At 66.7% G+C, this 44,145-nt stretch carries 39 protein-coding genes and 3 tRNA genes (1 of these 42 cut by a window edge); 30 read left to right on the plus strand and 12 right to left on the minus strand.

Annotated elements, in window-relative coordinates:
• A protein-coding gene (locus CXZ05_RS17920) for a hypothetical protein (RefSeq protein WP_102973875.1) crosses the window boundary here: on the plus strand, positions 1–241 show its 3' portion. It extends 14 nt beyond the left edge of the window; only the last 241 of its 255 coding nucleotides appear in the window; its start codon lies off the left edge, out of view; it ends in the stop codon at positions 239–241.
• Between the two features lie 115 nt (positions 242–356).
• Positions 357–438 (plus strand) — tRNA-Tyr (locus CXZ05_RS17925).
• A gap of 126 nt (positions 439–564) precedes the next feature.
• Here the strand turns inward: CXZ05_RS17925 and CXZ05_RS17930 are convergent.
• Entirely contained in the window at positions 565–1,665 is a 1,101-nt protein-coding gene (locus CXZ05_RS17930) for a LysM domain-containing protein (protein WP_102973876.1), read from the minus strand.
• Between the two features lie 406 nt (positions 1,666–2,071).
• On the opposite strand from CXZ05_RS17930, the gene CXZ05_RS17935 reads away from it, so the two are divergent.
• Positions 2,072–2,509, plus strand: coding sequence for a co-chaperone YbbN (locus tag CXZ05_RS17935; RefSeq protein ID WP_102973877.1), 438 nt, complete (start codon positions 2,072–2,074; stop codon positions 2,507–2,509).
• A gap of 108 nt (positions 2,510–2,617) precedes the next feature.
• On the opposite strand, the gene CXZ05_RS17940 is transcribed toward CXZ05_RS17935, so the two are convergent.
• Positions 2,618–2,896: a putative quinol monooxygenase gene (locus tag CXZ05_RS17940; RefSeq protein ID WP_102973878.1), complete on the minus strand. Its 279-nt coding sequence runs from the start codon at positions 2,894–2,896 to the stop codon at positions 2,618–2,620.
• 34 nt (positions 2,897–2,930) lie between these two features.
• On the opposite strand from CXZ05_RS17940, the gene CXZ05_RS17945 reads away from it, so the two are divergent.
• A complete protein-coding gene (locus CXZ05_RS17945) occupies positions 2,931–4,604 on the plus strand; it encodes an AMP-binding protein (RefSeq protein WP_102973879.1) in 1,674 nt (557 codons plus the stop codon).
• Between the two features lie 140 nt (positions 4,605–4,744).
• Entirely contained in the window at positions 4,745–5,662 is a 918-nt protein-coding gene (locus tag CXZ05_RS17950) for a hypothetical protein (protein ID WP_102973880.1), read from the plus strand.
• A 77-nt stretch (positions 5,663–5,739) separates the two neighbouring features.
• Here CXZ05_RS17950 and CXZ05_RS17955 read toward each other — a convergent pair whose 3' ends face one another.
• Positions 5,740–6,720, minus strand: a complete 981-nt coding sequence (locus CXZ05_RS17955) for a DNA-3-methyladenine glycosylase (RefSeq protein ID WP_102973881.1) — start codon at positions 6,718–6,720, stop codon at positions 5,740–5,742.
• Positions 6,721–6,873: 153 nt separating this feature from the next.
• Here CXZ05_RS17955 and CXZ05_RS17960 point away from each other — a divergent pair, with 153 nt between their 5' ends.
• On the plus strand, positions 6,874–7,278 hold the full coding sequence (locus tag CXZ05_RS17960) for a VOC family protein (protein ID WP_102973882.1): 405 nt from the start codon (positions 6,874–6,876) through the stop codon (positions 7,276–7,278).
• Between the two features lies 1 nt (position 7,279).
• Here CXZ05_RS17960 and CXZ05_RS17965 read toward each other — a convergent pair whose 3' ends face one another.
• On the minus strand, positions 7,280–7,786 hold the full coding sequence (locus CXZ05_RS17965; RefSeq protein WP_308411010.1) for a VOC family protein: 507 nt from the start codon (positions 7,784–7,786) through the stop codon (positions 7,280–7,282).
• A 66-nt stretch (positions 7,787–7,852) separates the two neighbouring features.
• Between CXZ05_RS17965 and CXZ05_RS17970 the strand changes: the two genes are divergently transcribed.
• The 11 genes from CXZ05_RS17970 (at position 7,853) to CXZ05_RS18020 (ending at position 20,830) form a co-directional block, all read left to right on the plus strand.
• The gene (locus CXZ05_RS17970) at positions 7,853–9,238 is read left to right on the plus strand and encodes a cystathionine beta-synthase (protein WP_102973883.1); all 1,386 of its coding nucleotides are present in this window, start codon (positions 7,853–7,855) and stop codon (positions 9,236–9,238) included.
• A gap of 13 nt (positions 9,239–9,251) precedes the next feature.
• Positions 9,252–10,415 carry a cystathionine gamma-synthase gene (locus CXZ05_RS17975; protein WP_102973884.1) on the plus strand — a complete coding sequence of 388 codons (1,164 nt, stop codon included), beginning with the start codon at positions 9,252–9,254 and terminating at the stop codon, positions 10,413–10,415.
• A complete protein-coding gene (locus tag CXZ05_RS17980) occupies positions 10,412–11,728 on the plus strand; it encodes a glycosyltransferase 87 family protein (RefSeq protein WP_102973885.1) in 1,317 nt (438 codons plus the stop codon). Before CXZ05_RS17975 ends, CXZ05_RS17980 begins: the two co-directional genes overlap by 4 nt.
• 49 nt (positions 11,729–11,777) lie before the next feature.
• A complete protein-coding gene (locus CXZ05_RS17985; RefSeq protein ID WP_102973886.1) occupies positions 11,778–12,326 on the plus strand; it encodes a helix-turn-helix domain-containing protein in 549 nt (182 codons plus the stop codon).
• Positions 12,323–13,729 carry an MFS transporter gene (locus CXZ05_RS17990; protein ID WP_258006633.1) on the plus strand — a complete coding sequence of 469 codons (1,407 nt, stop codon included), beginning with the start codon at positions 12,323–12,325 and terminating at the stop codon, positions 13,727–13,729. Before CXZ05_RS17985 ends, CXZ05_RS17990 begins: the two co-directional genes overlap by 4 nt.
• Positions 13,730–13,889: 160 nt before the next feature.
• Positions 13,890–15,200 carry a glycosyltransferase 87 family protein gene (locus tag CXZ05_RS17995; protein ID WP_258006634.1) on the plus strand — a complete coding sequence of 437 codons (1,311 nt, stop codon included), beginning with the start codon at positions 13,890–13,892 and terminating at the stop codon, positions 15,198–15,200.
• On the plus strand, positions 15,197–15,940 hold the full coding sequence (locus CXZ05_RS18000; RefSeq protein WP_102973887.1) for an SDR family oxidoreductase: 744 nt from the start codon (positions 15,197–15,199) through the stop codon (positions 15,938–15,940). Before CXZ05_RS17995 ends, CXZ05_RS18000 begins: the two co-directional genes overlap by 4 nt.
• Positions 15,941–16,141: 201 nt before the next feature.
• Positions 16,142–18,880 carry a LuxR C-terminal-related transcriptional regulator gene (locus CXZ05_RS18005; protein ID WP_102973888.1) on the plus strand — a complete coding sequence of 913 codons (2,739 nt, stop codon included), beginning with the start codon at positions 16,142–16,144 and terminating at the stop codon, positions 18,878–18,880.
• A 180-nt stretch (positions 18,881–19,060) separates the two neighbouring features.
• On the plus strand, positions 19,061–19,330 hold the full coding sequence (locus CXZ05_RS18010; RefSeq protein WP_258006635.1) for a hypothetical protein: 270 nt from the start codon (positions 19,061–19,063) through the stop codon (positions 19,328–19,330).
• Between the two features lie 35 nt (positions 19,331–19,365).
• Entirely contained in the window at positions 19,366–20,118 is a 753-nt protein-coding gene (locus CXZ05_RS18015) for a DUF4386 domain-containing protein (protein ID WP_219726561.1), read from the plus strand.
• A gap of 70 nt (positions 20,119–20,188) precedes the next feature.
• A complete protein-coding gene (locus tag CXZ05_RS18020) occupies positions 20,189–20,830 on the plus strand; it encodes a hypothetical protein (RefSeq protein WP_102973890.1) in 642 nt (213 codons plus the stop codon).
• A 192-nt stretch (positions 20,831–21,022) separates the two neighbouring features.
• Here the strand turns inward: CXZ05_RS18020 and CXZ05_RS18025 are convergent, their stop codons facing one another.
• Genes CXZ05_RS18025 through CXZ05_RS18040 form a run of 4 tightly spaced genes read right to left on the minus strand, consistent with a single transcriptional unit; the run spans position 21,023 to position 25,742 of the window.
• On the minus strand, positions 21,023–22,243 hold the full coding sequence (locus tag CXZ05_RS18025; RefSeq protein ID WP_102973891.1) for an acyl-CoA dehydrogenase family protein: 1,221 nt from the start codon (positions 22,241–22,243) through the stop codon (positions 21,023–21,025).
• A gap of 22 nt (positions 22,244–22,265) precedes the next feature.
• Positions 22,266–23,789 (minus strand): APC family permease, encoded by a 1,524-nt coding sequence (locus tag CXZ05_RS18030; RefSeq protein ID WP_102973892.1) that lies wholly within the window; start codon positions 23,787–23,789, stop codon positions 22,266–22,268.
• A 13-nt stretch (positions 23,790–23,802) separates the two neighbouring features.
• Positions 23,803–25,023, minus strand: a complete 1,221-nt coding sequence (locus CXZ05_RS18035; protein ID WP_102973893.1) for a glutathionylspermidine synthase family protein — start codon at positions 25,021–25,023, stop codon at positions 23,803–23,805.
• A gap of 2 nt (positions 25,024–25,025) precedes the next feature.
• Positions 25,026–25,742: a Tat pathway signal protein gene (locus tag CXZ05_RS18040; protein ID WP_102973894.1), complete on the minus strand. Its 717-nt coding sequence runs from the start codon at positions 25,740–25,742 to the stop codon at positions 25,026–25,028.
• Between the two features lie 212 nt (positions 25,743–25,954).
• Between CXZ05_RS18040 and CXZ05_RS18045 the strand changes: the two genes are divergently transcribed.
• From CXZ05_RS18045 to CXZ05_RS18060, 4 genes are all read left to right on the plus strand, one after another.
• Positions 25,955–26,608, plus strand: coding sequence for an MOSC domain-containing protein (locus tag CXZ05_RS18045; RefSeq protein ID WP_102973895.1), 654 nt, complete (start codon positions 25,955–25,957; stop codon positions 26,606–26,608).
• Positions 26,609–27,030: 422 nt separating this feature from the next.
• Positions 27,031–29,130: a DEAD/DEAH box helicase gene (locus tag CXZ05_RS18050; protein ID WP_102973896.1), complete on the plus strand. Its 2,100-nt coding sequence runs from the start codon at positions 27,031–27,033 to the stop codon at positions 29,128–29,130.
• 282 nt (positions 29,131–29,412) lie between these two features.
• Positions 29,413–29,484, plus strand: a tRNA-Thr gene (locus CXZ05_RS18055).
• Positions 29,485–29,545: 61 nt separating this feature from the next.
• Positions 29,546–29,619: transfer RNA gene (locus tag CXZ05_RS18060), tRNA-Met, on the plus strand.
• Between the two features lie 117 nt (positions 29,620–29,736).
• On the opposite strand, the gene CXZ05_RS18065 is transcribed toward CXZ05_RS18060, so the two are convergent.
• Entirely contained in the window at positions 29,737–30,480 is a 744-nt protein-coding gene (locus CXZ05_RS18065; RefSeq protein WP_102973897.1) for an HNH endonuclease family protein, read from the minus strand.
• 229 nt (positions 30,481–30,709) lie between these two features.
• On the opposite strand from CXZ05_RS18065, the gene CXZ05_RS18070 reads away from it, so the two are divergent.
• The 3 genes from CXZ05_RS18070 (at position 30,710) to CXZ05_RS18080 (ending at position 33,694) form a co-directional block, all read left to right on the plus strand.
• Positions 30,710–31,282, plus strand: coding sequence for a dihydrofolate reductase family protein (locus CXZ05_RS18070; protein WP_102973898.1), 573 nt, complete (start codon positions 30,710–30,712; stop codon positions 31,280–31,282).
• Positions 31,283–31,340: 58 nt separating this feature from the next.
• Complete coding sequence (locus CXZ05_RS18075; RefSeq protein WP_102973899.1) at positions 31,341–32,000, plus strand: NAD(P)H-binding protein; 660 nt, start codon at positions 31,341–31,343, stop codon at positions 31,998–32,000.
• A gap of 122 nt (positions 32,001–32,122) precedes the next feature.
• Positions 32,123–33,694: a Na+/H+ antiporter gene (locus tag CXZ05_RS18080; RefSeq protein WP_102973900.1), complete on the plus strand. Its 1,572-nt coding sequence runs from the start codon at positions 32,123–32,125 to the stop codon at positions 33,692–33,694.
• Between the two features lie 95 nt (positions 33,695–33,789).
• On the opposite strand, the gene CXZ05_RS18085 is transcribed toward CXZ05_RS18080, so the two are convergent.
• Positions 33,790–34,992 (minus strand): ROK family transcriptional regulator, encoded by a 1,203-nt coding sequence (locus CXZ05_RS18085; protein WP_102973901.1) that lies wholly within the window; start codon positions 34,990–34,992, stop codon positions 33,790–33,792.
• Between the two features lie 229 nt (positions 34,993–35,221).
• On the opposite strand from CXZ05_RS18085, the gene CXZ05_RS18090 reads away from it, so the two are divergent.
• From CXZ05_RS18090 to CXZ05_RS18110, 5 genes are all read left to right on the plus strand, one after another.
• The gene (locus CXZ05_RS18090; RefSeq protein ID WP_102973918.1) at positions 35,222–36,511 is read left to right on the plus strand and encodes an ABC transporter substrate-binding protein; all 1,290 of its coding nucleotides are present in this window, start codon (positions 35,222–35,224) and stop codon (positions 36,509–36,511) included.
• A gap of 23 nt (positions 36,512–36,534) precedes the next feature.
• Entirely contained in the window at positions 36,535–37,482 is a 948-nt protein-coding gene (locus CXZ05_RS18095; RefSeq protein WP_102973902.1) for a carbohydrate ABC transporter permease, read from the plus strand.
• Positions 37,482–38,393, plus strand: a complete 912-nt coding sequence (locus CXZ05_RS18100) for a carbohydrate ABC transporter permease (protein ID WP_102973903.1) — start codon at positions 37,482–37,484, stop codon at positions 38,391–38,393. Before CXZ05_RS18095 ends, CXZ05_RS18100 begins: the two co-directional genes overlap by 1 nt.
• 53 nt (positions 38,394–38,446) lie before the next feature.
• A complete protein-coding gene (locus CXZ05_RS18105) occupies positions 38,447–40,156 on the plus strand; it encodes a glycoside hydrolase family 13 protein (protein WP_102973904.1) in 1,710 nt (569 codons plus the stop codon).
• Positions 40,157–40,305: 149 nt separating this feature from the next.
• Positions 40,306–41,271, plus strand: coding sequence for an aldo/keto reductase family oxidoreductase (locus CXZ05_RS18110; RefSeq protein ID WP_102973905.1), 966 nt, complete (start codon positions 40,306–40,308; stop codon positions 41,269–41,271).
• Between the two features lie 96 nt (positions 41,272–41,367).
• On the opposite strand, the gene CXZ05_RS18115 is transcribed toward CXZ05_RS18110, so the two are convergent.
• Both CXZ05_RS18115 and CXZ05_RS18120 read right to left on the minus strand, forming a co-directional pair.
• Complete coding sequence (locus tag CXZ05_RS18115) at positions 41,368–42,288, minus strand: TauD/TfdA family dioxygenase (RefSeq protein WP_102973906.1); 921 nt, start codon at positions 42,286–42,288, stop codon at positions 41,368–41,370.
• 62 nt (positions 42,289–42,350) lie between these two features.
• Positions 42,351–43,388: an ABC transporter substrate-binding protein gene (locus CXZ05_RS18120; RefSeq protein ID WP_102973907.1), complete on the minus strand. Its 1,038-nt coding sequence runs from the start codon at positions 43,386–43,388 to the stop codon at positions 42,351–42,353.
• A 339-nt stretch (positions 43,389–43,727) separates the two neighbouring features.
• Here CXZ05_RS18120 and CXZ05_RS18125 point away from each other — a divergent pair.
• Positions 43,728–44,145, plus strand: a 418-nt coding sequence (locus CXZ05_RS18125; RefSeq protein ID WP_258006636.1) for a CoA ester lyase, incomplete at its 3' end; no start/stop codon positions are given.

Below are 44,145 nucleotides of genomic sequence, written 5' to 3' on the forward strand. Positions count from 1 at the left end.
CGTCCGCTACGTCACCAGGTCCACCGCCGCAGCCGCCGGAACCATCGCCACCGCCGCCTCGTCCGTGGCCGCCGCCGCCGTGGCCGCATCCATCATCCTCAGCCCCGTCGCCGATGCCTCAACCCGGCTGGAGGGAGTGCAGGCGGATCTTCAGCGGGCGGTGCAGCTCAACCAGATCACGGAGGAGCAAGCCCTGCGGTTCGAGGCAAAGCTGGCCGGCCGGATCCTCGGCGAAGCCTGATTTTGTGGGCCTTGCAGGCCCACAGGCCCCCGATTTTATTCTTCGGCAGAAGTTCTGTAAGGTTGTCTTGCCGCGGTGATGGAAACAAAGCCGCGGTGATCTTCTTTTGAAGTTCGGCAGATTACCCGAGCGGCCAAAGGGGGCTGACTGTAAATCAGCTGGCAACGCCTACGGGGGTTCGAATCCCTCATCTGCCACATTGGAAAAGACCTCCGGAACCTACTGGTTCCGGGGGTCTTTTTGTTTTTCCGGTTCTGGGATCGGGGCTGACGAGCGCCCGGGTACCGGGCTCCGAATAACTAGGGTTCCGCTTCGGTCGCCGGTCAGTTCAGCGCGATGACGATCATCTGGGTGGTGCCCGGAATGCACGTCTGCAGGACTGCCCGTGGGAACCCGCCGAACACCGCCGCGACGTCGTTGGTGGTGCCTGGGTTTGGCACCTGGCCGCGGGCCGAGACCGTGTAGGAGCCGTACCCCGGGATGTCGACGCGTTCACCGACGCTGATTCCTGAGAACCGCGCCCAGCCGCCGCAGAAGTCGTGCTCGGTGATGAAGAGCGAGTATCCGTCGGTGGGCGTGAAGTGGATGGGGCCGATGCAGCTGTCCACCATCGCCTGGCCGCCGGCGCCAGCCACGTAGATGGTCCTGACCGCCGGAGCCGGTGCCGGGGCGGGTGCCGGAGCCGGGGCGGGTGCTGGAGCCGGTCCGGCCGCGGGGGCCGGAACCGGTGCCGGTACGGCCACCGCGGGGCCGCTGAGCTTGAGCATCTGGCCAGGGAAAATGACGGAGCTGGGTGAAAGGCCGTTGGCTGCCAGCACACCGCCGGTACTGACATTGAAACGTGCCGCAATGGAACTGACCGAGTCGCCGGCAACCACCCGGTACGTGGTGGGCGTGGGCGCAGGGGCCGGCGCAACGTGGCGAACCGTTGCGGTTCTTGGTGCCGTTGCGGGTTTCGGTGCCGGCGCCTTGGCGGCGGCTGGTGCCTTGACCGCCGCCTTGACGGGTACTTTCGCGGGTGCCTTGGCAACTGGCGCCACGGCACGTGCCTTGGCAACCGGCGCCACAGCAGGTGCGGCGGCGGGAGCCGCGGCCGGCGTGCTGGTGGCAGGTGCCGCGGCCGCTGCCTCTGGTGCCGACGGAGTGGGGGCGGGCAACTGTTCGACGGCGGCCGGTTGGCCGACGGCGGCAGCCGGGCTCCCGGCGTCGGACGCCACCAGCGCGCCGACGCCCGCCGACGCCGCCAGCAGGGCAGCGGCCACCGCTGCCGAGATGAGCAGCACCCGGGCGCCCGGCCTGCCGGCCAGCGGTCCATGCCGTTCCGGGGCTGGCCTGACGAAGCTCGGGGGCCCCGACGGCAGGGGCTGCGGATGGTTTTCGGGGCCAGAGGTGATCTGGGGATCTGGCGTCTCCTGATGGTTCATGGCATGGCCCTTGCGTCGTGCGCAGGCGGGGTTCCCGGGTGCGCGGCGGACGGTGACGCGCAGACACAGGAGGTGCTGGGGCCACAGGGCGGAAGCACGGCATATGGGGCGCATAACCGCTATTCATGAATGACGCACGCCCGCGAACGTGCCGGCCCCAGCCTGATTCGAGTATGGAACCACCGCACAGGCACTGCACGAGTAGGGAATACCTGTTTTTCCGGGGGCGGGCACTTGTTTCCCGCAGGTTGTCCGCAGTATCGCCCGTTGCCCGTGCACCGTGGGCGCCCACGCATGCCCGGGGGCTGAACGGCACCGGCCGTCGTAGAATATTCCCGGTGACGCGGGAAGCGAACAAGCCGCCGGGCCGCGGGACTTACGGACATGGCTCGCGTACCGTTGAACCATGGCTACCGTTGACATCACAGGTGAACAGTTCGCATCGACCATCGAGGGCAACGACATTGTCCTGGTGGACTTCTGGGCTGAATGGTGTGGCCCGTGCCGCCAGTTCGCGCCCACGTACTCCGCGGTTTCGGAAAAGCACCCGGACGTCGTTTTCGCGAAAGTGGACACCGAAGCCGAGCAGCAGCTGGCAGCGGAGGCGGGCATTTCCTCGATCCCCACGCTGATGGCATTCCGCGAGAAAGTGCTGGTCTTCTCACAGCCGGGCGCGCTGGGTGCCCCGCAGCTCGAGCAGGTCATTGACGCCGTCAAGGCGCTCGACATGGAGGAAGTCCACGCCCACGTGGCCCGCTCCCAGGCCGAGGCAGCTGCGGCCGCGGGCAACAGCGCCGGCAAGAGCGCAGGCCCCCAGGACGGCTCGCAGATCCCCGACTTCTAAGCGGTCCTTAAACAGCAACGCGAGGTCACTTAGCGCCCAATAACCCTTCGGTATTGGGCGCTAAGAGACCCCGCGTTGTTTGTTGTGGGGACCTCTGAATGTGGAGGACTAGAAGCGTTCCACCTGGGCAGGTACGGCCAGGAGGGCGCTGAGGGATTCGTTCAGGTCCTGCAGGGCAATGCCCTTGGAGTGCGCGTCGAGGGCCTCTTCCGATTCCCACCGCTCGGTCAGAACCAGCTTCTCCTCCGTCGCCTCGGTGAGCTCGTAGCGGATGCAGCCAGGTTCGTTGACTACCTCGTCAATGGCGATTTCCAGGGCGAGCTTCACGCGGAAGAACTCGCCGTCGTTGGGGATGAACGTGGCCTGAAGGTCGATGGGTGCACTCATGGATTTCACAATACCGGCTTGATAGCGTGCCATTATGCGCGCTTACACCGCCGGGGACGCGGACGTCCCCCTGCTCGAGGAAACCATCGGTGAGAACTTTGAGCGCGTGGTGGCGCAGTTCCCCCTGCATGACGCGCTGATCGAGGCTGCCGCGGTGCCGGGCGCGGACGCCCGCCGCTGGAGCTACACCAAACTGAACGACGACGTGGACCGGCTAGCCCGGGCGCTCCTCGCCCTTGGCGTCGCGAAGGGGGAGCGGATCGGCATCTGGAGCCCGAACTGCGCGGAATGGACCATCCTGCAATACGCGACGGCGAAGATCGGGGCGGTCCTGGTCAACGTGAATCCTTCCTACCGCAGCCACGAGCTGGAGTTCGTGGTGAAGCAGAACGGCATGCGGATGCTGGTCACGGCGCCGTCGGACCGGAACAGCGACTACGTCGGGATGGCGCGCCAGGCGCTCGCCGGGTGCCCGGACCTCCGCGAGCTCGTGTTCCTGCCGGACTTCGAATTGGAAGGGCTCGACGCCGGCGTCCCCCTGGGTGAGCTGGAGCTCACGTACGCCGAGCTGCTCAAGCGGGCGGACGCCGTCGGGCATTCTGTGCTGAAGGCCCGCATGGCGGGCCTCGGTCCGCACGATCCGATCAACCTGCAGTACACGTCCGGAACCACGGGCTTCCCCAAGGGAGCCACGCTGACGCATCACAACATCCTCAACAACGGGTATTCCATCGGTGAGCTGCTGGGATACACCGAACATGACCGCGTGGTGATTCCGGTGCCGTTCTACCACTGCTTCGGGATGGTGATCGGCAACCTGAACGCGCTGAGCCACGGCGCCGCGACGATCATCCCGGGACGTGCGTTCACGCCGGCCGCCGCGCTGGAGGCCGTGCAGGATTTCGGCGGTACCTCCCTGTACGGGGTTCCCACCATGTTCATCGCCGAACTCGCGCTTCCCGACTTTGCCTCGTACGACCTCTCCACCCTCCGCACCGGGGTGATGGCGGGCTCGCTGTGCCCCATCGAGGTGATGAACCGCGTGATTTCCGAAATGAATATGAAGGACGTGGCCATCTGCTACGGCATGACCGAGACGTCGCCGGTGTCCACCATGACCCGCGATGGTGACACGCTCCAGCAGCGGACGGAAACCGTGGGGCGCACCATGCCGCGGCTGGAAAACAAGATCGTTGACCCGGCCGGGGAAGTTGTGGAGCGCGGCGAGATCGGTGAACTGTGCACACGGGGCTACGCCGTCATGCAGGGGTACTGGAACCAGCCGGACAAGACAGCGGAGGCCATCGACGCGGACGGCTGGATGCACACCGGCGACCTGGCGCGCATGGACGACGGCGGGTACGTGGTGATCGAGGGCCGGATGAAGGACATGGTGATCCGCGGCGGCGAGAACATCTACCCGCGCGAGATCGAGGAGTACCTCTATACGCATCCGTCTATCCAGGATGTGCAGGTGATCGGGGTGCCCGATGCCAGGTACGGCGAGGAGCTCATGGCCTGCATCATCCTCAAACCCGGGGCCGAACCGCTTGACGCGGCGGCGGTGGCCGAGTTCTGCCGCGGCAAGCTGGCGCACTACAAGGTTCCCCGCTACGTCGATGTCCGTGACAGCTTCCCCATGACGGTGTCCGGGAAGGTGCGCAAGGTGGAGATGCGCGAGGAAGCCGTCGCCCGGCTCGGCCTCTGAACCCACCTAAAGCAACGCGGGGTCAGGTATCGCCCTGTTGAGGGTCACTATTGGGCGATATCTGACCCCGCGTCGGTGGCTGCGGCATTGGGGCTGTGGATAACTCCCAAAGGCTCCGGCGGCCAGCCAGAATAGGTCCCATGGCCCGCCCAACGCCGCTCCCGGACACCCTGCATCAGCTGCCCTTTACCGTGTATGAATCACGGGCGCTCGGGGTGACGGAGAAACGGCTCCGCGCCAAAGACCTTGCCGACGGCGGCCGTCTCATCTATTTGCCGAAGGGACGGCTCCCCGACCTGCAGGCACGGGCCCGGGTGCTGGCAGCGGCAACCCCCGGAGCCTGGGTGTCGCATCAGACAGCCGCTGAGCTCACGCTGTTGGGGTTGCCGCCATGGATGGACGGGGAGACCGTCCACCTCAGCAAGCCGCACGAGCTGCCGAGGGTTCGCCGCGTCGGAGTAGTAGGCCACCGCGTTCGGGTGATCCCAGGCGAAATCGGGGAGTGCGACGGCATTCCCATCTCCTTGCCACCCCGGACCTGGCTGGATCTCGCCACCGCGTTACCCCTGAAGTACGTCGTAGCCATGGGGGATCAGCTGATCCGGATTCCGCGGCCTCAGTTCGAAGGCCGCACGGCGCCCTATGCCTACAAAGAGGGGCTGCGCCTGCTCATCCGGCAGCATCCCAACATGAAGGGCGTTGAGAAGGCAAGGCTGGCCTTGGACGAAATGCGAGTGGGCGCCGACTCCTACCCAGAAACTTTCCTCCGGATGGCGATGTTGGATGCGCACATGCCGGAGCCGGAACTGCAGGTTCGCCTCGACACCCAAGATCCCTGGTCGCCGACCGCCGACCTCGGGTACCGGCGTTTCCGGATCGCACTGCAGTACGACGGCGAGCATCACCTTTCGCGCGAACAGCAGTCCCGCGATAACCGGCGAGACGAAGCGTTCACCAGTGCGGGCTGGTCCTATTTCAAGGTGAACGCCGACGATATGGATGAGGGATTCCGAGGCGTGATCAGCCGGGTCAAAAGTGCGAAACGCCGCGCAGCCTAGGACAACGCGGGGTCAGATATCGCCCGGTGGAGGCAGTTCATTGGGCGCGAAGTGACCCCGCGTTGCAGTTAGGGGGTTCAGTGGCCTCGGTGGTCCTGGATGGTCATGCGCGGCCCGAACGTGGGTTTCCGGAAGCCGCTGAGTCCGAGCATGCGGACCACCCGCTGCCGGTGCCCTGTCCACGGTTCCAGCAGGGCCAGCATGCCGGCGTCGTCAGTCCGCCGTCCGGTCAGCGCCGCGCCGACATACGCGGCCAGGTGGTAATCACCCACCGCGATGGAGTCGGGGCAGCCGTGCGTCCGCTGCACCACCTCGGCGGCCGTCCATTCGCCGATACCCGGGATAGTCTGCATCTTGGCTGCTGCCTCCGCCGCCGGACGGGACGCCAGACGTTCAAGCGCGACGGCGGAGCGCAGGGCGCGCATGACAGTCGCCGAGCGCTGCGGGCCTACTCCCGCCTTGTGCCACTCCCAGGACGGAATGCGGAGCCACCCCTCGGCGGTGGGCCTGACCAGCAGTCCGGGAGGCGCAACCGTGCCGCTGCCGGGCGCGGCGGTTCCGTGCCGGTACATCAGGTAGCGGAAACCCCGCCGCGCCTCGATGACCGTGACCTTCTGCTCCAGAATGGTGGGCACGAGCGAGTCGACCATCCGCCCGGTAGACGGCAGACGGACGTCGGGGTTCCGGCGTCGGGCATCTCGCACCATGTGGGGGAGCGTCGCGGTGAATGAAGGCTCGTCAAACGCCGACCAGTCGTCACCGCCGCCGAGGAGCCGGGGAACGCCGGCGAGGGCAGCGCCGGAACCGGGACCCCAAGCCTGGGCATCGACGTAAGGCTCCAGGCCGGCGCCAGCAACGGTGAGACGCAGCGTCACCGGGCCATCCGGCGTCGTGAACGCCATCCACAGCCCGTCCGGCCGCGAGGAGAAGGAGGGATCACCGTTGCCGCGCATCAGGATGCCCAGGGTGCGGTGCAAGTCATACGGGCCGCCCGGATGCCACCTGAAGGACGCATCCGCCGCGGCTGCCAGCCGGGCGGGAACGTCAGCAATGGTCATGCAATCATCGTCCCACGCGGGACCGACAAACTTGCCGCCGGGGCCGCGGGGCGGGTTTTCCCGGGGCCCTTAACCAGGGGCGGTGCCAGGACTACAATCCCCACTGTGGCGCGGGTCCGCCGTGTCCCTTCCTTCAAGTTGCAGGAGATGGCAATGGGTGGCGTGGTGCATTTTGAAATCCCCGCGGACGACCAGGACCGGGCGAGAAACTTCTACAATCAGGCCCTCGGCTGGCGGATCGACCCCATGCCGGAGATGGACTACAACGTGGTGATCACCACCCCGATGGACGAAAAGACGGGCAGGCCCACCGAGCCGGGCGCCATCAACGGCGGCATGATGGCCCGGGAGGGTGAGCTGACCACGCCCGTCATCACGGTGGACGTAGAGGACATTGACGCGACGCTGCGCACGGTTGAGCAGCTGGGCGGGTCGGTGGTGAAGCCCAAGGAAACCATCCCGGGCATGGGCCACTACGCCTACTTCAAGGACACCGAAGGCAACATCCTGGGGCTCTGGGAAAACCTCCCCGCTGATGCCGGCGGTGCTTCCGGCTGACCTACTCCTCGCCGAAGCGGCCGCGGGCCTCCACCGGGATCAGCGGCTGCTGGGCGCGGATCCTGAGCTCCTGCACCGCCCAGGTGTTCCCGTCCGGGTCGCTAAAGCCGAAGAACGTTCCGCCGTCGCGCTCATCGAAAACCGTGATCTCGCTGGCCTCCACGCCGCGGCTGAGCAGCTCGTCGCGGGCCGCCCGGGCATCCGCCACCACCAGCTGCAGGCCCCGCATGGAGCCCGGCGCCATCTCGTTCTGCGACGGCAGGTCGCCGATCACGATCGAACACCCCGAACCGGGAGGCGTCAGCTGGACCACGTGCATGTGCTCGTTCTGCGTGTCGTGGTCCAGGTTGAAGCCGACCCTGTCCCGGTAGAACTCCACGGCCCGGCCGATGTCGCTCACGGGCAGCACAACCACTTCGAGGGTCCAGTCCACGGCACGGTTCCTTTCAACGGTACTGATGAACGGCACCCGGCCGCGGGTGCCGTAGCCAGCTTGCCCTGCCGGCACGGTCGTTGGCTAGGCATAGCGTGGACCCGCGCCGGTCCTGCAGCCCAAGACGGTAAGTTGGTACCCATGAAGTACGCCCAGTCTGTCCTGGACCTTATCGGCAACACCCCGCTCATCAAGCTGAACCACGTCACCGAGGGCGTCAAGGCCACCGTCCTCGTGAAGCTGGAATACGTGAACCCCGGCGGCTCCATCAAGGACCGCATCGCGGCGAAGATGGTCGAGGAAGCCGAGCGCGACGGCAAGCTCAAGCCAGGCGGCACCATCATCGAGCCCACCTCCGGGAACACCGGCGTCGGACTGGCTCTGGTGGCGCAGCAAAAAGGCTACAAGTGCATCTTCGTGGTCCCGGACAAGGTGGGCGAGGACAAGCGCGCGGTCCTGGCAGCCTACGGCGCAGAAGTGGTGGTGACGCCCACCGCCGTCGAGCCTGACAGCCCGCAGAGCTACTACGGCGTGTCCGACCGCCTGGTCACGGAAATCCCCGGCGCGTACAAGCCGGACCAGTTCTCCAACCCCGCGGCGCCGCTGAGCCATTACGAGACCACCGGCCCCGAGATCTGGCGGGACACCGACGGCAAGGTGACCCACTGCGTCATCGGCGCCGGCACCGGCGGCACCATCACCGGCACCGGCCGATACCTGAAGGAGGTGTCGGCAGACCGTCCGGAATCCGACGGCGGCCGGGTCAGGATCATCGGGGCCGATCCCGAAGGCTCTGTCTACTCAGGCGGCACCGGTCGCCCCTACTTCGTCGAGGGCGTCGGCGAGGACATGTGGCCCGGCAACTACGACAAGTCGGTCCCGGACGAGGTCCTCGCGGTCAGCGACGCCGACTCCTTCGAGATGACCCGGCGGCTGGCGCGCGAGGAGGGCCTGCTGGTGGGCGGTTCCTCCGGCATGGCCGTGGTGGCCGCCCTGCGCACCGCCCGGGACCTCCCCGAGGACGCGGTGGTGGTGGTGATCCTGCCCGACTCCGGCCGCGGCTACCTCGCCAAGATCTTCAACGACCAGTGGATGCGCTCCTACGGCTTCCTCTCCGGCGGCGAGGAGGCCTCCGTGGGCGAGGTCATCAAATCCAAGACGGGCGAACTTCCGGACCTGGTGCACATCCACCCCAACGAAACAGTCCGCGACGTCATCAACATCATGAACGAGTTCGGCGTCAGCCACATCCCGGTCCTCTCCGCGGAGCCGCCCGTGGTGATGGGCGAAGTCCTCGGGGCCGTGGATGAACGGACCCTGACCGCCAAGCTGTTCCGCGGCGAGGCCAAGCTGACGGACAAGATCGCCGAGCACATGGGGGAGAAGCTGCCGGTGATCGGCTCGCTCGAAACCATCTCCGCCGCCCGCGAGCTGCTCTCCGACGTCGACACCGTGATGGTGACATTCGTCGGCGCGCCCATAGGCATCCTGACCCGCCACGACCTCCTCGCCTACCTCAGCAACTGATCGAAGGAGCCCCATGTCTGTCTCTGAGAACCAAGGATTCAACACCCGCGCCGTGCACGCCGGCCAGGCCTTCGAGCCGCGCACCGGCGCCGTCGTCCCGCCCCTGCACTTCAGTTCGACATATGCCCAGGACGGCATCGGAAATCTGCGGGACGGCTACGAATACGGCCGCGGCGGCAATCCCACCCGAGACGCCCTGCAGGAACAGCTCGCGGCACTGGAGCGCGGCACGCACGCCTACTCCTTCAGCTCGGGACTCGCCGCCGAGGATTCCCTCATCCGCGCCCTGATGCGGCCCGGCGACCACATCGTGCTCGGCAACGACGCCTACGGCGGCACCTACCGGCTGATCAGCCGCGTGCTGGGGGAGTGGGGGATCGGCAACACCCCGGTGGACATGTCGGATCTCGACGCCGTTCAGGCCGCGGCTGCCGCCAACAAAACCCGCTTCGTCTGGGTGGAGACGCCGTCCAACCCGATGATGAAGATCACCGACATTGAGGCGCTCGCCCAGGTGGCGCACGACGCCGGGGCCCTCCTGATCGTCGACAACACCTTCGCGTCGCCCTACCTGCAGACCCCGCTGGACCTGGGTGCCGACGTCGTGGTTCATTCCACCACCAAGTACATCGGCGGCCACTCTGATGTGGTGGGCGGCGCGATCGTGGTCAAGGACGCTGAACTGGCCGAGAAGATTGGCTTTGTGCAGTTCGCCGTGGGTGCCGTGTCCGGCCCGATGGACGCGTTCCTCACCACGCGCGGACTCAAGACCCTGGGCGTGCGCATGGACCGGCACAGCGACAACGCCCAGGCCGTGGCCGAATGGCTCCTGGAACGGCCCGAGGTGGAAGCCGTCCTCTACCCGGGCCTGCCCTCGCACCCCGGCCACGAGCTGGCCAAGAAGCAGATGAAGAAGTTCGGCGGCATGATCTCCGTGCAGTTCAAGGGCGGTGAGGCCGCTGCCCGGAAGGTGGCCGAATCGACGTCGGTCTTCACCCTGGCGGAATCGCTCGGGGGCATCGAGTCGCTGATGAACTACCCGTCCGAGATGACCCACGCCTCCGTCAAGGGCACCGAGCTGGCTGTCCCCGTGAACCTCATCAGGCTCTCCTGCGGCATCGAGGACGTCGAGGACCTCATCGCCGACCTTGAGCAAGCCTTCACGCACATCCAGTGACGTCCTCCCCGCAGACGAAGGAAGGGGCCGGGACCCGGCAGGCGACCGACAGCCACGGTAAGGCGCGTCGGGTTGTCCTCGGCTGGCTGGCGACGGCGGGCGGTGCAGCCGCCGTCGTCCTCGCTTTGCTGTGGCTTTACGCCGGGTACGCCCCGGCCATGAACGACTTCGAGGTTTACTACTACGGCGGCACCAAGGTCCTCCAGACCGGCGAGGCCGGCATCAGCGAGCTGTACGCGCCCCGGGACGGCCTGCCGTTCACGTATCCGCCGTTCGCCGCACTGCTGTTCGCCGGCCTGGCCACCATGGGTCTCGGCCAAAGCGGGCAGCTCTTCATCTGGGCCGCCCTGGGCGGGGCCGCGGTGGTTTCCGCCTGGCTCTCCCGGCATTACTTCGGCCTGATCCGCTGGCGGGACGCCTTTGTGGACTGGCGGTTCCGGACTGTGGCCCTGGCCGGAACCGGGGCCATAGTGCTGCTGGGGCCGTGGCGTGACACCTTCGTGTTCGGGCAGATCAACATCATCCTGATGGGCCTGATCCTGACCGACTTCGCGCTGCACGGGAAATCGCGGGCGGGTGAGATCCGCTGGCCTGCGGGCCTCCTGATCGGCGTCGCTGCCGGCATCAAGCTGACGCCGCTGGCGTTTGGCCTGTATTTCCTGGTGCGCCGCGATTTCAAGGCCCTGGGTTGGATGGCGGCCGGCTTCCTCGGCTCCATCGCCGTGGCCTGGGCCGCACTGCCCCACGCCTCGGTGACGTTCTGGACCGAGATCCTGCCCAACACCGGGCGCATCGGTGACCCGGGGTACGTGGACAACCTGTCGCTGAAGGGGTTGCTGCTCCACGCCGGGCTGCCGGACTCGGGGTTCACCAGCCTGCTCTGGCTGGTGCTCGCCCTGGCCCTGGCCGGACTCACCGCCCTGGTGATCAGGTGGGCGGTGGCCGTGGAGGAAAACTTCGTGGCGGTGTCCGCGACCGCCGTGCTCATGCTCCTGGTCAGCCCCGTCTCGTGGTCCCACCACTGGGTGTGGATCGCGGTGGCACTGCCGTCCATGGCCTTCGCCATGCACCGTGTTCCCTCCAGGACCGGTCTGATGCGGCTGGCCGGCTGGATGGTGGTGGCGGCGTCGGCCGTGGCCTTCTACCTTGCGCCCAAGGACCTTGCGATGGCGGCCGGGGCCGAGGTGTGGGGCGTGAACCCGCGGGCGCAGTGGCCGCTCATGGTTTCGAGCCTGGGCGTGCTGTGCGGCGTGGCGCTCCTGGTCTACTGGGCCGCCGCGTACCGGCCCTCACGGGCAGGCATGGGCCGGTAACCCGAACCGCCATCTAGCTTTCTTCAAGAAAGTCAGCTAGGGTCGCAGCATGGCTCTCCGTTCCGACTGGTCCCGGCGCAACTGCAGCATGGCCCGCGGGCTGGACATTTTCGGCGACCCCTGGGGCATGCTGGTCCTCCGCGAGGTCTTCTTCGGCAACGGCCGCTTCGACGCGATGAAGACGCGCCTCCAGGTGGCTGACTCGGTCCTCACCCGGCGTCTCGCCTCCCTCGTGGAGTCCGGCCTGCTGGCAAAACAGCCCTACGACGACGGTGGCCGCACCCGCCAGGAGTACGTCCTGACCGCCAAAGGCGAGGACGCCCTGCCGGTGCTCAACGCCGTCGTGATCTGGTCCGAAAAGCACCTGCAGGCGCCGTCGGAGCAGGCCCACATGTACGTGGTCCACGCAACCTGCGGGCAGCGCACGGGGTCAGCGGACACCTGCACCGCGTGCGGGGAACGGCTCACCGCGGAGAACACCGGCTGGCACAGCCTGACCCGAAGTGAAGAGCCGCTCCCGCTGGCGACGGCACCCCAGCAACCCAACACACCCACCAACCGCGTACAAGGCGGCGGAAAAGAAGGAACAGCCGCATGACCACCCCCGAGGACCCCGGAGTTTTTGTCCAGATATCGCGCCCTGAAGGGCCATTAGAGGACGATATCTGGACAAAAACTCCAGAGGAGGGGCCGAAGAAGCGGCGCCGGCTGCATCCGGCATGGGCCGTTGCCGCGGTGGCGTTCCTGGCGCTGGTCGGGGCCGCCGGCTTCCGTGCCGCGCCCGGTGTGCTTATGGTGCCGCTGCAGCAGGAGTTCGGCTGGTCCACCACCGTGCTGTCGGCCGCGGTCAGCATCAACCTGGTGCTGTTCGGGCTCACGGCCCCCTTCGCCGCGGCCCTCATGGAACGGTTCGGCATCCGGGCCGTCACCGCCGTCGCCCTCGCACTGATCGGCGCCGGCAGCGCCCTGACCGTGCTGGTCAGCCAGTCCTGGCAGATCCTCCTCACCTGGGGCCTGCTGATCGGCCTGGGCACCGGTTCCATGGCGCTGGTGTTCGCGGCGACCATCGCCAACACCTGGTTCAGCAAAAGCCGGGGACTGGTGATCGGCATCCTGACTGCCGGCAGCGCCGCCGGGCAGCTGGTGTTCCTGCCGTTTATCGCGATGCTCGCCCAGGACCCGGGCTGGCGCCAGGCCTCGCTGCTCATCGCCGCCGGTGCCCTGGCCGTGGTTCCGCTGGTGCTGAAGTTCCTGAAAAATTCACCGGCCGACGTTGGGGCGTTGCCTTACGGGGCAGAGGAACCGTCCGGCGCCCCTTCAGGTGCGCCCGCCGCCCCCGAGGCGGCAGAGCCACGCCGCAACGCAGCCGTCCGGGCACTGCTGGTGCTGCGGAGCGCCAGCAGGAACCGCACGTTCTGGGCGCTCGCCGCCGGGTTCGCCATCTGCGGCGCCACGACAAACGGGCTGATCGGCACGCATTTCATCCCCTCCGCCCATGACCACGGCATGCCGGAAACGACCGCGGCCGGCCTGCTCGCCGTCGTCGGGATCTTCGACATCCTGGGCACCATCGCCTCCGGCTGGCTGACCGACCGGTTCAACCCCCGGATCCTGCTGGCCGTGTACTACCAGTTCCGGGGAATCGGGCTCCTGGTGCTTCCGCTGCTGCTGGGCTCCTCGGTCCAGCCCAGCATGATCGTGTTCGTGGTGATCTACGGCCTGGACTGGGTGGCCACGGTTCCGCCGACTGCCGCGATCTGCCGCCAGGTGTTCGGCGCCGACGGCAGCGTGGTGTTCGGCTGGGTGTTTGCCGCGCACCAACTTGGCGCCGCCGCGGCAGCCTTGGCGGCCGGAGCCATCCGGGACGCCACCGGCCACTACACCTACGCATGGTTCGGTGCCGCCGCGATGTGCAGCATCGCCGCCGTGATCAGCGCCACCATCCGCAAAGACGCCGGGCGACGGAAGCCCGCAGCGGTGGCCACGGCTTCAGTAGACTAGGCGGGGCGCCCGTGCGGCGCCGGCTCTTGCGGCAGAACGCGCTACGCGTCCCGGAGGCTCACACTGCCGGACTATTACTGGGGGACACTGAATGGCACTGCTTACTGCCCGAACAAAGAAAGACAGGCCAGGCAGCGCCGCAGGAGGGGCCGGCCAGGGGTTGGATCAGACCACCGAACTGCAGCTGCGCAGGCGCCGCCCCGCACTGGCCGCCGTCGAACTGGTGGTCCTTCTGGCCGTGCTCTCCGCCGCCGTCTTCGTCGCGTCCCGGCTGGACGCCTGGGGTGAGAAAGGCCTGGACTTCAGCGTCTATTGGTACGGCGGCAAGATCCTCAACGACGCCGGCCTGGCGCCGTCGGGCCTCTACCAGCCCACGGTGAACTGGGCCGGCGGGCCCGAACTGCCCTTCACCTACCCGCCGTTCGCGGCGCTGCTCTTCAGCCTGCTCGCGAAACTGCCGCAGGCCACCGCGCTGCTGCTGTTCAACGCTGCCGGCGTTGCTGTGGCCGTCTGGGTGGCGGCGCTCGGCGTCCGCTACTGGAACAGCAAGCCCAGCTGGCGCAGCACCTTCGCTTCGCTGACCTTCCGGTCGGCGCTCAACCGGCTCGGCGCCGTCGTGCTTTTTCTGGCCGTCCTGAATCTTGGGCCGTGGCGCGAAACCCTGGCCTTCGGCCAGATCAACATTCTCCTGCTGGGGCTGATGACGGCGGACCTGCTGGCCCGCAGCCCCCGCTGGCGGAATGGTCTGCCCGGCAGCGGTTTCCTGGTGGGTGTTGCCGCCGGGATCAAGCTGACACCCCTGGTCTTCGGCCTGTATTTTGTGGTGCGCAAGGACTGGCGCGGACTCCTGAACATGTGCGCCGGCTTCGCGTTCACCGTGCTGCTGGGCTGGCTGCTCCGCCCGGCCGAATCCCTCAGCTTCTGGCTGGAGATTCTTCCCGACACGTCCCGGATCGGGGGCGCCGGCTACGTGGACAACCTTTCCCTCAAGGGTGCGCTGCTCCATTTCGGAGTTCCGGCGGACGCAGTGAACGTGCCCTGGCTGGTCCTGAGCCTGCTCGTTGTGGGTCTGGGCGCCGCCCTCATCAGGGTGGCCAGCAGCCAGGGCGCGAGGGTGGTGGCTATTTCCGCCACGGCGCTCACCATGCTCCTGATCAGCCCGGTCTCGTGGTCGCACCACTGGGTCTGGATGGCCGCGGTGCTTCCGGCGTTCGCCTGGACGCTGCGCGAAACGGCTCAGCGGTACCGGCTGCAGCGCCGGGTGATGGGCGCCGTCCTGGGCGTGTCCACCTTTGTATTCCTGTTCTCGCCGAAGACCATCGGCACGGCCCTCGGCGCCGAAAACCTCAACCTTCAGACGCCGGTGCTGTGGATCATGGCATCCAGCGCCGGAGTTTTCTGCGCGCTGGCCATCATGGTGTGCTGGCTCGTGGTCCTTCGGCGCGATGCCGTGGTGGAGCTGGCGGAATGAGCACCGCACTGGTCACCGGCGCCGGGCGCCTCGCCGGAATCGGCGCGGGGGTGGCCCGCCGGTTGGCCGCCGACGGCTGGGACCTGGTGCTGACTTACTGGCAGGACTACGACGCCCGCATGCCCTGGGGAATCCAGCCGGACGACGTCGGCCGGCTCACCGCCGAACTGGAGGCCATCGGCTCCACGGTGGTGGCCCTGCCCGCCAACTTCCAGGACCCGGGCGCCGTCGACCGGCTGATGGCAGACGTGGCCGCGCAGGCGGGGACCCTGCACGGAATGGTCCTCAGCCACGCCGAATCCGTCGACTCGGGCGTCCTGGACACCACCCTCGAAAGCTTCGAGCGGCACTTCGCCGTGAACACTCGGGCCAGCTGGCAGCTGGTCCGCGCCTTCGCGCAGCAGGCAGCGGACGACGGCGGCGCGATCGTTGCGCTGACCAGCGACCACACGGCGTTCAACCTGCCGTACGGTGCGTCCAAAGGGGCGCTGGACCGGATCGTGACCGCCGCGGCGCGTGAACTTGGACCGCTGGGCATCAGCGCCAATGTGCTGAACCCCGGACCCGTGGACACCGGCTGGATGGACGGCCAGATCCGCGAAGAACTGGCCCGGCGCCAGCCCGGCGGCCGCCTGGGCACCCCCGCCGACGTGGCGGGAACCGTGGCGTTCCTGCTGTCCCCAGCGGGCCGCTGGGTGTCCGGGCAGCTGATTAAGGCCGACGGCGGGTTCTCGGCCTGACGCTTTCGGATCCCCTTCGAGGTAAGTGAGGGTGACGGACGCCGTCGGTCTCGGTGGCGGTGGGGGCGGGGCTGCAGAACGCTCGGCGCGCCATGGGGCGGGGTCGCGGGTCTGCTCAATCCGGATGCCGGGCGTTCAAAGGACTCGACTCTGGAGACCTCAGCCGTGGCAGCCGTACACTGTCGGTGAGGGGAGGCGGTCATGTTGGGCCTACTTCTCGAGACCAAGTTCCAGGTCCCCAGGCGGCGACCCGGTCTGGCGACGCGCGCGAGGTTGATCGAGCGCCTAAGCCGTGGAGCTGATTCCACGCTGACGCTCGTGTCAGCTCCGGCGGGGTTCGGTAAGACGACGCTGCTGACTGAGTGGCTGGCAATCGTTTCCGCTAACGGATGGTCGGCGGCGTGGCTCTCGCTCGAGAAGCGTGACAATGATTCAGCGCTGTTTTGGGCTTACTTCGTCACGGCGCTGAAGAGGGCGTCCAGCGGCGTTGGCGCCGCTGCGCTCTCGCTCCTGCAGTCGGCGCAGCCCCCCATCGAAGCGCTCCTTGCCACTCTTCTCAATGACCTCCACGCTGTCCCGAACGATGTCGTCCTGGTTCTCGATGACTATCACGTGATCGACGCGCCCGACGTGCAGGAGGGGATCGCTTACCTGGTGGAGCACCTGCCCCCGCAGGTGCACCTGGTCATCGCCAGCCGAGCCGACCCGGTGCTGCCGCTGGCGCGGTTACGGGCTCGGGGCGAGCTCTTCGAGATCCGCGCCGCCGATCTGCGATTTACCGCAGACGAGGCGGAGGCCTACCTTAACGGCTCCATGGGCTTGGAGCTGACGGGCCGGGATGTAGCAGCGCTGGAAGATCGCACCGAAGGGTGGATCGTGGCACTCCAGCTCGCTGCGCTTTCGATGCAGGGCCGCGAGGACGTTGCCGCATTCATCGCAGGCTTTGCCGGGGACGACCGATACATAGTCGACTACTTGGCCGAGGAGGTCCTGCAGCGCCAGCCAGAGGATGTTCAACATTTCCTGTTCCGAACCTCCATCCTGGATCGGCTCAGCGGCCCTCTGTGCGATGCCGTCACAGGACAGGACAACGGCAAGCTCAGGCTGGCGGCGTTGGAGCGGGCGAACCTGTTTCTGGTTCCCCTGGATGACCGCCGTCACTGGTATCGCTATCACCAGCTTTTTGCGGATGTTCTGCAGGCGCGCCTGGTGGAGGAGCGCGGCGACGAGCTCCCGGGTCTGCATCGGCGGGCGAGCATTTGGTACGAACAGAACGGTGAGGCGTTCGATGCCATCCGCCATGCCTTGGCTGGGGAGGATTTCGAACGGGCGGCGGACCTTATCGAGCTGGCGGTTCCGGACATTCGGCGGAACAGGCAGGAGGCCCTGCTGCGCGGCTGGCTGAAGGTGCTCCCGTACGATGTGGTCCGTGTCAGGCCGGTGCTGGGTGTGGGACTGGTCGGCGCGCTGGTGGTGTGTGGCGATGTCGAGGGAGTCGAAGCCCGGCTGCGGGACGTCGAACGGTGGCTGGATCCGCCGACGGGTGTGGGCAAAGAAATTCAAGGCCGGGCAACGGAAATGGTCGTAGCCGACGACGAGGAATTTCGCCGCCTTCCCGCGACGATTGAAGTATACCGGGCCGCGCTGGCCCTTGGCCGGGGCGATGGACCCGGGACGGTGAGCCACGCCCAGCGTGCGCTTGATCTTGCACCTGAGGACGACCATGTCGGCCGCGCCGCCGCCTCCGGATTGCTGGGACTCGCCTACTGGGGGCGTGGGCAGCTCGAGGCAGCCCATCGGGGCTATGACGAATGCATGGCTGGCCTGCACCGCGCAGGGCACCTCGCGGACACCTTGGGATGCGCGATCGCCCTGGCGGACATACGGCTGGCGCAAGGGCGTCTCACCGATGCCATGGACACCTACGAACAGGCTTTGAGGGGTGCTTCTGGACGGCGCGGATCGGTTGTGCGGGGGGAATCGGACATGTATGTGGGGATGAGCGGCGTCTGTCGGGAGCGCGGCGACCAGCAGGAAGCAATCCGACTCTTGGCGCACAGCCAGGAGTTGGGTCCCCTAGGCGGGCTGCCTCAAAACCTGTATCGCTGGCGGGTCGCCATGGCGCGGATCCTTGAGGGGGAGGGTGACTTGGCCGGTGCGCTCGACCTCCTGGCTGAGGCGGAGCGACTCTACGTAGGCGATTACTTCCCGAATGTACGTCCGGTGCCGGCTTTGAGGGCCCGGATCCAGGTCGCGCAAGGGCGGTTGGGTGAAGCACTCGGCTGGGTGCGGGAGCGAGGCCTGTCGGTGGACGATGACCTCAGTTACCTTCGGGAGTTCGAGCACATCACCCTTGCCAGGGTGCTCCTGGCCCGGTATGCGAAAGAGGGCTCAGCGCCCTCGCTCCAGGAGGCCATCCGGCTGCTGGGGCGCCTGCTGCGGGCGGCAGACGATGGCGGGCGAACGGGAAGCGTCATCGAGATTCTCGTGCTTCAGGCGCTAGCCGACCAGACGCGGGGCGACATCCCTGCCTCGCTTGCATCCCTGCGTCGAGCAGTAGCGTTGTCGGAGCCGGAGGGCTACGTTCGCATTTTCGCCGACGAGGGCGCCCCGATGGTTTCACTGCTGCGAGCGGCTGTGAATCAACGGATAGCCCCGGGTTACCTGCGCCGCCTCATGACGTTCATGAACAACGCCGAAGTCACCGCGCCTGTCAGTGGGGGACTGATCGAGCCGCTGAGTAAACGTGAACTGGACGTTCTCCAACTGCTCGGAACGGACCTCGACGGCCCAGACATTGCCCGCGCGCTCGTGGTGTCCCTGAACACGGTGCGCACTCACACCAGACACATCTACGCCAAGCTCGGCGTGAACGACCGTCGGGGTGCGGTCCGTCAGGGCAAGGAACTCGATCTGTTCTCCCGAGACAGCGACCGGTAGCCCAGGCTGACGACGCCGACAGCCGGGAAACGCCGCTAAGGCCCATGACTAAATCACCACCCTAATCACCACATGTGGTGAGGTGCGGTCCTTAGATCTCCTTCTATTGTTCGATCAGGACAACGAACGGACGCGCCGCCGGCCGAGGTTCATTGGCCGGATAAAGCGAGAGGAGGGCCCGTGCGTGACAGGCCGATCAGACAGCACCGCGACTCCGGATGGTACGAGGTCCGGATCGAAGGCCACCTGGATTCCCGGTGGGCTGCCTGGTTCGACGCACTGAGCCTGACGAAGGAGAGCGACGGCACCACAGTCTTCCGGACTCAGGTGGCAGACCAGGCCGCCCTGTATGGCCTGCTCCAGAAAGTGCGCGATATCGGCCTGCCCCTGCTGTCTGTGGCTCAGGTTGAAGCCGGCAAGCCTGGACCAACCACAAAGCCCCAAAGTTAGTCTTCCACCAGCAGCCCACGAAGGGGAACGACATCATGACCAGCATCCAACCAGAAGCCGCAACGAAACGAGTGCCGATGGACTCGCTACGGAAGACCGCGCTGGCCGCGGGCGTGCTCTACCTGATCACCTTCGTCTCAATCCCGACACTCACCCTCTACGGGCCGGTGCGAACGGACTCCAACTACATCACCGGCCCCGGGCCGGACACGGCCACGCTCTGGGGCGGTGCCCTGGAAATGATCGTAGCCCTTGCCTGCATCGGGACCGCGGTCTCACTGTACCCGGTCGTTAAGAAACAAAACGAAGCGGTCGCGCTCGGCTTCGTCGGCGCCCGAGTCCTCGAAGCCGCTGCCATTGTCACCGGCGTCGTTTGCCTTCTATCCGTAGTGACCCTGCGGCAGGCCGGAGCCGGAGCAGACGCTTTGCCCACAGGCCAGGCGCTGGCTGCGATGTATGGCTGGACGTTCCTCCTCGGACAAACCCTCATGCCGGCCATGAACGCCCTGCTTCTGGGCTCCCTCCTGTACAGGTCCCGACTGGTGCCCCGGGTTCTTCCGCTGCTGGGACTCGTCGGTGCCCCGTTGCTCCTCGCTTCCACGGCTGCAACTTATTTCGGCATCAACAGCACGCTCTCCGTATGGTCGGTGATCGCGACGGCCCCGATCGCGCTTTGGGAGTTTTCGCTGGGCGTTTGGCTGGTCGCCAAGGGCTTCAGCCCCAGTCCCATCACGAAAGGCATGACGGCTGCCGTCTCAGCACCCACCCCTAGAGACGTCCCCGCCTGATCACCGAAACACCGGCATCCTGAACTCCGCCAGCCCATCAAAAAACCGACCCCCTGTACCCTCCCGAAAGATGAACGCCATGCTCACGCTCGCCAGCCCATCCCTGGAAGAACATTCCCCTACCTTGTTTTCGGCCCGCCTCGCAGCAGTTACCGGCCTGGCCGCAGCCGCCGTCTTGTTCGTCAATGCGGCTAAACGTGCCGAACTGATACCGGTCAGCTCTGCGACGCAGCTTGCTGCGCCCCTGGCACAGGCATTCGCGATCATCCTGGTTGTCGGCCTCGCCCGGGTTGCCCTGCGCCGATCATCAAAGTTTTCCTCGGCCGCCCTCGCGCTGAACGTCGTGGGCCTCAGCGCCGCGACCGGCGCGGAATGGGTGATCAACCTGGTGTTTGTCCGACTCGATCCGTCCCAGATCGCTGCGTTGCGGGGTGGGCCGCTCGGAACAGCCCTTGTGGCAGGTTCGATAATCTTCCTGGTCGGATCGATCCTGTATTGCCTGGCGCTGCTGCGGGACGGCAACGCACCCCGGATCCCAACAATCGCCTACGCCATCGCTGCCGTTCCAATCGCGCTGCGCAACCTCGTCCCGGAGCTCGCACTCGATGCAGCCCTCGCACTACTGGGCGCCTCAGTCATCTGGCTCGCCCTCTGGATGCTCAAGAGCCGCCCAGCAGAAGTATCTTCCTGGCCGTTGCCAAACGGTTCTTAGCCGCATGCGGTGTCACCGCAGGAGAGGAATCCAATTCGTTCCCCACGGCGAGCACCAGCAGCGGGTAGCCGCCGTCGCCGGACCCCTGCGTCGCACCGCCGTGCCGACCGCAGCCCGCTTTCTCTCGCGGTTCGTGTCTGACGGGTTTGTCATGTTCCCTACTCTGGACCGCAGTTTGGGCGGGGGCAAGGCTCAGCGGAACGCCGGGAGCCCAGTGATGTGCTGGCCGAGGATCAGGGTATGCACCTCGTCCGTTCCTTCGTAGGTGCGCACCGACTCGAGGTTGGCGGCGTGCCGCAGAGGCGAATAGTCAAGCGTGATGCCGTTGCCGCCCAGGATGGTCCGGGCTTCCCGCGCCACCTTGATGGCCTCGCGGACGTTGTTCAGCTTGGCCAGCGAGATCTGTTCGGGGCGGAGCCGCCCGGAGTCCTTGAGCCGTCCCAGGTGCAGGGCGAGCATGGTGCCCTTCTGCACCTCGAGGAGCATGTTCACGAGCTTCTCCTGCGTCAGCTGGTACCCGGCCAGCGGCTTGCCGAACTGCAGGCGCTCCATGGAATACCGCAGCGCCGCCTCATAGGAGTCGCGGGCAGCGCCCATGGCACCCCAGGCGATGCCGTACCGTGCTTCGTTGAGGCAGCTAAACGGGCCGCTCAGTCCCCGGGCGCCCGGCAGCAGCGCCTCCGGACCCAGCCGGACGCCGTCGAACGTCACATCGCATTGGATCGACGCGCGCATGGACAGTTTCCGCCCGATCGGCGTGGCCGTGACACCCGCCGTGCCGGCTGGCACGAGGAAGCCGTGGACGCCGTCGTCGGTCCTCGCCCAGACCACCAGGACGTCGGCAACGGAGGCGAGCCCGATCCAGCGCTTGGCGCCGTCCAAAATCCATCCCGCGTCCTCGCCGGCGCCGTCCCGCCGCGCTGTGGTGGTCATCGACGACGGGTCGGAGCCCGCCGTCGGCTCGGTCAGTGCGAAACAGCCGATCACCTCGCCGGCGGCCATCCGGGGGAGCCACTCCTGCTTCTGGTCCTCGGATCCCCATTTGTGGATGGCCGTCATCGCCAGCGACCCCTGGACCGAGACGAACGTACGGATTCCGGAATCGCCGGCCTCCAGTTCCATGGCGGCCAGGCCGTACTCGACGGCGGACCGGCCGGGACAGCCGTAGCCCTCCAGGTGCATGCCCAGGACGCCCAGCTCGCCCAGTTGCGCGGGCAGGTGCAGGGGGAAGACACCCTGCTCGTACCAGTCCGCGATGTCGGGGCGGATCTGCTGGTCGGTGAAGTCCCGGATTCGCTGCCGCAGCGCCAGCTCATCGGGGGTCAGCAGGGAGTCCAGCGCCAGGACATCCGAAGGGTCCGGGAGCCCGTACTCGGCCGAAGCTTCCGCAGGATCAAGGGCGTCATTGCTCATTGCAGCATCCTACGTGCCGGCCCTATTTTCCTGCAGGAACCCGCTTCCCGCCCACGAAGTACTCGCGGGTTGACGGCAGGAACCGGCAGACCGCGGCCAGCACCACGCCCAGGGCCAGCAGCACCACGCCGCTGACAAAGGCTCCGCCCACACCGAAGATCTGCGTGTTCCCGTAGGCCGGATCCCACATCTGCGCCGCAGAGATAAAGAAGGCCGCGGTCAGCAGCAGGGCCCCGAGCAGCGGAAGGATTCCGCGGAACCACAGGTTGCGGGCGGACGCACGCAGGCTGTCCCGGAAGTACCAGGCGCAGGCAAAACCGGTGAGGGCGTAGTAGAACGCGATGAACAGACTGATGGAGCTGATGGAATCGGACAGCAGGTTCTCGCTGAGGAAGCTCATGGCCACGTAGTACACGATGGCCGCGGCCCCCATGACCCGGGTTGAGAAGCCGGGGGTCTGGTTCCGCTCGTGGACCTCCCCGAACTTCGGCGGCAGGGCACGGTGCACGCCCATGGACAGGGTGCCGCGGGCGGTGGGCAGGATGGTGGTCTGCGTGGAGGAGAGCACGGACGCCAGCACCGCCACCACCATCAGCCAGCCCCACGGACCCAGCACCACGTCCTTCATCGCCAGGAACACGTCGTCCTGGTTTTCGGCGTTGGCCAGCCCGATTCCCTCAGTTCCCACGGACGCGTACATCATCACCAGCAGCGCCACCGAGACGTAGATGGCCACCAGCACGAATGCCGAGATCACCGCCCCGCGGCCCGGGGTGCTGGCCGGGTTCTCGGTCTCCTCGTTCACCGCCAGGCAGGTGTCCCAGCCCCAGTAGATGAACAGGGCCAGCAGGCTGCCGTGGACCACCGCGCCGGGATCGGCGAACGCTCCGGCCGGGTTGAACCATTCGACGTCGAACGGCTGGCCCGCGGGCGCCCCGCCGGTCAGGCCTGCGATCCGAAGGATGATGGCCACGGCAAAGATGCCCAGCGAAATGTACTGCACGTACGTCAGGGTCCGCTGGACGTGTTCCCCCAGCCGGATCCCGCGGTAGTTGACCATGGTCATGAAGGCGATGAAAAGGACGCCGGTGGCCGTCACCACCGCGTTGTTCCCCGCCAGGGACCCGTCACCGATGAGGAGCCAAAGGTACTGGCCCGCCACCTGCGCCAGGTTGGCCAGGACCACGACGCCGGCCAGGGCCACGCCCCAGCCGCCCAGCCACCCTGCCCAGGGGCCGAAAGCGCGGCGGGCCCAGATGAAGGTGGTGCCGCAGTCCGGCATTGCGCTGTTGAGCTCACGGAAGGCGTAGGCGATGAACAGCACGGGAATGAAGCCCAGGACCAGGATCAGCGGGGTGTAGTTCCCGTTGACGGCCACGATCAGGCCCAGAGTTGCGGCCAGCGAGTACACCGGTGCGGTCGAGGCCAGGCCCAGCATCACCGAGTCGCCAAGGTCCAGGATCCCGGCGCGGAGTCCCTTGCCGGGAACGGCACCGCCGGACTGGCCCCCGGCGCCGCCGGCCGACGTCGTCGTTCGGGTTCTCATGGAGCACCTGTTCTCATATGGCTGTACCTGCCTTGTTCGCGTTGGCCTGCGCCGCCTGGACGCTCAGCGGCGCCGGCGCGTCGATGGTGTTCGGGACGAAGCGGCAGAAATAATCGGTGACCGGCCCGTCGGACTCGCGGATGCCACAGCCCACCGACTCGCCGTCCACCACCCACAGGCCCAGGACCGGGTGGTTGCCGTCGAAGTCGGGGAGGGAGTGGTACTGCTGGTAGCACCAGCCTTCGCGGCCGTATCCGCCCGGCTTCTCCAGACTGATGCCCTCCGCATGGATCCGGATGTTGTCGCCTTCGCGGCCGTGCAGCGGCTTGGCCACCCACTCCCGCAGCGGGCCGGGATCATTGAGGTAGGCGGGCAGCAGGTTCGGGTGGTCGGGGTAGAGGTGCCAAAGGGCGGCCAGAAGCGCCTTGTTGGACAGCAGCATTTTCCAGGCCGGTTCCACCCAGCGGGGATTGTGCGAGCGCTGCAGCAGGCGGTGGCCGAAGGGCTCCTTCATCATCAGCTCCCACGGGTAGAGCTTGAAGATGGTGCTGATCATGAAGTTGTCCATGTCCACAAAGCGCTTCAGGTTGGGGTCCCAGCCGATGTCCGACATGTTGATGCCGATGGTGGTCCACCCGGCCTGGCCGGCCACGTCCCGCATGTAGGCGGCCGTCATCCAGTCCTCGCCTGATTCTTCGGCCTCGGAGTGGGCCACGTGCAGCGTGCTCATCCCCGTGCGGTACTGCAGCTTCTTCCACTGCCGGATCAGTGCCTCGTGGATCCCGTTCCACTGGTCCTTCTCCGGGAAGACGTCCTGCAGCCAGAACCACTGGGCCACGGCCGCCTCGATGAGGCCGGTGGGAGTGTCCGCGTTGTACTCGAGCATCTTGGCGGCGCCGCCCTGGCCGTCATAGATGAAATCGAAGCGGCCGTAGATGTCCACGTCCCCGGCCTGCAGCGACTCTGCGGCCAGTTCCAGCGCCTGCGGTCCGATGCCGATCGGGCCCATGGCGCCCGTTGCCAGGAACTTTGCTGCTTCCAGGCACATGCTGTGCATGTCCTCGGCTGTGACCTCGAGCGCCTCCACCTCGTCCATGCTGAATTCGTAGTAGGCGGCCTCGTTCCAGTACTCGATCTTCTTGCCGCCGGGCAGGGTGGTGGTGGAGAACACCAAGCCCTGTTCCTCGATTTTCTGCTTCCAGTCCGGCCGGGGCTCCGAAAGTAACCGCTTCACGCCTAGCCTCCCGTGCTTCCGCCCTTGGAGCTGCTGCCGAAGCCGCCCCTGCTGACAGTGCCGCCCTTGCTGCTGTAGCCCGTGGACGTCTTGGCCCCCTGCGGCACCGTCCTGGTGAAGTTGGGATAGGCCGTCCGGTTCTGGCCGATGCCCGGAACGCTGGCGCCGCGCGCATAGAAGTACCAGGCATAGAGGGCCCCGCCGCGTCCGGCCGAGCTGTTGCACTGGGTGTCCTCGACGCGCTCGCCCGTCTGCTCGTTGAAGCAGACCTGGGCGTAGTCAGGGTCCTGCTCGTTGCTGGCCACGATCGCCGTGATGGTGCCGGCCAGGAGCGCAGTGACGCCAAGGCCCACCACCACTGTGCGGCGCTGGGACCGCTTCTTCCGTGCTGCGGCGTCGCGCTCGCGGTCACGGGCGAACGGGTCGAAGACGGGGCTGGGCTGGGGAAAGCCGGTTTGGTTCTGGTTGCCTGTGCCTTGCTTTTGTGGGCCCGCGGTTCCCTTGCGGGCCTTGCCCGTGCCTGGCTTTCCAGCGCTTTCCTGTCCAGGGCCTTCCCGTCCCGGGCCTTCCTGTCCCGGCGTGCCGGGGGTCAGCAGCTCGGGGTGGAGCTCAGGCGTTGGCACCTGCCATGGCGGCGGCTTGGCCGGGCCGTCCCCGCCGGACACGTCGTCGCTCCGGCCCCCGTGAGCGTCTTTGCTCGGGTCCTTCTCCGGGTCCATGGTTCCCCCCTGCTGCTCCACGCTGCTGAAACGCGGGTGCTGTTGGCGGCCGGAACGCTTGGCTGCGACCGGCGGAACCGGCTGTCCGTCCAGCCGGTAAACACTGCAGCAAGCCTAGTGGCTGGAAGGTGCTGCGGTGAATAAATTTCCTCGCACAGCGGTCCCTCGAACCACCAAAAGCGCTGGTCAGGCCGAGAACCTAGACTAATGCCATGCACACAGCCACTCTTCTTGCCGTTTGCCGGGTTCACCAGCTCCTTCCGGACGAGGGAAGCGTGGGCGTCACTGCCATCGACAAGCGGCCCGTGGACGGGCCGGTGAAGGTGCACAAGCTTGGTTTGCACGGCGACATCCAGGCCAGCCGCATCCACCACGGGGGAGAGGACCAGGCGCTTTACGCCTATTCCCAGGCCGACGCCGACTACTGGACCGGGGAGCTGCAGCGCGAACTGCCGCCGGGGATCTTCGGTGAAAACCTGCGCGTTGCGGGAATCGAAACGACTGGCGCCGTCATCGGCGAACGTTGGCGGATCGGGCTGGATGTTGAAGTTGAGGTCACCTCGCCGCGTGTTCCATGTGCGACCTTCCAGCGGCGCATGGACGAGGCCCAGTGGGTCAAGCGCTTCACGCAGGCAGGCCGGGTGGGCGCCTACCTGCGCGTCACCAGGACCGGCTCTGTGCAGGCAGGCGACCACGTTCACCGTCTCTTCGTTCCGAAGCATGGTGTGACCGTCGGCCGCTGGTTCAGCGAGCCTGACGTCGATGCCATCGAAGCCCTGCGCGACGCCGAGGCCGACGGCGAAATCCGGCTGCAGCCCGAGTACCACGACCGGTTCGAGAAGATGCTCCGCCGCGTCGACCGTTAGCACGCGAGGGATACGGTTGCGGCGGAAACCGGCGCAGAAATGCCGCGTGTGCGCAAGCTCACCGCCCCTGCAGGCCCCTCGGTTCGTTCTCATGCGGGGTCATGCCCTACACTAGAAATATCCCCCACTCCGGAAATCCCTTATTCCTGCCCAATTTTTGAGGCAGGACTGGCAAGTGTTGGGGCCCGCAAATGTGATGCGGGCAGTTTCATAGGGAGAGCCGGCTGAAGAAAACGCTGTACAGACTGCTGGGATAGCAGCCAAGAGATGCAGTGTGAAGTCCTGCCACGGGATTGCGAAAGCGCCGGACTTCTACGTGACCGGCCGGTCAATGTATGCCCGGCGCCCACGGCACATGTACTGCGGCTCCGCTCACCTCGGGTTGTGCCGCCTGGCCCCCTATGGATGAGGAACATCTCCCTATGCCCGAAAATCACGACGACGCCAACAACACCGAAGCCGCTGAGGCGACCGCCGAAACCGCCAACGTTGAATTCACCGAGGCTGCTGTCCCCGCAGCCGAGCCCGCCGCGGCCGCAGCCCCTGCCGCTGAGGCCCCCGCTGCCAAGGCCGATGAAGACGATGAAGAAGGCGTGAAGTTCGCCGATCTCGGCATCGACGGCCGCGTGCTGGCCGCCCTGCAGGACGTCGGCTACGAAAAGCCTTCCCCGATCCAGGCAGCAACCATCCCGCTGCTGCTTGAAGGCCGCGACGTCGTGGGCCTCGCCCAGACCGGCACCGGTAAGACTGCAGCATTCGCAGTACCGGCACTGTCCCGCCTGGCTGAGCTCCACGACCTCAACGGCCCGTCCCGCAAGACGCAGGCCCTGGTTCTCGCCCCGACCCGCGAGCTCGCGCTCCAGGTTGCCGAGGCTTTCACCTCGTACGCCAAGCACATCGATGACTTCACCGTCCTCCCCGTCTACGGCGGCTCCGCCTACGGTCCCCAGCTCGCCGGCCTGCGCCGCGGTGCACAGGTTGTCGTCGGTACTCCCGGCCGAGTGATCGACCACATTGCCAAGGGCTCCCTGGATCTCTCCGAGCTCCAGTACCTGGTGCTGGACGAGGCCGACGAAATGCTCCGCATGGGCTTCGCCGAAGACGTGGAGCAGATCTTCCAGCAGACCCCGTCGGACCGCCAGGTGGCACTGTTCTCCGCCACCATGCCGAGCCAGATCCGCCGGATGTCCAAGCAGTACCTGAACAACCCGGCCGAGATCTCGGTGAAGTCCAAGACCACCACCGGCGCCAACACCCGCCAGCGCTACCTGCAGGTCATGGGCCCGCACAAGCTCGATGCCATGACCCGCATCCTCGAGGTCGAAGAGTTCGACGGCGTCATCGCCTTCGTCCGCACCAAAATGGCCACCGAGGACCTCGCCGACAAGCTGCGCGCCCGCGGCTTCCAGGCTGCCGCCATCAACGGCGACATCCCGCAGCAGCAGCGCGAACGCACCGTTGACGCGCTCAAGGAAGGCCGCATCGACATCCTGGTTGCCACCGACGTCGCCGCCCGCGGCCTTGACGTCGAGCGGATCAGCCACGTGGTCAACTACGACATCCCGCACGACACCGAGTCTTACGTGCACCGCATCGGCCGGACCGGCCGTGCCGGCCGATCCGGCGACGCGATCCTGTTCATGACTCCGCGCGAGAAGTACCTGCTGCGTTCCATTGAGAAGGCCACGCGCCAGCCTGTGGAGCAGATGCACCTGCCCACCGCTGAGACCGTCAACACCTTGCGTCTGGGCAAGTTCGCCGAGCGCATCACCGAGACGCTCGAGTCCGAAGACGTGGCGGCATTCCGTGACCTGATCGCGTCCTACGAGGAAGAGCACAACGTGCCGGCAGCAGAAATCGCTGCGGCACTGGCAGTGATGGCCCAAGGCGGCCAGCCGCTGCTGGTCAAGGAACTGCCTGCCGCTCCGGAGTACCAGAAGCGCGAACGGTCAAAGGACGGCTTCGGCTCCCGCGGCCCGACCCGCACGCTGACCGAGGGCAACGCCACCTACCGGATCGCCGTCGGCCGGCGCCAGCGCGTCATGCCGGGTTCCATCGTGGGCGCTATCGCCAACGAAGGCGGCATTTCCTCGTCGCAGATCGGCGGCATCGACATCCGCTCGGACCACTCGCTCGTGGAGCTCCCGGCCGACCTGAGCCCCGATCAGCTGAAGGCCCTGTCCCGCACGCGGATCGGCGGCGAGCTGATCCACCTCGAGCTGGACTCCGGCCGCAAGCCTTCCGGTGACCGTGGCAGCTACCAGGGCAACCGTGGCGGCGACCGCGGCGGCAACTTCAAGGGCGGTGGGGGCTTCAAGAAGGAGTTCCGCAAGAACGACGGCGAGCGTTCCTCCGCTGACCGCGGCGGCCGCTCGTACAGCGAGCGTTCCGAGCGCGGCTTCGGCGGCGACCGGGGTCAGTCCAGCGACTCCCGCTTCGGCGGCCACGGTGATGGCGCACGCAAGCCCCGCCACGGCAACGAGGGCGGCCACCGCGACTTCAACCGCAAGGGCAAGTGGTAGTCACCTCATCGCGACGAATCGCGTGATGATGACGCTGCGGTGAATTCCGCATCCGAATAGAAACAGGCCGGCTGATCAGCCGGCCCGTTTCTATTTAAGGCCGTTCGAAGTGGCGGCGTGTTTCCTTCGTCACATCCACGCCCTGCACCGCCCTGGAAGAGTGTCCGGAGGCCGCCCGCTGCCTCCTTCAGGCCTGTATTTACGCGCATTTTCGGCCCCGCAGTGCCCATTCAACCGCCGATTTGTTGAGTGCGAAATCTTCGGGTAGAGTATTTACTCGTTGCCCCCCTAGCTCAGTGGTAGAGCGCGTTCTTGGTAAGAACGAGGTCACCGGATCGATTCCGGTGGGGGGCTCTGAATGAGGGCCTGTGTCAAGGCGGTCTTGACCGGCTTGGCACAGGTTTTTCTCATTCATGGCGGTGTAGCTCAGTTGGTTAGAGCGCACGACTCATAATCGTGAGGTCGGGAGATCGAGCCTCCCCACCGCTACAGAGACTGCAGGTCAGAGGCATACCGCCCCTGGCCTGCTTTTGTTTTTGGGCATGGGCCCCCAAGCACGAAAAAGCCCCGCACCGCCGGTTGGCGGTGCGGGGCTCGCGCGCAGGCCTAAGCCTTGGTGACGCTGATGCGCACGTTCGGGCAGGAGTCGGAGTAGCGGATCAGGGCTGCCTTCTCGGCGCTGTCCACCCGCAGGCCCCAGCGGATCTTCACCGCGATCCAGTTGCCGACGTACTCGCAGCGGTTGGCCGGCGGCATCCAGCCCTCAGGCCCCTTCGCCTGCTTGGCGGAGTTCAGCGCCGCCGTCTGCGCGTTCAGCGACCGTGCGTCGCCGAGGTCGTTGTAGAACGCCACCCGGCGAGCCTGCGACCAGTAGCGGGCACCCGAGCCCCACGCCTCGTGGACGGGAACGGTGTGGTCGATCTCTACGGCCGACGCCAGGGTGTGCGTGCGGTTGTCCCACCTGGTGACCCAGCGGGCCGTGCGCACGGTGCAGCGGCGCGTGGTGGTGTACGTTGCGGCGACTTTTGCCTCCTGCAGCAGGACCTCCGCCCGGGTGTTCTGGCAGTCACGGTTGGTGTCGAGCCAGGTGCCGAAGTAGCGGGTCCGGTCGTAGCCGGCGTTGTTCTCCGCGGCAACCGCGAGGGCGCGGGCAGCGGTGCGCAGCGGCGCGGAATAGTAGTTGCCAGCCTCGGCGGGGACGGCCAGCCCGGTGAGCAGCAGGCCGGCGGCCACGGCGGTAGCGGAGAGCGACCGGACCCAAAGGCCGGACGTGATGGACGCAGTGACGGCAACCGCCCGGCGTCGGGCCTGTTTGAACGGGCCTGTGTGATTGAACGTGCCGAGCGGCATGATTCCCCCATGATGGTTCCTGGAACAGTACGAATTGCTTGATGCATCAACCAGCATGTCAGCCGGAATGCGGCAGAATCGGATCCTTGATCAGGTCTTGACGCAATCCTGTGGGAACGCTGCGACTGCCGCCAAAATCAGCGCAAACGTTGTCTTTCGAGCGGCATGAACCTAAGGTCGGACTGCTGAAGGAGGCACACAAGCAGGCAGGCGGACAAGAGGAGCCGGCATGGCCAGACTGATCTACTCCGGGCTCATGTCCGTCGACGGTTACATAGCGGACCGGGACGGCAACTTCGACTGGGCCGAGCCGGACGCCGAGGTGCATTCCTTCGTCAACGAGCTGATGCGACCGGTGGCAACCCACCTGCTCGGGCGCCGGATGTACGAGGTGATGGCAGCCTGGGAGCATCCGGAGGACTTCGGCGAGATCGCCGAGCTGCCCGCTTACTTCCGCGACTTCGCCAACCTCTGGAAGGCAGCGGACAAGGTGGTCTTCTCCCGCACCCTGCAGGACGTGACCACCGCCCGGACCAGGATCGAGCGGGAGTTCAGCGCCGGCGCCGTCGGTCGGCTCAAGGCAGACGCCAGCCGGGACCTGGCGGTGGGCGGCGCGGAGCTCGCTGCGGCGGCCATCCGGGCAGGGTTGGTGGACGAGTTCCAGATGTTCCTCTCGCCCGTGGCAGTGGGCGGCGGCAAGCGCTTCCTCCCGGACGAAGTCCGCCTCCGGCTTGAGCTGCTCGAGGAGCGGCGGTTCGGCAACGGCACGGTGTTCCTCCGCTACGCCAACCGGACGGAATGACCCGCGGGCGGACTGCGCGTGCAGCGCCAGGGACACAGGGTTGCGACACAATGGGGACATGACCCGAATCGCAATCATCGGCGGCCACGGCAAGGTGGCCCTGCAACTGTCCGCCCTCCTCACGGAACAGGGGCACAGCGTCACGTCCTTCATCCGCAACCCCGACCATGCGGCCGACGTCGCCGCCTCCGGTGCATCGCCGTCGGTCCTTGACGTTGAAAACTCGACGACGGCGGACATCGCCGCCGCGCTCCGGAACCACGACGCCGTGGTCTGGTCAGCCGGAGCCGGGGGAGGGAACCCGGCCCGCACGTACGCGGTGGACCAGGACGCCGCCATCCGTTCCATGGACGCGGCCGCGGAGGCCGCCGTCGGGCGCTACGTGATGGTGTCCTACTTTGGCGCAGGCCCGGACCACGGGGTACCTGAGGGCCACAGCTTCCACGCCTACGCCGAGGCCAAGGCCGCCGCCGACGAGTACCTCCGCAGCACCAACCTCGAATGGACCATCCTGGGGCCGGGCTCCCTGACCGAGGGGCCGGGGAACGGGCTGATCGACGTGAACCCCGAGGACGCCGGCACCGGCACGCACACCTCGCGCGCAAACGTGGCCATCGTTGCCGCCGCGGTGCTGGACCGGCCGGAAACTGCTGGCAAGACCATCGAATTCCGCGACGGCACCGAGCCGGTCGCGGCCGCGCTGGACGCCCTGCAGTAGCGCATGAGTAGCCCTGCAGGGAGCAGGGCAACCGACGAGGCGCCCGGAGTGTTCCCCGGTAGGGTTGAAGGCACGGCCGCCCTCCGTCCAGAGGCGCGGCGCACTCCGGGGAAAGTGGGCACATGGACCAGCTGGCACTCATCGTCGGGCTCCTGCTCGCCACCGTTGTGGCAGTTGGTCTCGGGGACCGGCTGCGGCTGCCCTATCCGGTCCTGATGCTGCTGCTGGCCGTGGCGCTGACCTTCATACCGGGATTCCCGGACATCGAGATTCCGCCGGAGCTGATCCTGCCGATCTTCCTCCCGCCGCTGCTGTTCGCCACGGCTCAGCGGAGCTCCTGGGCCGTCTTCCGGATCCGGTGGCGCACTCTCATCATGCTCGCCGTGGCCCTGGTGGTCATCTCCACCGCGGCGGTCGCCGGCGCCGTCTGGCTCATGATCCCGGGGATCGGGATCCCCGCCGCCATCGCGCTGGGAGCCATGGTGGCCCCGCCGGATCCGGTTGCCGTGGAGTCCGTTGCCGGCCGCGTGCACATGCCCCGGCGGCTGATCACGGTGCTGCAAAGCGAAGGGCTCTTCAACGACGCCGCCGCCATCGTCATCTTCCAGGCAGCTGTTGCCGCCGCCGTCGGCGGTACAAGGATAGGGCCCGACGTCGTCCTCAAGTTCGTCGTGGGAGCGGCGCTTGCCGTCGTGGTCGGTATTGCCATGGGCTGGCTGACGTCGCTGATCACGCGGCTCGTGGCCTCCATGGTGGCCCGCAGCGCCGTGACCCTGGTGGTGCCTTTTGCCGCGTACATCCTGGCGGAGGAATTCCACGCCTCCGGCGTCATCGCCGTTGTGGTCACCGCCTTGGAGATGCAGCGGCACACCCGCCCGCAGGACGCCGCGGAGCGGGTGACCCGGACGGCCTTCTGGGACGTGGTGGAGCTCCTGGTGACGGGGCTTGCCTTCGGGCTCGTGGGGCTCGAAATCCAGGACGTGGTCCATACGGAGGGCGCGGCTATCTTCGGCATGGTGGGAACCGCCGTCGTGGTCTGCGTCCTGGTGTTCGCCGTCCGGTTCGGCTGGCTGGGACTGCTGGCGGTGTCAGCCCGCAAACGGAAGAACCTGCTGCAGCCGACCTCCGCGAAGGAGGTCCTGATCCTGACGTGGTGCGGCATGCGCGGCCTCGCCACCCTGGCCCTTGCGCTGGCACTGCCGCTGACGCTCGCGGACGGCACGCCGTTCCCGGCCCGGGATGAACTGCTGGTCATCGCCTGTGCGGTGCTGCTGGCCACACTGGTGCTGCCGGGGCTGACCCTGCCGTGGCTCATGAAGGTCCTGAATGCATCCCAGGACGGAACCGAGGAGCGCGATGCGGCCCGGCTCCTGGCCCGCCGTGCGCAGGCAGCTGCCGTCGCTGCGCTGAAGGACAACGAGCTCATGAAGGAGCTGCCGCCGGAGAAGGTGGCGCTCGTGAAGGAGAAGATGACCCGGCTCCATGCCGAACTGCTGGACGGCAGCCTTCGCAACGAGAGCCTGGCCGAGAAGCGTGAGCGGGGCAGGGAGCTGGCCATCGCCGTCCAGACCATCGCGCTGGATGCTGCGCGGCAGGAAGTCGTCGCGGCCCGCAGTGAGCCGGACATGGACCCCGAGGTGGCCGACAGGGTACTGCGCCAGCTCGACCTGCGGACCATGATCATGCCGGAGTAGGGGGCATGCCGGAATAGAACAGCGCGAACGTACAGTTGGGGCCCCAAAAGTGTCTAATTTTGGGGCCCCAACTGTACGTTCGCGCCTGTCCTGGGTTACGCCGGGAGGTTGAGCTCCAGGTCCAGCGTGTTCGTCTCCACGTAGTCCAGGGCCCGCCGGACCGCGCCCACTGTCACGATTGAATCGCCCAGCGGCGAGACCGCCACCCGCGGCGGGGTGGCGGTGAACTCCGGCAGCCGGGCGGCAATGGGCCCGAGCAGGACCCCCGCAGAGTTGGCCACGGCCCCGCCGATCACCACGAGTTCGGGGTTGATCATGGTGGCCACCGAGCCGATCACCCGGGCCATCCTGTCGGCCAGCCGGTCAAGGATCTTCAGTGCCACCGCGTCGCCGGCGGCTGCCGCGGCAAAGACGTGCTCCGCCTCGGCCCCTGTCGCGGCGTGTTCGCGGAGGGACGTCTCTGCGGTGCCCTCCAGCGCCTCCGCGGCCCAGGTCCGCGCCAGCGTCGCTATGCCGAACGTGTCGCCCACGCCCTCCACCAGGTCAAGATACGCGAGTTCACCGGCGCCACCACCGCTGCCGCGCAGCAGGCGGCCGTCTTCGATGACGCCCGAACCGAAGCGCTCACTGGCCAGGATCACGACGACGTCGTCCACGCCCGCCGCCGCGCCCCGCCACCGGTCCCCGAGGGCGGCGAGGTTGGCGTCGTTCTCCAGCAGCACCGTCCATCCGTGCAGCTTGTCCAGTGCGGGCTTAAGTCCGACGTCGAACAGCCCCCAGAAATGCTGGGCGGCCAGGATGTTGCCTTTCCGGTCCACCGGGGCGGCGATGCCGGCGCACACGGCCAGCACGTCGTCGGGGGAGGCCCCCACACTTTGCAGCGCCATTGTGGCGGCCCGGTCAATGACAGCAACGCGTTCCCCTGCAGAGATGTCCTCGATCTCAAACGGCTGGCTGGCCCGTCCCAGGGCCTTGCCGCGAAGATCGGACACCACCACCGTAGCCTTCGAGAAGCCCACGTCCATTCCAAGGACGTAGCCTGCACGCTCGTTGAGTTCGAACCGGCGGGCGGGCCGTCCCTTCTGGTAGCCGCCAAAGGCGCGCTGGTTCTCCAGCTCGATGATCCACCCGCGCTGCACGAGGTCCTCGCACACGGAAATGGCGGTGGCCCGGGTCAGGCCGGTGGCCTGGATGACCTCGGTAACCGTCACCGCACCCGATGCGCGCATGAAATCCAGGACCGCTCCGGCGCTCACGCGGCGAAGCAGCTGCGGCGTGGCCGCCGTCATTTCGGACATGGTGTTGACCTCCTTGTGCTCTGCCCCACATAATACTTGAGGAACTAAATTTAGATTCCATATAAACTGACCACGTGGGCCGGACGGCCGCCGGCCACAGGATTCTCCTTCCAGCTTTTTCCTCAGCCTTTTGCAAAGGAGCAACTGTGAACTGCCCTTCGAAGCACCGCCAATTCCGGAAGCCGCAACGCCGCGCCACCTGCCCGCACTCCGCCCCGGCCTCCGCACTGTGAACGCAACCCCGCTCAGCCGCCGCGCGCTGTTCAAGGCGGCCGGCCTCGCCGGCGCTGCAGCTGTCCTTCCGCTCGCGGGCTGCGGCTCCGTGCCCAGCAGCCAGAACGGCGTCACCACGCTGCGCTTCATGCAGAACAAGCCCGAGGTGGTGGGCTACTTCAACCAGGTCATCAAGGACTTCGAGGCCCTCAACCCGGACATCCGCGTCATCCAGGACTTCAACGAGGGCAACTTCGTTCCGGGCCTGGTCCGCAACGACCCGCCCGACGTCGTGACCCGCGGCTTCGCCCAGGCCACCGCCGACTTCGTCCGCAAGGGCGTGTTCGCGGACCTCTCCGACCTGCCTGCCGCGTCCACGATCGACCCCAAGATCCAGGACCTGGTCAGCTCGTGGGGACAGTACAACGGGCATGAGACCAGCGCCCTCCCGTTCTCCCTGGCCGCTGCCGGGGTCATCTACCGCCGGGATATCTTCGAAGCCCAGGGCGTGTCCGTCCCCACGACGTGGGACGAGTTCGTCGCGGCCTGCGAGAAGTTCAAGGCTGCCGGCATCACCCCCATCTACGGCACCTTCAAGGACAACTGGACCCTCGGGCAGGGCATGTTCGACTACGTGGCCGGCGGCGCCCTGGACATCGCGCACTTCTTCGCCAGGCTCACGGCCAAGGGCGCCGCCATCAGCGCGGACGCCGCGGAGTCGTTCACCAGCAACTTCGGCCCGGCCCTGCCCAAGATGCTCGAGCTGGCATCGTTCTCGCAGAAGGGCGCCGCCAGCAAGAACTACGCGGATGGCAATGCTGCGTTCGCCAAGGGCCAGGCGGCGATGTACCTGCAGGGCCCGTGGGCGCTTTCCCAGCTTGTGGCCGCCAACAAGAACGTCAGGCTCGGCAGCTTCCCGCTGCCCGTCACGAACAACCCCGCGGACACCAAAGTTCGGGTGAACGTGGACATGGCCCTGTCCATCACGCGCAACACTCCGAACATGGCGGCAGCGCGGCGGTTCGTCAGCTACCTGCTGGACCCCTCGGTGGTGAACACGTACAACGAGAAGAACGCGGCGTTCTCGCCGCTCAAGGAAGCTCCCGCCGTCGAGAATCCGCAGATCACCGGCCTCGCCGCCTCGGTGCGCGAGGGGCGTTACTACCAGGGCGCAACCACCTACTTCCCGCCGTCGGTACCGCTGTACAACTATGTCCAGGCCTTCGTGTACGGCAAGAACGGCCAGCAGTTCCTTTCCGCCCTTGACGACGAATGGCGCCGGGTCGCCGAGCGCACCGCGGTCTGATCCGCCCAAATCCAGGAGCCCCCATGACTACAACCTCCGAGATGGCGCAGGCATCCCAGCCCGCCGCTTCGACAGTTCCCTCGAAAGCCACGAAGCGGGCTGTCAGGTCCAAGAACAAGATCGACCCCACCTACTACTGGATGGTGGTGCCTGTCCTGGCGCTGTTCGCCTTCTTCATCACCCTTCCGGCACTCGTGGGCGTGTTCTTCAGCCTGACGAACTACGCCGGCTACGGCGACTGGAAGTTCATCGGACTGTCCAACTACGTCAACATCTTCCGGGACCCGGCCATCCTGCAGTCCTACATCTTCACGTTCGTTTTCGCCCTGACCACCACGGTGGTGGTCAACGTCGTGGCACTCGCGATCGCCCTCGGCCTGAACGCCAAGATCAAGTGGCGTACAGGCATCCGCACCGTGTTCTTCATCCCCATGGTGCTCTCGGCCCTGGTGGTGTCCTTCGTGTTCAACTACCTGTTCTCCAACACCCTGCCCGTGCTGGCGGAGCGCTTCGGCGTGACGCCGCTGGCCACGAGCATCCTGGCCAACGAGAACCTCGCCTGGCTGGCCATCGTGCTGGTCACGGTCTGGCAGGCGGCTCCCGGCGCCACCATCATCTACCTGGCCGGGCTGCAGAGCGTCCCGGCCGAGGTGTATGAAGCCGCCGACCTCGACGGCGCCGGCAGCTTCCGGCAGTTCCTGAGCCTGACCCTGCCACTGATCCTCGGGTACCTCATCATCAACGTGATCCTCGGCTTCAAGGGCTTCCTCGGGACCTACGAAATCATCGTGGGCCTCACCGGCGGAGGGCCGGGCATGGCCACCCAGTCCGTGGCCATGCGGATCTTCTCCGGCTTCACGGGCGGGGACTACTCCTACCAGATGGCGAACGCGGTCATCTACTTCCTGATCACCCTGCTCATCTCTGTCATCCAGCTGCGCCTCATCCAGCGCCGGGGGGTTTCTCTCTAATGACCGCATCCACACTTTCCAAGCCGGCGAACAGCACCGCCCCGCTCCGCCGGAAGAACCTGTCCGGCAGGACCCGCAAGTCCGGCCGGGAGGGCTACAAGGTCAACTGGTGGCTCACCGCGCTGATGCTGGTGGCGTCCCTGACCGTCCTGCTGCCGCTGTACTTCACCGTGGCCATGGCTCTGAAGTCCCCGGAGCAGATCGGAACGGGCACCGGCCTGGCCTGGCCGAACCCGGTGAACTGGGAGAACTTCGCCGCCGCGTACGTGGCCACCAACTTCCCGGTTGCCTTCATGTCCACCGCCTTTGTCACGGTCTTCAGCGTCCTCGGTTCGCTGGCCTGCAGCTCGCTGGTGGCCTACGCCATCGCCAGGAACTGGAACCGGAGGTTCTTCCGGGGCTCCTTTGTGTACCTGCTCTCGGCCATGTTCATCCCGTTCCCGGTGATCATCCTGCCCCTGATCAAGCAGACGGCCCTCCTCGGCCTGGACAACCCGGGCGGCGTGGTGTTCCTGCACGTGCTGGGCGGCATCTCGTTCAACACGCTGCTGTACATCGCCTTCGTCCGCTCCATTCCGGTGGAGCTGGAGGAATCGGCCCGGCTCGACGGCGCCACCACATGGCAGGTGTTCCGCAAAATCATCTTCCCGCTGCTGGCCCCCATGAACGCCACCGTGGGAATCTTCGCTTTCCTCGGCTCATGGAACGACTTCCTGCTGCCGCAGATGATGATCGCCGATCCCGCCCTGCAGACCCTTCCCGTGGTGCAGATGCTCTTCCAGGGAGAGTTCAACACCAACTACAGCCTCGCATTCGCGTCCTACCTGATGGCCATGGCCCCCACTTTGGTGGTTTACATCCTGGCCCAGCGTTGGGTACTGTCCGGAGTCATGCGCGGGGCCGTCAAGTAGACCCATCAAATCCAGTCCAGCAACAACCCCAACCACAAGAAAAGGATCATCCCTTGTCCACCACCGCCACGCTGGCAACCCTTTCCGATTCCGACCGTCTGGCCGATCCGAACTGGTGGCGCCAAGCGTCCGTCTACCAGATCTATCCCCGCAGCTTCTCCGACTCGAACGGTGACGGCCTGGGCGACATCAAGGGCATCACGGCCAAGGTCCCGTACCTGAAATCCCTCGGGATCGACGCCGTCTGGCTCAGCCCGTTCTACCCCTCGGCGCTCGCCGACGGCGGCTACGATGTGGACGATTACCGCAACGTGGACCCGAAGCTCGGAACACTTGACGACTTTGACGAGATGGCCAACGCGCTCCACGCCGCCGGCATCAAGCTGATCGCGGACATCGTGCCGAACCACTCCTCGGACCGGCACGAATGGTTCAAGGAAGCCCTGGCCTCCCCGAAGGGCTCCGCCGCGCGGGACCGGTACATCTTCCGGGACGGCAAAGGCCCCAACGGCGAGTTCCCGCCGTCGGACTGGGACTCCGTCTTCGGCGGCCCCGCCTGGGAGCGCATCACCGAACCGGACGGCACCCCCGGCCAGTGGTACATGCACATCTTCGCCAAGGAGCAGCCGGACCTGAACTGGGCCAACCGGGAAATCCGCGACGACTTCCTCAAGACCCTGCGCTTCTGGTCCGACCGCGGAGTGGACGGCTTCCGCGTTGACGTGGCGCACGCGCTCACCAAGGACCTCACCGAACCGCTGCTCTCCAAGCTGGAGCTGAGCGCCGCCAACAGCGGAACCGACGGGTTCGACGACGGGTCGCACCCGTTCTGGGACCGCGACGAGGTGCACGAGGTCTACGCCGAGTGGCGCGAGGTCTTCAACGAATACAACCCGCCGCGCACCGCCGTCGCCGAGGCCTGGGTGCACGCCACCCGCCGTGCCCGCTACGCCAGCCCTGAGGGCCTGGGCCAGGCGTTCAACTTCGACCTCCTGCAGGCGGACTTCGACGCCGAGGAGTTCCACGAGATCATCACCCGCAACCTGGCCGAGGCGGCCGCCACCGGCGCCTCCTCGACCTGGGTCTTCTCCAACCACGACGTCGTCCGGCACGCCACCCGGTACGGCCTGCCCAAGGGATCCAAGGGCAAGCACGCCAAGGGCCAGGACGGCAAGGCCTGGCTGCTGGCCGGCGGACCCGAGGAGGAACTCGACGCCGAACTCGGCCAGCGCCGCGCCCGCGCCGCCACGCTCCTCATGCTCGCCCTGCCCGGCTCCGCCTATCTGTACCAGGGCGAGGAACTCGGCCTGCAGGAAGTGGCGGACATCCCGGAGTCCGAACGCCAGGACCCGTCATTCTTCCGCAACAGGGGAGTGGAAGTGGGCCGCGACGGCTGCCGCGTGCCGCTGCCGTGGGCCGTGGAAGGGACGTCCTTCGGGTTCGGCGACGGCGGCGCACACCTGCCGCAGCCCGACTGGTTCAGCAGCTACGCTGTCGAGGCGCAGGACGGCACCCACGGTTCGACGCTCGAGCTCTACCGCACCGCCCTCAAGCTCCGCCGCGAGCTGCAGGCGGACGAAGAGCTGGCATGGATCGAAACCGGAAACCCGGACGTCCTGCACTTCAGCCGCCCCGGTGGCTGGCAGGCGGTGACCAACTTTGGGGACACCGCCGTCGACCTTCCCAGGGGCACCGTGCTGGTGAGCAGTGCGCCGCTGGAAGGCGGCAAGCTGCCGGCCAACACCACAGCCTGGCTGCGCTGACCACTGGTGCGATGACTGCTGACTGAATAACAAACCGCTGGCGTATCCCGGTCTCTGACCGGGATACGCCAGCGGGCCCGTTTAACCGCCCTCGTGGGTACCCCCGCCAGCCTCTGTGCTGTGCCGGGAACAAGTGAAAGAGTGATGCCATGACTGAACAGACAGCAGTCCCGAACGGCCGGCTGCTCTACGGCTGCATGGGCCTGGGCGGGGACTGGTCGACTGAACCCCACGAAATCACCGACGTCGAAGCCGCGGCTGAGGCCATCGAGGCAGCACTGGACATCGGAGTTACGCTCTTTGACCACGCCGACATCTACCGCCACGGAAAGGCGGAGGCCGTCTTCGGCGAGGTCCTGGCCGGCACCAGCGGGCTACGGGAGCGCATCCAGCTGCAGACCAAGTGCGGCATCCGGCTGAACGAGCGGGGGCTGGAGACCCACTACGACCTGAGCGCCGACGCCATCATCGAGCGCGTGAACGGCAGCCTCGAGCGCCTGCGCACCGATTACGTGGATATCCTCCTGCTGCACCGCCCGGATCCCCTGACGGACCCCGCGGAGGTGGCGGCCGCCGTCGGGAAGCTGATGGCGGAAGGTAAGGTGCGGGCGCTGGGGGTGTCCAACATGTCCGCCGCCCAGATCGAGTTCCTGCAGGACAGCCTCGAGACCCCGGTAGTGGCCAACCAGCTGGAGCTCAGCCTGCTCAAGCGCGACTGGCTGGAGAGCACCGTGCTGGTCAACCATCCCGATGCCGGCAGCTACAGCTTTCCGCACGGGACGCTGGAGTACTGCGCCCGGCAAGGGATCACGCTGCAGGCCTACGGCGCACTGGCCCGCGGCCACTACACCGGCAACCCGCCCGAACGGCCCACGCCGGCAGAGAGCGCCACGGCCGCGCTGCTGGCGGAGATGGCCCGGGAAAAGGACACCACCGTGGAGGCGGTGCTGCTGGGGTGGCTCATGAAGCACCCGGCCGGGATCGCTCCGGTCATCGGCACCGCCAACCCGGACCGGATCCGGGCCTGCGCCGGGGCCTCGCGCGCGGCCCAGACCATGACCCGGGCCGAGTGGTACCGGCTGTGGGTCACGGCCCGGGGCAGCAACATCCCTTAAGCCCAAAGGCCCAACTGGCTCGCAGTTGTTGTCGTTTTGAGCCGTCAAAACGACGTTAACTGCCAGTCAGTTGGGCCTGGGCTGCCCCAAACAGCCTTACAGCGGGGCGATCTCCGAGTACGTGGAGGCATCACCCTTCAGGGACTGGCTCTGCTTGCCGTCCACGCCCGCCGGGATGTCCCCGGCAATGGTGACGCGGTTGAGCTTGCGGGGCTGGCCGTCGTAGTTGTCCGGTGCGTAGTGCTGGGTGATCCGGTTGTCGAAGAGCACCAGCTGGTTGGGCTCCCAGTTCACGCGGACCACGTTTTCGGGACGGGTGACGTAGGCCTGGAGCAGGCGGATGATATCCCTGGACTCGGTGTTGGACAGGCCAACGATCCGCAGGCGCTGCGCGAAGCCCCCAATGAACAATCCGCGCTCGCCGGTCAGCGGGTGGACCCGCACCACGGGGTGGGCCGTCTCGAACTTGAGCCGGGTGAACTCCTTGCGGCGCTCCTCGGCGTTCGCGTGCTCCAGGTTCTTGGGCACCGAGTAGTCGTAATCGTTGGTGTGGATTGCCCAGAGGGTGTCGGCGAAGTTCCGCAGCTCGTCCGGCAGGTCGCTGTAGGCGCCGGCGGAGGAGGCGATCAGCGTCTCGCCGCCGTAGGCCGGCAGGTCGATGCTGCGCAGGGTGGACGCCTGCGGCGGGTTGACCACGAACGTGACATCGGTGTGCCAGTTGTTGGCCGAACCGTTCTCGCTGTCCACAGGGAGGACGTTCTCTTCGCCCGCCACGGACGCCACGGTGGGGTGCGCCTTGGTGAGCGGGCCGAAGTGGCTGGCGAACTTCACCTGCGCCTCGTCGGTAAGGATGTTGGCTTCGCGGAACACGAGGGCCTTGTGCTCGTTGAGGGCCGCACGGATTTCTGCAACGGTCTCTGCGGACAGGGCGCCGCTGAGGTCCAGGCCGCGGATCTCGGCGCCGATGCGGGAGCCCAGCTTGGAGAATTCGAGCTTTGTTTCGGTAATGACAGTCATCGTTCTTTCCTCACTTTGTGCTGCGGATACTTTTTGAATCGGGCGGTAATTCGGATCAGGCGTTACTTTGAATCGGTCAGGAGTCCGTTGAACTCATTGGTGTAGAGCTTCTTGGTATCCAGGCCGGACTTGATGATGCCGGCGGATTTCAGGTACTCCTCCCAGCGGGTGAAGTCCTCATCCTTGATCTCGCCCTTGGCCGGGACGCCGACGCTCTTCCAGTACTGCAGGGCGGCGGGGTTCTCATTGCGGCCGCGTTCCTTCAGGATCTTGGTGAGCCGGGCAATGACTTCCTTGCGGGGCGTGGCCCGCTCCCACTCGATGGCCTTCGCCACGCCCGTGGTGAAGGTCCGGACCGTGTTGGGGTTCTGGGCGAGGAAGTCTTCCCGGAAGACGTAGGGGCCGCCGGCAAACGCACCAAACAGGTCGAAGTCGCTGAAGACGGACCGCAGCCCGCCGTTGGCGACGGCCTTGTCCTGCAGGATGCTGCCGAGGGAGCCGGCGTCCACCTGGCCGCGGCGGATGGCTTCCTCCGTGTCGTTCGGCGGAACCACCACCAGCTGGACCTGCTTGATCTCGTCCGCGCTCAGGCCATTCTTGCGGAGGTAGGTGTTGATGACTGCCTCGGAGTGGGCGCCGAGGGTGTTCACGGCGATCTTCTTGCCGATGAAGTCCCGGGCCGTCTTGATCGGGCTGTCCTCCTTCACGTAAAAGCCGTTGAAGGTCTTGCTGTCCTCGCCGTAGTAGTTGATGACGGCCTTCACCGGAGCCCCGGCCTCCACGAGCTTCACCACGGCACCGGCAAAGGCGCCGCCGAAGTCGGTCTGGCCTGTCGCTGCGGACTGGATGTCCTGGGGGCCGCTGATGGTGTTGCCCACCCAGTTCAGCTTGACGTCGCCCAGGTAGCCGAGGTCCTCCGCCAGCTCTGGCAGGGTCACGCTGTTGGCCCAGCCCTGGTAGCGGAGCTCCTTCACTTCATTCGCACCGGGTGCGCCGGCGCCGCCTGTGTCATCGCCGGCGGCGCTCCCGCCGCAGCCGGACACCGTCAGGGCGATGACGACGGCGGCCGCAGCACTCAGGATGGTCAGGTGTCGTTTCATTGGGGGTTCCTTCAGGGGTTTGGTTGGCTGGTTCACCACGTTCGCTCCGGCCGCTGCAACGGCCGATGGATCGATGTAAACGCACTCGGAGGAAGCAGAAAAGTGCCCGGGTCACGGCGCGAAACCCTTGGAAATCCGCGGAAACACGGCGCAACAGCGGGACACGATGCGCCCCGTTGCGGCGGGTGAATCTCCGTGACAGGCGGCAGTAAAGATCCCCGCCATGGGCGGTACACTGTGGGATTTGGGCGCTGCGCGGACGGCTTTTGTTCGTATTGGTCTGCCCTGCGGGGCGGATCTGCGTCGCGCATACGGGCGCGCGCCCGATACGGTAGAACCATGACGTCTTCCTCCACAGCCGAGATCACCCGGCAAGAACGCAATATCCCCGCCGAGATCGCCCGCTCGTGGCTGCTTGTCAACGCAATGAAAACCGAGCTTTTCGACCAGTCCGCGGTGTCCCGCGCGGACTCGATCATCCTGGACATCGAAGACGCCGTTGACCCCTCGCAGAAGGATGCCGCCCGCGAGAACGTGGTGAACTGGCTCTCCGGCGGCGGCCAGGCCTGGGTGCGGATCAACGACGCCACCAGCAAGTTCTGGGCTGATGACCTCGCGGGCCTGCGCGGCACGCCGGGGCTGCTCGGCGTCATGCTGGCCAAGACGGAGTCGGCTGACCAGGTCACCGAGTCCTTCCACCGCATGGATGGCAAGACGCCGGTCATCCCGCTCGTGGAATCCGCGCTCGGCATCGAAG

This window comes from Arthrobacter sp. AFG20, assembly GCF_002892795.1.
Classification (GTDB): Bacteria; Actinomycetota; Actinomycetes; order Actinomycetales; family Micrococcaceae; genus Arthrobacter.

Bases quoted from the DNA above. Each gene is read 5' to 3' on its own strand.
- CXZ05_RS17930 (WP_102973876.1), bottom strand. From the start codon at position 1,665: ATGAACCATCAGGAGACGCCAGATCCCCAGATCACCTCTGGCCCCGAA.
- CXZ05_RS17935 (WP_102973877.1), top strand. From the start codon at position 2,072: ATGGCTACCGTTGACATCACAGGTGAACAGTTCGCATCGACCATCGAG.
- CXZ05_RS17940 (WP_102973878.1), bottom strand. From the start codon at position 2,896: ATGAGTGCACCCATCGACCTTCAGGCCACGTTCATCCCCAACGACGGC.
- CXZ05_RS17945 (WP_102973879.1), top strand. From the start codon at position 2,931: ATGCGCGCTTACACCGCCGGGGACGCGGACGTCCCCCTGCTCGAGGAA.
- CXZ05_RS17950 (WP_102973880.1), top strand. From the start codon at position 4,745: ATGGCCCGCCCAACGCCGCTCCCGGACACCCTGCATCAGCTGCCCTTT.
- CXZ05_RS17955 (WP_102973881.1), bottom strand. From the start codon at position 6,720: ATGACCATTGCTGACGTTCCCGCCCGGCTGGCAGCCGCGGCGGATGCG.
- CXZ05_RS17960 (WP_102973882.1), top strand. From the start codon at position 6,874: ATGGGTGGCGTGGTGCATTTTGAAATCCCCGCGGACGACCAGGACCGG.
- CXZ05_RS17970 (WP_102973883.1), top strand. From the start codon at position 7,853: ATGAAGTACGCCCAGTCTGTCCTGGACCTTATCGGCAACACCCCGCTC.
- CXZ05_RS17975 (WP_102973884.1), top strand. From the start codon at position 9,252: ATGTCTGTCTCTGAGAACCAAGGATTCAACACCCGCGCCGTGCACGCC.
- CXZ05_RS17985 (WP_102973886.1), top strand. From the start codon at position 11,778: ATGGCTCTCCGTTCCGACTGGTCCCGGCGCAACTGCAGCATGGCCCGC.
- CXZ05_RS17990 (WP_258006633.1), top strand. From the start codon at position 12,323: ATGACCACCCCCGAGGACCCCGGAGTTTTTGTCCAGATATCGCGCCCT.
- CXZ05_RS18000 (WP_102973887.1), top strand. From the start codon at position 15,197: ATGAGCACCGCACTGGTCACCGGCGCCGGGCGCCTCGCCGGAATCGGC.
- CXZ05_RS18005 (WP_102973888.1), top strand. From the start codon at position 16,142: ATGTTGGGCCTACTTCTCGAGACCAAGTTCCAGGTCCCCAGGCGGCGA.
- CXZ05_RS18015 (WP_219726561.1), top strand. From the start codon at position 19,366: ATGACCAGCATCCAACCAGAAGCCGCAACGAAACGAGTGCCGATGGAC.
- CXZ05_RS18020 (WP_102973890.1), top strand. From the start codon at position 20,189: ATGAACGCCATGCTCACGCTCGCCAGCCCATCCCTGGAAGAACATTCC.
- CXZ05_RS18025 (WP_102973891.1), bottom strand. From the start codon at position 22,243: ATGAGCAATGACGCCCTTGATCCTGCGGAAGCTTCGGCCGAGTACGGG.
- CXZ05_RS18030 (WP_102973892.1), bottom strand. From the start codon at position 23,789: ATGAGAACCCGAACGACGACGTCGGCCGGCGGCGCCGGGGGCCAGTCC.
- CXZ05_RS18040 (WP_102973894.1), bottom strand. From the start codon at position 25,742: ATGGACCCGGAGAAGGACCCGAGCAAAGACGCTCACGGGGGCCGGAGC.
- CXZ05_RS18045 (WP_102973895.1), top strand. From the start codon at position 25,955: ATGCACACAGCCACTCTTCTTGCCGTTTGCCGGGTTCACCAGCTCCTT.
- CXZ05_RS18050 (WP_102973896.1), top strand. From the start codon at position 27,031: ATGCCCGAAAATCACGACGACGCCAACAACACCGAAGCCGCTGAGGCG.
- CXZ05_RS18065 (WP_102973897.1), bottom strand. From the start codon at position 30,480: ATGCCGCTCGGCACGTTCAATCACACAGGCCCGTTCAAACAGGCCCGA.
- CXZ05_RS18070 (WP_102973898.1), top strand. From the start codon at position 30,710: ATGGCCAGACTGATCTACTCCGGGCTCATGTCCGTCGACGGTTACATA.
- CXZ05_RS18075 (WP_102973899.1), top strand. From the start codon at position 31,341: ATGACCCGAATCGCAATCATCGGCGGCCACGGCAAGGTGGCCCTGCAA.
- CXZ05_RS18080 (WP_102973900.1), top strand. From the start codon at position 32,123: ATGGACCAGCTGGCACTCATCGTCGGGCTCCTGCTCGCCACCGTTGTG.
- CXZ05_RS18085 (WP_102973901.1), bottom strand. From the start codon at position 34,992: ATGTCCGAAATGACGGCGGCCACGCCGCAGCTGCTTCGCCGCGTGAGC.
- CXZ05_RS18095 (WP_102973902.1), top strand. From the start codon at position 36,535: ATGACTACAACCTCCGAGATGGCGCAGGCATCCCAGCCCGCCGCTTCG.
- CXZ05_RS18100 (WP_102973903.1), top strand. From the start codon at position 37,482: ATGACCGCATCCACACTTTCCAAGCCGGCGAACAGCACCGCCCCGCTC.
- CXZ05_RS18110 (WP_102973905.1), top strand. From the start codon at position 40,306: ATGACTGAACAGACAGCAGTCCCGAACGGCCGGCTGCTCTACGGCTGC.
- CXZ05_RS18115 (WP_102973906.1), bottom strand. From the start codon at position 42,288: ATGACTGTCATTACCGAAACAAAGCTCGAATTCTCCAAGCTGGGCTCC.
- CXZ05_RS18120 (WP_102973907.1), bottom strand. From the start codon at position 43,388: ATGAAACGACACCTGACCATCCTGAGTGCTGCGGCCGCCGTCGTCATC.